The organism is Sedimenticola selenatireducens, assembly GCF_007625115.1.
GTDB lineage: Bacteria > Pseudomonadota > Gammaproteobacteria > Chromatiales > Chromatiaceae > Sedimenticola > Sedimenticola selenatireducens_A.
Map to the genome: position 1 here is coordinate 288,358 of NZ_VMNH01000004.1, position 57,671 is coordinate 346,028.

60 protein-coding genes (1 of these 60 running past the window's edge) are annotated in these 57,671 nt (G+C 49.6%); 34 read left to right on the plus strand and 26 right to left on the minus strand.

What is annotated here, in order from left to right; all coding sequences use genetic code 11:
• From recQ to FHP88_RS03470, 18 genes are all read left to right on the plus strand, one after another.
• On the plus strand, positions 1–466 hold the 3' end of the coding sequence (gene recQ / locus FHP88_RS03385; RefSeq protein WP_144357579.1) for a DNA helicase RecQ. The gene continues 1,373 nt to the left of window position 1, outside the view; 466 of the gene's 1,839 nt are visible here — the last part of the coding sequence; its start codon lies off the left edge, out of view; the stop codon is at positions 464–466.
• Positions 467–581: 115 nt separating this feature from the next.
• A complete protein-coding gene (locus tag FHP88_RS03390; RefSeq protein WP_144357580.1) occupies positions 582–1,163 on the plus strand; it encodes a translation initiation factor 2 in 582 nt (193 codons plus the stop codon).
• A gap of 15 nt (positions 1,164–1,178) precedes the next feature.
• The gene (locus tag FHP88_RS03395; protein ID WP_144357581.1) at positions 1,179–1,718 is read left to right on the plus strand and encodes a translation initiation factor 2; all 540 of its coding nucleotides are present in this window, start codon (positions 1,179–1,181) and stop codon (positions 1,716–1,718) included.
• Positions 1,719–1,966: 248 nt separating this feature from the next.
• The gene (phnC, locus tag FHP88_RS03400; protein ID WP_144357582.1) at positions 1,967–2,803 is read left to right on the plus strand and encodes a phosphonate ABC transporter ATP-binding protein; all 837 of its coding nucleotides are present in this window, start codon (positions 1,967–1,969) and stop codon (positions 2,801–2,803) included.
• 28 nt (positions 2,804–2,831) lie between these two features.
• A complete protein-coding gene (phnD, locus tag FHP88_RS03405; RefSeq protein ID WP_144357583.1) occupies positions 2,832–3,848 on the plus strand; it encodes a phosphonate ABC transporter substrate-binding protein in 1,017 nt (338 codons plus the stop codon).
• A gap of 57 nt (positions 3,849–3,905) precedes the next feature.
• Positions 3,906–4,694 (plus strand): phosphonate ABC transporter, permease protein PhnE, encoded by a 789-nt coding sequence (phnE, locus tag FHP88_RS03410; RefSeq protein ID WP_144357584.1) that lies wholly within the window; start codon positions 3,906–3,908, stop codon positions 4,692–4,694.
• Between the two features lie 34 nt (positions 4,695–4,728).
• The gene (locus FHP88_RS03415; RefSeq protein ID WP_144357585.1) at positions 4,729–5,421 is read left to right on the plus strand and encodes a GntR family transcriptional regulator; all 693 of its coding nucleotides are present in this window, start codon (positions 4,729–4,731) and stop codon (positions 5,419–5,421) included.
• Between the two features lie 2 nt (positions 5,422–5,423).
• Entirely contained in the window at positions 5,424–5,873 is a 450-nt protein-coding gene (gene phnG, locus FHP88_RS03420; protein ID WP_144357586.1) for a phosphonate C-P lyase system protein PhnG, read from the plus strand.
• Between the two features lie 2 nt (positions 5,874–5,875).
• Positions 5,876–6,487: a phosphonate C-P lyase system protein PhnH gene (gene phnH, locus FHP88_RS03425; RefSeq protein ID WP_144357587.1), complete on the plus strand. Its 612-nt coding sequence runs from the start codon at positions 5,876–5,878 to the stop codon at positions 6,485–6,487.
• Position 6,488: 1 nt separating this feature from the next.
• The gene (locus FHP88_RS03430; RefSeq protein ID WP_144357588.1) at positions 6,489–7,604 is read left to right on the plus strand and encodes a carbon-phosphorus lyase complex subunit PhnI; all 1,116 of its coding nucleotides are present in this window, start codon (positions 6,489–6,491) and stop codon (positions 7,602–7,604) included.
• Positions 7,601–8,458 (plus strand): alpha-D-ribose 1-methylphosphonate 5-phosphate C-P-lyase PhnJ, encoded by an 858-nt coding sequence (locus FHP88_RS03435; protein WP_144357589.1) that lies wholly within the window; start codon positions 7,601–7,603, stop codon positions 8,456–8,458. The genes FHP88_RS03430 and FHP88_RS03435 overlap by 4 nt, the downstream gene beginning before the upstream one ends.
• The gene (gene phnK / locus FHP88_RS03440; protein WP_144357590.1) at positions 8,455–9,234 is read left to right on the plus strand and encodes a phosphonate C-P lyase system protein PhnK; all 780 of its coding nucleotides are present in this window, start codon (positions 8,455–8,457) and stop codon (positions 9,232–9,234) included. The genes FHP88_RS03435 and phnK overlap by 4 nt, the downstream gene beginning before the upstream one ends.
• Before the next feature lie 18 nt (positions 9,235–9,252).
• On the plus strand, positions 9,253–9,963 hold the full coding sequence (phnL, locus tag FHP88_RS03445) for a phosphonate C-P lyase system protein PhnL (protein ID WP_144357591.1): 711 nt from the start codon (positions 9,253–9,255) through the stop codon (positions 9,961–9,963).
• Positions 9,941–11,116, plus strand: coding sequence for an alpha-D-ribose 1-methylphosphonate 5-triphosphate diphosphatase (phnM, locus tag FHP88_RS03450; protein ID WP_260843148.1), 1,176 nt, complete (start codon positions 9,941–9,943; stop codon positions 11,114–11,116). Before phnL ends, phnM begins: the two co-directional genes overlap by 23 nt.
• 4 nt (positions 11,117–11,120) lie before the next feature.
• The gene (gene phnN, locus FHP88_RS03455) at positions 11,121–11,690 is read left to right on the plus strand and encodes a ribose 1,5-bisphosphokinase (RefSeq protein WP_144357593.1); all 570 of its coding nucleotides are present in this window, start codon (positions 11,121–11,123) and stop codon (positions 11,688–11,690) included.
• Positions 11,683–12,471 carry a phosphonate metabolism protein PhnP gene (gene phnP, locus FHP88_RS03460; protein ID WP_144357594.1) on the plus strand — a complete coding sequence of 263 codons (789 nt, stop codon included), beginning with the start codon at positions 11,683–11,685 and terminating at the stop codon, positions 12,469–12,471. Before phnN ends, phnP begins: the two co-directional genes overlap by 8 nt.
• 283 nt (positions 12,472–12,754) lie before the next feature.
• Positions 12,755–15,139, plus strand: coding sequence for a Lon protease family protein (locus FHP88_RS03465; protein ID WP_144357595.1), 2,385 nt, complete (start codon positions 12,755–12,757; stop codon positions 15,137–15,139).
• A 42-nt stretch (positions 15,140–15,181) separates the two neighbouring features.
• Entirely contained in the window at positions 15,182–16,051 is an 870-nt protein-coding gene (locus FHP88_RS03470; RefSeq protein WP_144357596.1) for a helix-hairpin-helix domain-containing protein, read from the plus strand.
• A 69-nt stretch (positions 16,052–16,120) separates the two neighbouring features.
• Here FHP88_RS03470 and FHP88_RS03475 read toward each other — a convergent pair whose 3' ends face one another.
• Both FHP88_RS03475 and FHP88_RS19320 read right to left on the minus strand, forming a co-directional pair.
• Positions 16,121–16,420 (minus strand): DUF1488 family protein, encoded by a 300-nt coding sequence (locus FHP88_RS03475; protein ID WP_144357597.1) that lies wholly within the window; start codon positions 16,418–16,420, stop codon positions 16,121–16,123.
• A gap of 151 nt (positions 16,421–16,571) precedes the next feature.
• On the minus strand, positions 16,572–16,703 hold the full coding sequence (locus FHP88_RS19320) for a hypothetical protein (RefSeq protein ID WP_260843149.1): 132 nt from the start codon (positions 16,701–16,703) through the stop codon (positions 16,572–16,574).
• Positions 16,704–17,427: 724 nt separating this feature from the next.
• On the opposite strand from FHP88_RS19320, the gene FHP88_RS03480 reads away from it, so the two are divergent.
• Positions 17,428–18,408: a hypothetical protein gene (locus FHP88_RS03480; protein WP_144357598.1), complete on the plus strand. Its 981-nt coding sequence runs from the start codon at positions 17,428–17,430 to the stop codon at positions 18,406–18,408.
• Positions 18,409–18,773: 365 nt separating this feature from the next.
• Positions 18,774–19,148: a DUF4399 domain-containing protein gene (locus FHP88_RS03485; protein WP_420492989.1), complete on the plus strand. Its 375-nt coding sequence runs from the start codon at positions 18,774–18,776 to the stop codon at positions 19,146–19,148.
• Positions 19,149–19,236: 88 nt separating this feature from the next.
• Here FHP88_RS03485 and FHP88_RS03490 read toward each other — a convergent pair whose 3' ends face one another.
• Positions 19,237–19,587 carry a ribbon-helix-helix domain-containing protein gene (locus tag FHP88_RS03490; RefSeq protein ID WP_144357600.1) on the minus strand — a complete coding sequence of 117 codons (351 nt, stop codon included), beginning with the start codon at positions 19,585–19,587 and terminating at the stop codon, positions 19,237–19,239.
• 109 nt (positions 19,588–19,696) lie between these two features.
• The gene (locus FHP88_RS03495) at positions 19,697–20,269 is read right to left on the minus strand and encodes a DJ-1/PfpI family protein (RefSeq protein WP_144357601.1); all 573 of its coding nucleotides are present in this window, start codon (positions 20,267–20,269) and stop codon (positions 19,697–19,699) included.
• Positions 20,270–20,771: 502 nt separating this feature from the next.
• Between FHP88_RS03495 and FHP88_RS03500 the strand changes: the two genes are divergently transcribed.
• The 3 genes from FHP88_RS03500 to FHP88_RS03510 all read left to right on the plus strand — a co-directional run bounded on the left by FHP88_RS03500 (position 20,772) and on the right by FHP88_RS03510 (position 23,919).
• Positions 20,772–22,298: a winged helix-turn-helix domain-containing tetratricopeptide repeat protein gene (locus FHP88_RS03500; protein WP_144357602.1), complete on the plus strand. Its 1,527-nt coding sequence runs from the start codon at positions 20,772–20,774 to the stop codon at positions 22,296–22,298.
• 166 nt (positions 22,299–22,464) lie between these two features.
• A complete protein-coding gene (locus tag FHP88_RS03505; protein ID WP_144357603.1) occupies positions 22,465–23,298 on the plus strand; it encodes a class I SAM-dependent methyltransferase in 834 nt (277 codons plus the stop codon).
• Between the two features lie 60 nt (positions 23,299–23,358).
• Positions 23,359–23,919: an OsmC family protein gene (locus FHP88_RS03510; RefSeq protein ID WP_144357604.1), complete on the plus strand. Its 561-nt coding sequence runs from the start codon at positions 23,359–23,361 to the stop codon at positions 23,917–23,919.
• Between the two features lie 149 nt (positions 23,920–24,068).
• On the opposite strand, the gene FHP88_RS03515 is transcribed toward FHP88_RS03510, so the two are convergent.
• The 3 genes from FHP88_RS03515 to dctP all read right to left on the minus strand — a co-directional run bounded on the left by FHP88_RS03515 (position 24,069) and on the right by dctP (position 27,213).
• Positions 24,069–25,475 carry a TRAP transporter large permease gene (locus FHP88_RS03515; protein WP_335341549.1) on the minus strand — a complete coding sequence of 469 codons (1,407 nt, stop codon included), beginning with the start codon at positions 25,473–25,475 and terminating at the stop codon, positions 24,069–24,071.
• Positions 25,475–26,104, minus strand: a complete 630-nt coding sequence (locus FHP88_RS03520) for a TRAP transporter small permease subunit (protein WP_144357605.1) — start codon at positions 26,102–26,104, stop codon at positions 25,475–25,477. The genes FHP88_RS03515 and FHP88_RS03520 overlap by 1 nt, the downstream gene beginning before the upstream one ends.
• A 107-nt stretch (positions 26,105–26,211) precedes the next feature.
• The gene (dctP, locus tag FHP88_RS03525) at positions 26,212–27,213 is read right to left on the minus strand and encodes a TRAP transporter substrate-binding protein DctP (protein WP_313957278.1); all 1,002 of its coding nucleotides are present in this window, start codon (positions 27,211–27,213) and stop codon (positions 26,212–26,214) included.
• Between the two features lie 332 nt (positions 27,214–27,545).
• Here dctP and FHP88_RS03530 point away from each other — a divergent pair, with 332 nt between their 5' ends.
• From FHP88_RS03530 to FHP88_RS03550, 4 genes are all read left to right on the plus strand, one after another.
• Entirely contained in the window at positions 27,546–29,402 is a 1,857-nt protein-coding gene (locus tag FHP88_RS03530; protein ID WP_144357606.1) for an ATP-binding protein, read from the plus strand.
• Positions 29,395–30,792 carry a sigma-54-dependent transcriptional regulator gene (locus FHP88_RS03535; RefSeq protein ID WP_144357607.1) on the plus strand — a complete coding sequence of 466 codons (1,398 nt, stop codon included), beginning with the start codon at positions 29,395–29,397 and terminating at the stop codon, positions 30,790–30,792. Before FHP88_RS03530 ends, FHP88_RS03535 begins: the two co-directional genes overlap by 8 nt.
• A 331-nt stretch (positions 30,793–31,123) precedes the next feature.
• Positions 31,124–32,089: a DUF1566 domain-containing protein gene (locus tag FHP88_RS19080; RefSeq protein ID WP_186297581.1), complete on the plus strand. Its 966-nt coding sequence runs from the start codon at positions 31,124–31,126 to the stop codon at positions 32,087–32,089.
• A gap of 805 nt (positions 32,090–32,894) precedes the next feature.
• Entirely contained in the window at positions 32,895–34,376 is a 1,482-nt protein-coding gene (locus tag FHP88_RS03550; RefSeq protein WP_144357608.1) for a phospholipase D-like domain-containing protein, read from the plus strand.
• A 40-nt stretch (positions 34,377–34,416) separates the two neighbouring features.
• Here FHP88_RS03550 and FHP88_RS03555 read toward each other — a convergent pair whose 3' ends face one another.
• Genes FHP88_RS03555 through FHP88_RS03570 form a run of 4 tightly spaced genes read right to left on the minus strand, consistent with a single transcriptional unit; the run spans position 34,417 to position 38,141 of the window.
• Complete coding sequence (locus tag FHP88_RS03555) at positions 34,417–35,271, minus strand: NAD(P)-dependent oxidoreductase (RefSeq protein ID WP_144357609.1); 855 nt, start codon at positions 35,269–35,271, stop codon at positions 34,417–34,419.
• A gap of 36 nt (positions 35,272–35,307) precedes the next feature.
• Positions 35,308–36,000 carry a GntR family transcriptional regulator gene (locus FHP88_RS03560; protein ID WP_186297582.1) on the minus strand — a complete coding sequence of 231 codons (693 nt, stop codon included), beginning with the start codon at positions 35,998–36,000 and terminating at the stop codon, positions 35,308–35,310.
• Positions 36,001–36,038: 38 nt separating this feature from the next.
• Positions 36,039–37,094, minus strand: coding sequence for a Gfo/Idh/MocA family protein (locus tag FHP88_RS03565; RefSeq protein WP_144357611.1), 1,056 nt, complete (start codon positions 37,092–37,094; stop codon positions 36,039–36,041).
• Positions 37,095–37,139: 45 nt separating this feature from the next.
• The gene (locus tag FHP88_RS03570; RefSeq protein ID WP_144357612.1) at positions 37,140–38,141 is read right to left on the minus strand and encodes an SMP-30/gluconolactonase/LRE family protein; all 1,002 of its coding nucleotides are present in this window, start codon (positions 38,139–38,141) and stop codon (positions 37,140–37,142) included.
• A gap of 288 nt (positions 38,142–38,429) precedes the next feature.
• Between FHP88_RS03570 and FHP88_RS03575 the strand changes: the two genes are divergently transcribed.
• The 7 genes from FHP88_RS03575 to FHP88_RS03605 all read left to right on the plus strand — a co-directional run bounded on the left by FHP88_RS03575 (position 38,430) and on the right by FHP88_RS03605 (position 45,218).
• Positions 38,430–39,428 (plus strand): tripartite tricarboxylate transporter substrate binding protein, encoded by a 999-nt coding sequence (locus tag FHP88_RS03575; protein WP_144357613.1) that lies wholly within the window; start codon positions 38,430–38,432, stop codon positions 39,426–39,428.
• A 96-nt stretch (positions 39,429–39,524) separates the two neighbouring features.
• Positions 39,525–40,271: a tripartite tricarboxylate transporter TctB family protein gene (locus FHP88_RS03580; RefSeq protein ID WP_186297583.1), complete on the plus strand. Its 747-nt coding sequence runs from the start codon at positions 39,525–39,527 to the stop codon at positions 40,269–40,271.
• Between the two features lie 12 nt (positions 40,272–40,283).
• Positions 40,284–41,825, plus strand: a complete 1,542-nt coding sequence (locus FHP88_RS03585; protein ID WP_144357615.1) for a tripartite tricarboxylate transporter permease — start codon at positions 40,284–40,286, stop codon at positions 41,823–41,825.
• A 65-nt stretch (positions 41,826–41,890) separates the two neighbouring features.
• On the plus strand, positions 41,891–43,006 hold the full coding sequence (locus FHP88_RS03590) for an isocitrate/isopropylmalate dehydrogenase family protein (protein WP_144357616.1): 1,116 nt from the start codon (positions 41,891–41,893) through the stop codon (positions 43,004–43,006).
• Positions 43,003–44,268, plus strand: a complete 1,266-nt coding sequence (otnK, locus tag FHP88_RS03595; protein WP_144357617.1) for a 3-oxo-tetronate kinase — start codon at positions 43,003–43,005, stop codon at positions 44,266–44,268. The genes FHP88_RS03590 and otnK overlap by 4 nt, the downstream gene beginning before the upstream one ends.
• Positions 44,265–44,894 (plus strand): 3-oxo-tetronate 4-phosphate decarboxylase, encoded by a 630-nt coding sequence (otnC, locus tag FHP88_RS03600; RefSeq protein ID WP_144357618.1) that lies wholly within the window; start codon positions 44,265–44,267, stop codon positions 44,892–44,894. The genes otnK and otnC overlap by 4 nt, the downstream gene beginning before the upstream one ends.
• Before the next feature lie 39 nt (positions 44,895–44,933).
• Positions 44,934–45,218 carry a putative quinol monooxygenase gene (locus FHP88_RS03605; protein WP_144357619.1) on the plus strand — a complete coding sequence of 95 codons (285 nt, stop codon included), beginning with the start codon at positions 44,934–44,936 and terminating at the stop codon, positions 45,216–45,218.
• An 8-nt stretch (positions 45,219–45,226) separates the two neighbouring features.
• Here the strand turns inward: FHP88_RS03605 and FHP88_RS03610 are convergent, their stop codons facing one another.
• From FHP88_RS03610 to FHP88_RS03680, 15 genes are all read right to left on the minus strand, one after another.
• Positions 45,227–46,114 carry a MerR family transcriptional regulator gene (locus FHP88_RS03610; protein WP_144357620.1) on the minus strand — a complete coding sequence of 296 codons (888 nt, stop codon included), beginning with the start codon at positions 46,112–46,114 and terminating at the stop codon, positions 45,227–45,229.
• Positions 46,115–46,125: 11 nt separating this feature from the next.
• On the minus strand, positions 46,126–46,551 hold the full coding sequence (locus tag FHP88_RS03615; RefSeq protein ID WP_144357621.1) for a nuclear transport factor 2 family protein: 426 nt from the start codon (positions 46,549–46,551) through the stop codon (positions 46,126–46,128).
• A complete protein-coding gene (locus tag FHP88_RS03620; protein WP_144357622.1) occupies positions 46,548–47,318 on the minus strand; it encodes an SDR family NAD(P)-dependent oxidoreductase in 771 nt (256 codons plus the stop codon). The genes FHP88_RS03615 and FHP88_RS03620 overlap by 4 nt, the downstream gene beginning before the upstream one ends.
• Entirely contained in the window at positions 47,315–47,842 is a 528-nt protein-coding gene (locus tag FHP88_RS03625) for a DUF3833 domain-containing protein (RefSeq protein ID WP_144357623.1), read from the minus strand. Before FHP88_RS03625 ends, FHP88_RS03620 begins: the two co-directional genes overlap by 4 nt.
• A complete protein-coding gene (locus FHP88_RS03630) occupies positions 47,832–49,088 on the minus strand; it encodes an MFS transporter (protein WP_144357624.1) in 1,257 nt (418 codons plus the stop codon). Before FHP88_RS03630 ends, FHP88_RS03625 begins: the two co-directional genes overlap by 11 nt.
• Positions 49,085–49,606: a chalcone isomerase family protein gene (locus tag FHP88_RS03635; RefSeq protein WP_144357625.1), complete on the minus strand. Its 522-nt coding sequence runs from the start codon at positions 49,604–49,606 to the stop codon at positions 49,085–49,087. Before FHP88_RS03635 ends, FHP88_RS03630 begins: the two co-directional genes overlap by 4 nt.
• 2 nt (positions 49,607–49,608) lie before the next feature.
• Positions 49,609–50,811, minus strand: a complete 1,203-nt coding sequence (locus FHP88_RS03640; RefSeq protein ID WP_144357626.1) for an SAM-dependent methyltransferase — start codon at positions 50,809–50,811, stop codon at positions 49,609–49,611.
• Positions 50,808–51,566 (minus strand): DUF1365 domain-containing protein, encoded by a 759-nt coding sequence (locus tag FHP88_RS03645; protein ID WP_144357627.1) that lies wholly within the window; start codon positions 51,564–51,566, stop codon positions 50,808–50,810. Before FHP88_RS03645 ends, FHP88_RS03640 begins: the two co-directional genes overlap by 4 nt.
• Positions 51,548–52,804 (minus strand): NAD(P)/FAD-dependent oxidoreductase, encoded by a 1,257-nt coding sequence (locus FHP88_RS03650; protein WP_260843150.1) that lies wholly within the window; start codon positions 52,802–52,804, stop codon positions 51,548–51,550. The genes FHP88_RS03645 and FHP88_RS03650 overlap by 19 nt, the downstream gene beginning before the upstream one ends.
• A 696-nt stretch (positions 52,805–53,500) precedes the next feature.
• The gene (locus tag FHP88_RS03655) at positions 53,501–54,052 is read right to left on the minus strand and encodes a DUF3299 domain-containing protein (RefSeq protein ID WP_144357629.1); all 552 of its coding nucleotides are present in this window, start codon (positions 54,050–54,052) and stop codon (positions 53,501–53,503) included.
• A gap of 16 nt (positions 54,053–54,068) precedes the next feature.
• Positions 54,069–55,328: an ABC transporter permease gene (locus FHP88_RS03660; protein WP_144357630.1), complete on the minus strand. Its 1,260-nt coding sequence runs from the start codon at positions 55,326–55,328 to the stop codon at positions 54,069–54,071.
• Between the two features lie 11 nt (positions 55,329–55,339).
• Complete coding sequence (locus FHP88_RS03665; protein ID WP_144357631.1) at positions 55,340–56,044, minus strand: ABC transporter ATP-binding protein; 705 nt, start codon at positions 56,042–56,044, stop codon at positions 55,340–55,342.
• A 57-nt stretch (positions 56,045–56,101) separates the two neighbouring features.
• Complete coding sequence (locus FHP88_RS03670) at positions 56,102–56,641, minus strand: DUF2796 domain-containing protein (RefSeq protein WP_186297584.1); 540 nt, start codon at positions 56,639–56,641, stop codon at positions 56,102–56,104.
• Between the two features lie 87 nt (positions 56,642–56,728).
• On the minus strand, positions 56,729–57,043 hold the full coding sequence (locus FHP88_RS03675; protein WP_144357633.1) for a hypothetical protein: 315 nt from the start codon (positions 57,041–57,043) through the stop codon (positions 56,729–56,731).
• A gap of 150 nt (positions 57,044–57,193) precedes the next feature.
• On the minus strand, positions 57,194–57,556 hold the full coding sequence (locus FHP88_RS03680; RefSeq protein ID WP_144357634.1) for a sirohydrochlorin chelatase: 363 nt from the start codon (positions 57,554–57,556) through the stop codon (positions 57,194–57,196).
• Positions 57,557–57,671: the final 115 nt, after the last annotated feature.

The following is a 57,671-nucleotide window of genomic DNA, read 5'->3' on the forward strand; positions in this document are numbered from 1 at the left end:
TGGTGCAGATAAGACAGAGGTCGAATGGTCCAGCCTGATTCGCCAACTCATTCATCACGGCTACCTGTTACAGGATATCGAGCACTATTCAGTGCTGCGTTTGACTCCTGAATCCCGTCCCGTCTTACGCGGTGAAAAAACACTGCAACTGGCCCTGCCCCGCATTAAAGAGAAGGTACAACGTAAAGCTAAAGCACCGAAGGGGGCCGCCGAAATCGGCCCTTATGATGAGGAGCTATTCGAGCGCTTGCGTACCCTGCGCAAATCCCTGGCCGATGAGGCCAACGTCCCTCCTTATGTAGTATTTGGAGATAACTCACTCCTACTCATGGCACGGGATAAACCAACCGAGGTAGATGAGTTTCTTGCCATCAGTGGTGTCGGTCAGGCCAAGCTGGAACGCTACGGCGACGAGTTCATGAACGCCATCGCCTTGCATGAGGCAAAGACAGCTTCTCGTTCGTGATGCGCCGCACCATCTCACTTAACCGATATCAGCACCGCTATCTACATAAGGATTCTCTGGTAAACCCTCTGTGATTTGGGTATTCTCTGACCTATATCAGACGGACAAGAAGTATATGGCCGAAGAGAATAACACTACGCCTTCCAGCACTGACGATACCGTCCTGCAGCAACAGTTCATGCGGGCCGTCAGCTCCTTTGAAGGCATCATGCTCAGCCAGATCAATATCAAGAACAAGCTGGCGAACCGGCTGAACTACGGTATTGGCACCGGGCTGGTGATTCTTGGGCTGATCGCCGCTTCCATCCTGATCCTGCTGCTGACTCTCTCTTCCCAGATCAATCGTATCTCCGATGTCGTGACCGAGATGAACCGAGACTTTAGTGTCGTCTCCGCACGTATGGCTCATATCAATTCTGCTGTAGCCTCGATGGAACAGCGGGTCGCCCTTCTACAGGGAATGGATCAGCACACAGAAGTCATGAACCAGGAAATGACCGGCATCGCCACAGACCTGGAGACCATGCGCACTTCAGTTGAACAGATCAGCGGACATCTCAACACTGTTCGCGGCAATGTCGACAACATCTCCACTATCATGAACCACATGGATAATGAAGTCAGCGGCATGGGCCTTGAAATGCACCGTATGGGGCAACCTGCGCGCTCCTTTAATAAAATGATCCCCTTCCCCTGATGCTGGAGCGTAAACGTGGCTGACGATCCAAGACGCATATTGATAGAGACAGTTGCCCGAATAGGACGGGAGACCCAACTGCATCTTGATGAACGCGACCGTCACTTCTGGATTACGAATTTGGTGATCTTTGTTATCTCACTGCTACTCGTTATTCTTGCCATTTTTAACGTCTACTACGTCCGGGTACTTTATAAAGACCTGGATGGCATCGTGCATAACATGGACTCCATGCATAACAACCTGAGTCAAGTCACCAATAACATGTCCACTATTGCTGAGCATGTGCAATCCATTGATCAAAGTATCCAGTATATGGACAGAATCAGCATACATACGGCTGAGATGTCCCAGTCACTACCCCGTATTGGTAATGCGATGTCCGATATGGCGGTAAATGTCGATGCAATCGACAAAGACATGGGCTTAATGACCTACAGCATGTTCAACATCGAACAGCGATCCGGCCATATGACCAGCAATGTCTCACTGATTCGACAAAATGTACGGCAGATCGCCCGACCCATGGGGATGATGAATTCCTTTTTCCCATAGTCGTTAGGCAACAGCCCCATCACGCGATAGCTAAAGCTGTGCTAATAGGCCGGCACTCCAGATCACTTCCATACTATTTCCTCCTCATTGAGCAGACGTTTATACAAGCCTAATCAATTACTTTGATCAGATATGCAACAATTCCCGCAGCACCAATCACAATACTTTCACAGTTTCGACATGTATAGATAACCGCCCTGTCACAATTCACCATTAGCATGCCTCAGCATAAACATGAGGAGCACGCTATGTCAGCCATTGCTATTTCTGCATTAACCAAAACTTTTTCTAAAGACAAAAACAGTGAGTCCGCACTTAAAAATATCGACCTGCAAATAGTGCAAGGCGATATGGTGGCTTTGATTGGCCCTTCCGGATCGGGAAAATCAACCTTGATGCGTCATCTGTCAGGATTAACCCTGGCAGATAAACATACCCCTGGAATAGTAAAGGTGTTGGGCAAGCCGATACAGAAGCGAGGTCGGCTCGACAAAGATATACGCCAAACCCGTGCGCAAATCGGCCACATCTTTCAACAATTCAATCTGGTTAATCGTCTCTCAGTTTTGACCAATGTTCTGATTGGTGGCTTGAGCCGCACCCCTTCCTATCGTGGGTTGCTTGGCTGGTTTACCGAAGAGGAGAAACTGGCGGCACTTGACTCACTCGAACGTGTTGGGCTGCGGGAGTTCGCCCTTAAACGTGCATCCGATCTCTCGGGTGGACAACAGCAACGCGTCGCCATTGCACGGGCACTCATGCAAAAGGCGGAAGTGATTCTGGCCGATGAGCCGATTGCATCACTCGATCCTGAATCATCCCGTCAAGTCATGGAGACACTAAAACGCATCAACAAGAGCGATGGCATAACGGTCGTTGTGACACTGCATCAAGTAGATTACGCGCAGCAATATTGTCAGCGTGCTGTTGCACTTCGACAAGGTGAAATCTTTTTTGACCAACGGGTTGATGCCCTGAAAACTGAACAAATCAACCAACTCTATGGTACACGGCCACCCCAACAGAAACGAGATGACCTCTATATCGATGGACCGGTGACAAACCGACGATTTGCGGTCGCATAACTTTAACTAACCCTTTCGGAGTCAATCAATGAAACTAAAAACACTTTTCAGCAAAATCACAGCGGGACTGGTACTGGCCACATCCCTTTCTGGAATATCTATTGCCCAGGCCGATGAAACAAAAACAATTAACTTTGGCATTATATCGACCGAATCTTCGCAAAACCTGAAGACGATCTGGGTTCCATTCCTGAAAGACATGTCAGCAAAACTGGGAATGGAGGTGAAGCCATTCTTCGCCTCAGATTATGCCGGCATCATTCAAGGTATGCGTTTCGACAAAGTAGATGTCGCTTGGTACGGCAACAAGTCTGCGATGGAAGCCGTTGATCGTGCCGGCGGGGAGATTTTTGCGCAAACTGTTGATGTCAGCGGCAACCCAGGCTACTGGAGTCTGTTGCTGGCTAACAAAAGTAACGACCAGATCAACTCCGTCGAAGATATGCTTAAACAGAGTAGTAATCTCGCATTTGGCAATGGTGACCCTAACTCTACTTCTGGCTTCCTGGTCCCCAGCTACTATGTATTTGCCAAGAATGGCGTTGATCCTAAAAAAGCCTTCAAGCGCATGACCAACACCAGCCATGAGGCAAACTTCCTTGCAGTAGCCAATGGTCAGGTAGATGTAGCCACCAACAATACCGAAAACCTTGCTCGGGTAAAAGTGACCCACCCCGAAAAACTGGACAAGGTAAAAATCATCTGGAAATCACCGCTTATCCCCTCTGACCCAATTGTTTGGCGTAAAAACCTGCCCGAGCATACCAAAAGCAAAATCTATGATTTCCTAATGAGTTACGGCAAAAACGGCGACGCCAAAGAAAAGCAGATCCTTGCCGATCTGGGCTGGGCTCCCTTTAAGCCTTCCAACGATGATCAGTTGCTGCCCATTCGTCAACTGGTGCTCTACAAAAACCGCATCAAGCTGATGAACAACTCCAACCTGAGTGAAGCAGACAAGGCAAAACAGGTCAAAGCAATCGATGATCAGCTGTCCGAACTGAACCGTCGCATGGACTCGTTGTCCGTCGCATCCAACAACTAAGCTGAGTGATTCACAGGGCGGCAATCGTCGCCCTGTTTTTCAATGACGGACCCCTACATGACATCAACAGAAATCAACAAGATTCCCAGACAGCCTTTTAATTGGATCGGTGCCCTGAGCTGGGGTGTGCTATTCATGATGTTGGGCTGGGGTTGGCAAGCGGCGGAAATGAAACCCCTGGTTCTATTTACCGACGGCAGCAACATGCTGGAATTCGCCGGTGATTTTTTCCCTCCCGACTTTACTGACATACGCTATTACCTCGAAGAGATGATCATCACAATGCATATTGCCCTTTGGGGCACCATGTTGGCGATTGTCTGCTCTATTCCCTTGGGTCTGATGAGCTCTGAAAACCTGGCCCCTGCCTGGATCTATCAACCGACTCGACGCTTAATGGATGCCACCCGAGCAATCAATGAGATGGTCTTCGCGATGCTGTTTGTCGTGGCCGTTGGATTGGGTCCATTTGCTGGCGTTATGGCACTCTTTATCCATACGACGGGGGTGTTGGCCAAGTTATTCTCGGAAGCTGTTGAAGCCATTGATCCACTCCCTGTAGAGGGCGTAAGAGCAACGGGTGCCAGTTTATTTCAAGAAATACTTTACGGCGTCATTCCTCAAGTATTACCACTCTGGATCTCTTTTTCACTCTACCGCTTCGAATCAAATGTGCGATCAGCCACAGTAGTGGGGATGGTCGGCGCGGGCGGTATCGGTGTCATTCTTTGGGAGAGTGTACGTGGTTTTCAATTTCAGCAGACATGTGCCGTGATGATCGTAATCATCCTCAGCGTCACACTGATCGATCTGATTTCTCAACGTCTACGTAAGGCCTTCATCTGATTCTTTACTCGACAAATTTGTATAGACAACAACTATGGCTGTTTACCTGAATATCGCAACACAACTGCGGGATGAAATTCATACCCAGTATGCCGCGGGTGATCTTTTACCATCGGAACATCAGTTGGCGAAACGTTTTAATGTCAATCGACATACTGTCCGCCGCGCCGTTGATGAGTTGGTGCAAGATGGCCTGATCAGACGCTTCCAGGGCCTGGGTAATCAAGTCGTCAGTACACCTATCGATTACGCCTTGGACAACCCCTCATGCTTTACCTACAACCTATCCAAGAAAGGCTTGCCTTTAGATACGGTCGTACTTGGGTGTAAAGCAGAGACATTAAATCCACTCCTGGCAGAAAAACTTGATCTTGCCCTGGACACTCCAGTGGTAGTGATAAAGACCTGTCGCTGCATTGATAACAAACCCTCCACTTTAATCCGCCACCACCTGTTCAATGTCGATATTGAGCAGATGCAGCGGTTTGCAAGCGGATCATTGCATCAATTTCTGCATAAACATTACGGCTATGAGGCCACACGAGGAAACACCCGCTTGCGTGCACGTATGCCGACTTTCGATGAGTGTCGACAACTGGCCATGGGTCGTGGCATCCCGGTGATGGAGATACATAGCCGTTACTACCTTAAGCAGACCAGCCATCTGATGGAGTACGCCATCAGTATCAGTCGCAGTGACATTTTTGAATACAGCGTGGAACCCTGAATATGAACACAACACGATCACAACGCCAGCACTGGATGTCAGTGATGGCCAAAGCCCCAAGCGAGAAACTGATAGAACTTGCCTCTTCATTTATTAAGTCTGACGACTTTAAGACCATTCGCGCACCAGAGATCGGACTCGCGCAAATACGTGGGCGTATGGGTGGTACTGGCAACACATTCAATCTTGGTGATACGACCATTACACGCTGCGTAGTACAGTCGACGGCCGGCCACTACGGCTACGCCTTCATACGTGGGAGAGATAAAGCCCATGCACAATGCGCAGCCAAACTGGATGCATTGATGCAACAGAGTACATTAGCTAGTGCTATCGATGCACAGGTCATAGAACCATTACAGCAACAATGGAATGCACAACAGAAACACAAACGATCAGAGACTGACGCTACAAAAGTAAAATTCTTTACCCTGGTAAGAGGCGAAGACTGATTATGCAAAACACCGCTATTGTTGCTGGCTTTGCAGACCCTGTCAGCGACGCCCAGCAGACCTTCAGAAAAGTACTCAAGGCGATGAGTGAACCAGGTGTGATTGTTGAGGCAGCCTCACCAGAAGCATTGGAACACCTCTATCCCAGCACCTTTGCCGTCTGCCAGACTTTGCTTGATCAGCAAACGCCTCTCTGGTTATCAAAAGAGTTCAGTAACCCAAAGATTCAACACAACCTGCATTTTCATACCGGTATGCCGCTGGCCAGACAGCCGTTGGATGCGCAGTTTGCCCTCGCCTATGCCGGAGAGATTGCCACACTGGATGATTTTGCAAAGGGTACGGCGGAATATCCAGAACGTAACTGCACTATGATTTTGCAGGTTCAGGCGATTTCTGCATCTCCGTCAACTGACCAGAACAGTACAACACTGAAACTCTCCGGGCCCGGCATCAAAACAGAACGCCAAATTGCCATTGCCGGGCTCAGCCAAGCCGTTATTCGCTATCTGTCTGACCGTCCTGATACTTTCCCGTTAGGCATTGACTTTATTTTTACTGCAGCGCAGTCGCTGGTTGCGATTCCAAGGACCACGCAACTGGAGGTGTGTTGATATGTATGTTGCTGTAAAGGGTGGTGAACAGGCCATCAGCCAGGCACATAAACTACTGGCAAAACGTCGGCGGGGCGATACCGCTGTCACTGAACTGTCGGTAGAGCAGATCAACGAACAGTTACCCCTGGCCGTGGATCGGGTAATGACCGAAGGCTCAATCTATGATCGTGAACTTGCGGCACTGGCGATCAAGCAATCAGCCGGAGATCTGGTTGAAGCCATTTTCTTGCTCCGCGCCTATCGCACGACACTCAGTAGACTCTATACGACTGACCCCATTGACACAGGCAAGATGCAGGTAGAACGACGTATCTCGGCTACCTTCAAAGATCTGCCTGGCGGTCAAGTGCTGGGCGCGACCTTCGACTACACCCATCGCCTGCTTGATTTCAAACTGCTGGCCGAAGGCCCCATCGAAACCGGACAATCTGCATCCGAACAAACCTCAGATAACCCTGCAGATTCAGACCCGCTCCTGATGAGTCGGGTGCTGCCCATGCTGGAGCGTGAAGCACTGCTCGTTGAAGAGATCGATGATGGTGCACCGCCAGCAGATATCACCCAGGATGCACCCAGCTATCCCTGTGATCGCAGCGCACGACTCCAATCATTGGTACGGGGTGATGAAGGCTTTCTATTGGCTCTGGGCTATTCAACCCAGCGGGGTTATGGGCGCAATCACCCCTTTGCTGGTGAGATTCGTTTCGGTGATGTCGAACTCTGCCTCACCCCGGATGAGTTGGGATTCACCATTGAGATCGGCACCCTGCAGGTTACCGAGTGTGAAATGATCAACGGTTTTAGCCGACTTCCAGAGGGTGAAATCAAATTTACCCGGGGCTATGGTCTTGCCTTTGGACAAAGTGAGCGCAAATGCATGGCAATGGCGCTGGTTGATCGTGCACTACAGGCGGACAGCTATGATGAAGAGCGCACCTCGCCAGCACAGCAGGAAGAGTTTGTACTTTCCCACTGCGACAATGTCGAGGCGTCTGGTTTTGTTTCCCATCTCAAACTCCCCCACTACGTCGACTTTCAGGCCGAACTTGAACTGTTGAGGAGATTACAAAACAAGAAATCAGTGGTTTCAACGTCACAGGAGAAGCCAGCATGAATGCCGCAACTATTCGGGATGGCTACAACTTTGCTTATCTTGATGAACAGACCAAACGAATGATTCGCCGTGCACTGTTGAAAGCGATTGCCATACCCGGTTATCAGGTTCCATTTGGTGGAAGGGAGATGCCTATGCCTTACGGTTGGGGTACTGGCGGCATACAGCTAACGGCGGCAGTCATTGGACAAGACGATGTATTGAAGGTGATTGATCAAGGTGCCGATGATACGACCAACGCTGTCAGTATCCGCACCTTCTTCAAAGATCTAACCGGTGTAAAAACCACAGAGAAGACCCGTGAGGCAACCCTGATCCAGACACGTCATCGGATTCCCGAAGTACCGCTGCAAGCCGATCAGATACTGATCTATCAGGTTCCCATTCCTGAACCCCTGCGATTTATTGAACCGAGTGAAGTGGAGACGCGCAAAATGCACGCCTTGGAAGATTACGGCGTAATGCACGTCAAGCTCTACGAAGACATTGCCCGTTATGGTTCAATCGCCACGACCTATGCTTATCCGGTACGGGTTAATGGTCGCTATATCATGGATCCATCACCTATTCCAAAATTTGATAATCCGAAGATGGATCGCATACCTGCACTGCAACTGTTTGGAGCCGGGCGGGAGAAGCGCATCTACGCCGTCCCCCCCTATACCGAAGTCCTCAGCCTCGACTTTCTCGATCACCCCTTCGAGATACAACGTTGGGACGAGACCTGTGCTATCTGCGGATCCGATCATAGCTTCCTCGATGAAGTAATCATGGATGACCAGGGCACCCGGAGTTATATCTGTTCCGATACCGATTACTGCAGTCAACGTGTTCAACAGGAGGCCGTGGCATGATATCTCAGGAACCACTGTTACAGGTCAAAAACCTCACCAAGCTTTACGCACCCGAAAAGGGTTGTGAGGCCATTGACTTTGAGCTCTATCCTGGAGAAGTACTGGGAATCGTGGGTGAGTCGGGCTCGGGGAAATCGACACTGCTTAATTGTCTTTCTGGCCGACTGATACCTACTGCAGGCGAGATATGCTACCGCAACAGGGATAACCAGTGGTTGAACCTCTATGCGCTTTCTGAATTCGAGCGTCGCCGATTATTGCGCACTGAGTGGGGCATGGTCCATCAGCATGCCAGAGACGGCCTGCGCATGGGTGTTTCCGCCGGGGCTAATATAGGCGAACGCCTGATGGCCGTAGGCGAACGACACTATGGAGATATCAGGGCACGCGGTTTGCAGTGGATGCAGGATGTGGAACTGGATATCCATCGCATCGATGACAAACCCACCACCTACTCTGGCGGCATGCAACAAAGACTACAGATTGCGCGCAATCTAGTCACTCATCCACGACTGGTATTTATGGATGAACCAACGGGCGGACTAGATGTTTCGGTTCAGGCCCGTCTGCTGGATCTGCTACGGAACCTGGTCACCCATCTTGATCTGGCGGTAGTGATTGTCACCCATGATCTGGCCGTTGCCCGTCTGTTGGCAGAGCGCCTCGTCGTGATGCGGCACGGACATATTGTAGAGAGTGGTCTTACTGATCAGGTGTTAGACGACCCACAACAACCCTACACACAGCTACTGGTCTCTTCAGTACTGACTCCATGATGCAACAGGAGTGATGAAATGAATACGGTTATCGATGTTAAAGCCTTATCAAAAAGCTTCACCCTGCACAATCAAGGTGGCGCAGAGCTGCAAGTGCTTAACAATATCAATCTGCGAGTAAAAGCCGGCGAATGCATGGTACTGCATGGTGAAAGCGGCACAGGTAAAAGTACCCTGCTACGTACGCTGTATGCCAACTATTTACCCAGCAGCGGAAGCATCCATGTTTTGCATCGCAGGCAAATGGTTGACCTTGCAACGGCTGGCAGTCGCCAGCAACTGGAGATACGTAAGGAGACGCTGGGATACGTCAGTCAGTTTCTCCGCGTGATTCCACGGGTATCGGCCCTTGACGTAGTAAAGCAGCCACTGCGTGAGCGTGGCATTGCCGATGACGAAGCGGAAACACGGGCCTGTACACTGTTGCGCCAATTGCATATTCCAGAACGGCTCTGGCCGCTGGCTCCAAACACATTCTCCGGTGGCGAACAACAAAGGATAAATATTGCGCGGGGGTTTATTGCCCAATATCCAATCTTGTTACTGGACGAACCAACCGCCTCATTGGATCGACGCAACGCGCATGTAGTCGTGGAACTGATCCAGTCAACCCTGGCACAGGGAACGGCAGTGGTCGGTATCTTTCACGATATCGAGGTGCGTGAAACAGTCGCCAGCCAGCTATTTGATCTAGACCAGACGACCTATGCCGCAGCCGCGAATTATTAACGCAAGGGAAAATATTGTGATTTTAACCAATGCACAAATTGTACTGCCGGACGAGGTCATCAATGGGACATTAACCATTGACCAAGGCGTTATTCAATCCATTGATCAAGGCGGGGTAAACCTACCCGGCGTGATTGACTGTCAGGGTGGCTATGTCACACCGGGTATGATCGAACTGCATACAGACAATATGGAGAAACATTTCACGCCCCGCCCCGGTGTTGCCTGGCCGGGCATACAGGCATTCAAGGTTCATGATGCCCAGATGATCAGTGCCGGAATTACGACCGTGTTTGACGCCGTCTCCATCGGCGATGTCATAGAAGGCAGTGAACGACTCAACAACCTGACACGCATGGTAGCCGCACTGACTGAATCCAAGGCACGCAGTTTAAGTCGCGCGGAACACTTGCTGCATCTACGCTGTGAAGTGAGCCATGCCGACACACTGGAGATGTTCCTCTCCCTGATGGAAGGTAATACCGCCCAGCTGGTCTCGGTCATGGATCATTCGCCAGGACAGCGACAGTTTGCCAGCCTGGAAAAATATCGGCAGTACTATCAAGGGAAGTACAAGCTATCGGACAGCGAACTAGCCTCCTTTATCGAACGCCAGACTGAAGCCAGTCGTCAATACAGCGACCCTTATCGCAAGGCGATATGCGCACTCTGTAATCAACGCAGTATCCCCCTGGCCAGCCATGATGATGCTACCCAGGCACACGTGGATGAATCACATGATCTCAACATGGTGGTAGCAGAATTTCCGACCACCGCCGAAGCCGCCATTGCGGCACATAAAAAAGGCATGTTTGTCATGATGGGGGCACCTAATGTCGTGCGGGGTGGTTCACACTCAGGCAATATTGCGGCCTATGAGTTAGCCTCAGAGGGTGTTCTGGATATCCTGTCGAGTGACTATTATCCAGCCAGTCTGCTTGATGCCGCTTTTAAAATTGCAGAACTGGATTCAAACGATTATGACCTGTCAGCGGCCGTCTCTCTGGTGACCCGCAATCCAGCCGATGCGGTTAAATTAAAAGACCGGGGACGGATTGAATCCGGGGCACAGGCGGATCTGATCTGGAGCAATCGCACCAATGATCACATCCATATTGAGCATGTGTGGAAAGCCGGAAAACGGGTGTACTAGACGCATGGGAAAACTGATCTATCTCATGGGTCCATCCGGCAGTGGAAAGGACTCCATACTCTCCCGATTAAGGAAGCAACTGCATTCTCAGTCTCGCCTGATCATCGCTCATCGATATATTACCCGTCACTGGCAGTCGGGGGGAGAAAACCATATTGAATTATCGGATGCTGAATATGAACTCCGTAAGTCCCTAAACCTGTTTTCCATGCATTGGAAAGCCAATCAGAATAAGTATGCTATCGGCTGTGAAGTGGATGCCTGGTTAGAGGCCAATCATTCAGTGATAGTCAATGGCTCCAGGTCCTATCTCGATAAGGCAAGATCACGCTATCAAGACAAGTTGGTTCCTATATTGGTAATGACCCATGAATCGACACTCAGATCCCGCCTTATTGCGCGTGGCCGGGAAGATGAAGCAACAATAGCATTGCGAATACAACGCGCGCGCGACTATCAGACACAAATCAGTGAACCGCTACATATTCTCGACAACAATGGAACCCTGGTTGAAGCAGTACAGCAATTTGAAAAGCTGATAAAGCAACTTGCAAAGGAAACATCAGATGCTTGAGATCGGATTTACCGGCACGGGTGATGCCGCACAGATACCGGTATGGGGTTGTCGCTGTACCGTCTGTGTCCGGGCAAAAAACATCACCACTTTCAAGCGTAAGCCAGCGGGCCTGTCGATTACTTCCCCTAATGGTATAACACTGATTGATGCTGGAAGAACAGACCTGGCGGATTGCTATAGTGTAGAGAAAATCGCGCGCATTATTTTGACCCACTTTCACATGGATCATGTGCAGGGATTATTTAATCTACGCTGGTCTGAATATGATCGAAAAATCCCCGTCTATCGTCCAGACGACCCCATCGGTTGTGATGACTTGTACAAACACCCGGGTATTTTTGAATTTCAAAAACCCTTTCGCGAACTGGATACCATTGATTGGGATGATTTCACACTGACCGCACTCCCACTGAATCACTCAAAACCCACGTTAGGCTATGTACTGGAATATGGGGGCAACCGGCTCGCCTATATCTGCGACACCTCAGGTCTACCGGTAGTTACTAAAGATTTCCTCAAAAACAAGCACCCGGATTATCTGATACTTGACTGTGCTGAACCACCCTCCAGCAACATCATTTATAATCACAATGATCTAAACAGCGCCCTAGAAATCGTTCAACAACTGACACCCACCAAGACATGGCTGACACATATCAGTCACCGCTTTGAACATTGGCTCTTACACAATCCAAATACGCTACCTGACAATATCCAAATAGCGCAGGATGGCATGCGATTTCACCTCCTTGCCAATAAGACCTATGAACAGCTTTAAGCCATACCCTGCAGTCCGCCTATAGCGCAACAAATGAATCTCCAACATCATATCGACCTGGCCTGTTGTACTTAGGTATAAACAGCGTACTGCCGCGTAGGTTAATTGTGCTAGCGCATGGCACGGGACAGCAGGCGTGGTTATGCTTAACCTAGGATAGAGAGACTTCGATGTTTGAGTCTATAATGCTAGAGGCATCTTTACCCAAGACCATGAACTGTAACTGATTGTTTCTATAATAAATCAGATTTCACAGTTCCGCTCATGACGAGGAGAACAGTAGATGTTGTTAAAACCCCATCAACTCTATCACGCGTGCAACGCGAAACTCCTTACCTTTGAGACTACCGCGGAACTGGAGCATTTATCCGAAACAATCGGTCAGGAGCGGGCGCTGGAGGCGATAAAATTTGGCGTTGGCATGCCCCATGCTGGATTTAACCTTTATGTCATGGGCTCCCATGGACTCGGACGTCACACCCTGGTGCATGAAGCCCTTATCAAACAATCGATGGATGCACCCTGCCCGCTCGACTGGTGTTATGTCGCGAACTTCCAACACCCAAACAACCCCACAGCGCTTGGTATTCTGGCGGGTACCGGACGTAAATTGCAACGTGATATGGCTCAGCTGATTGATAACCTGATCCAGGCCATACCAGCAGCCTTTCGTGGCGATGAGTACCAACGACGCGCCAAAGAGATCCAGGAAGATCTCAGCCAACGCGAACGAGAAATGGTGAAACGCCTTGGAGAAAAGGCGGAAGGACTGGGCATCACCCTGATGCAAGGCCCTACAGGTTTTACCCTAGCCCCTTTTAAAGAAGGAAAGATGCTCTCAACGGAGCAATTTGACGAATTACCGGAAGAAGAGCAGAAGAAGCTGAATGAAGGTCTTGAAACGATAAAAAAACAGCTCAAAGAGACGATGAGCCACATACCGGAATGGCAGCGCGAGATGCAACAGCGGTTCAGTAAACTCAATCGAGAGACGATGGAGTTGACCGTCACAGAATTCATGGCGGAGCTGGAAAAGGAGTATCAGCAGGATGAAAAAATCAGTGCCTATCTGACTCATATAAAACAAGACATTATTGAAAATGTTGATCAATTCCGGCTGGCAGGCGAGTCTGAAGAACACAATGTCACGGCACTTGATCCGGGGTTCACCCGCTATCGCGTCAACGTCCTGGTAGACAATGCAGATACCTTGGGGGCCCCCGTCATCTTTGAAGACAATCCGACCTACCAGAATCTCTTGGGACGTATTGAACACCTTGCACGCATGGGCACCTTGCAGACAGATTTCACCCTGATCAAGTTGGGTGCCCTGCACCGAGCCAATGGTGGCTATCTTATTCTGGATGTGGAAAAAGTGCTGACCAACCCATTTGCCTGGGATGGCTTGAAACGCGCTATCAAGTCGCGCGAAATACGTATCGAGTCCCTTGAACGGCAACTCAGCCTGATCAGCACCATCTCGTTAGAACCTGAACCGATTCCAATGAATCTGAAAGTTGTCCTGGTAGGCAGCCGGGAACTGTTCTATCTACTGAAAGAGTATGATCCAGAATTTGGATTACTGTTCAAGGTTGCCGCAGATTTCTCAGAACGATTCCCGCGGGACGACAATAATGAACTGCTGTACGCACGGCTGATTGCCACGTTGCAGAAACGCGAAGGGATTCGTGACATCACGCGCGATGGTGTTGCCCGGATCATCGAGCACAACAGTCGCCTTGCCCAGGACGGGGACAAAATATCGCTGCATATGAGCACCCTGCTGGATCTTTTACAGGAGGCCAATTACCACGCCGAGCAACAAAAAGAAAACAGGATCAGACAGAAAGATGTTGATGCGGCTATCGAGGCTCAGACATTCCGCGGCAACCAATATCAGCAACAACTCCAAGAGGCCATTCAAAAAGACATCATCAAGATTGAAACCAAAGGCGTGCAACTTGCTCAAGTGAACGGACTCTCATACTTGCAACTGGGCGATCATACTTTTGGGGCACCCACCTGTATCAGTGCAACAGCCCGTATCGGGGGCGGTGAGTTTATCGACATTGAGCGGGAAACCAAACAAGGCGGCCCAATTCACTCAAAAGGTGTATTGATCCTCACTTCTTACCTGGGGCAACGCTATGCAAAAAATCAACCACTTTCAATGACTGCCAGCCTGGTATTTGAACAAACTTACGGCCAAATTGAAGGGGACAGTGCCTCAGCTGCCGAACTTTGCGCGATACTCTCTGCTATTGGCGATATACCAATCAAACAGTCATTAGCCATAACCGGCTCAATCAATCAACACGGCGAGATGCAGGCCATTGGCGGAGTCTGCCAGAAGATTGAGGGATTTTTCGACATCTGCAAAGCCAGGGGTCTCAGCGGTGAACAAGGGGTCATCATCCCCCTTTCCAACGCAAAAGATCTCATGTTGAAACAGGAGATTATTGAGGCGAGTGCCGCAGGGCTGTTCCATATCTTTGCAATAAAGCACGCAGAAGAAGCGATGGCGTTACTCTCTGGCCTGCCCGCAGGCATACCTGATGAAGAGGGCATCTATCCAGAAGGGACATTCAACTTTCTTATTCAGGTCAAGTTGGCAGAGTGGATTGCACTTCGCCTACACTATGCGGGGGCCAGCATGAAAGAGGAATAAGGCCACTCATAACCTGTATCAAGTGATGATTAGGAGGCAACCATGAGCAGTGAACTCAACAAAAGGATTGCCCAGAAACTGGATGAGATGGCTGAAATACTGGAGCAACAATCAGCCAATCCATTTCGTATCCGCGCGTATAGAAGAGCAGCAGAGACGCTGAATCAGCTGGAAAAAGATGTCGGGGAGATTTTCAAGCAATCGGGTAGCAAGGGACTCATTGCTTTACCAAACATTGGTCAGGGTATCGCAACCACCATTGCCGAAATCATTCACACGGGCCACTGGTCTCAACTGGAACGCCTGCGTGGAAACCTGGATCCCATTCATCTTTTACAGACAGTTCCCGGCATTGGTGAAGAGCTTGCAAAGAATATCTATCAGCAGTTGCATATTGACTCCCTGGAAGCCCTTGAAGTGGCTGCCTATAACAGCACACTTGACAGCACGAAAGGCATTGGTAAACGCAGACTGGCCGCAATACGCGCTTCACTTACTGCCATACTTGGCCGCGCAAAAAGAACACATCAAGTCACCACCAGCACAGCGCCAAGCATTGCTCTTCTACTGGATATAGATCGCCTCTACCTGGAAAGCACGATAGCTGGAGCCTTGCCGCTGATTGCACCCAAGCGGTTTAATCCAACACATGAAGCGTGGCTACCGATCCTGCATACTGACCAAGACGGCTGGCACTTCACAGCACTCTACTCCAATTCAGCGCTTGCTCATCAATTGAACAAACAGCGGGATTGGGTGGTCATTTACTTTTACGATGACCACCATCAGGAAGGCCAGCATACGGTGGTCACAGAAACCCATGGCGACTTAAAGGGAAGACGGGTAGTGCGCGGCCGGGAAAGTGAGTGCAGTAATTTTTACATTGAGCCATCAACAACATGTAAACAGTAGTGAGTGGACTCATACTGCCCAGGTAAAAATCATAATTGTTTTACGTCAGTAGCCGATATAGATAGTTAGCTAGAGGTCAGTTGAGCGGATCAGAACCGATCCATCCTCTTCATAGGTATTACTTTCAATAAGCCTGCTTGCGGCCTCTTGTATAGCCATTCGATGTTGGGCTACGGATTGCATGGGGTCTTCGCGCGTGGCACCAAACTTATCAATCAAAATATCTAACGAAATTCGGCACAAAATGCGCTTTTTATCCACTTCAGCTGCAACAGTTGCCACTTTAGCAGTGGCATTCCAGCACTCTAATCGAGGGAACGAAACCTTTGTGCTTCCTGAAGCGGCTGATCCATGTCGGGTTAACTGCATATTAACTCCTGTGTATTTTGATAAAATTGCGTTGTGATTTTAGGATTCGTCTACACACTCCTCCTCATTTGAGGAGGATAAAAAGGCGACATCAGCCCTCCCTGGAAGAGAGGGTTATCCCTTATCCCATACTGCCCCCAACCCCAAAAACTCACCGTGTCCGATCATTACCAAGAAAAGGTGAAGAGGTCTCCTTCTTCGACTTTTTCGCGGCTCTTTTCTCCTGCAGTGTCATAGCTGGCTTTTTCTTCGCTTCTTTATTGCTCTGTTGTCCTTTACTCATGGTGCATACCTCTTACGGATTGTCTTGTTTCAGTCGGCCAATCTAGGCCAATACTCACTCCGAGGACGGTAATAGTGCATCCCGTGAAAATTGTTGGCATTCGGTCACAATACCGCCGCACGCAGTTCTCTTTGTAACATTATCGAGAAAAAAGTGACGGTTTTCGGCTCTATCACTGGTGATTTCATAACCGCTCAAGGCAGTTCGCGACTGCCGATTGATGGCGTAATCTCGAATACAGCGCGGTTAAGAGTAATCATTTCAGGCTTTATCTGCCGGATTATCTGTGTCACCTGTCCTTCGGAGGTAACAGCATGTTTTGCCATCAGAGAGGGGGGATATAGGTCCAATATAGCTTAATGAGCCTATAATAGCTGCTTTATTTTCTCACCATAAGGCAAGTGAACGGATTAGCAGAATAGTCTTACCATTCTTGACAGCCCCCTATAGAAGCGTTTCTGCCATCTTGTTTATTGCATCAAGAAGCTTACATTCATGGCAGCTTTATGAATCGCTAGGACTTACCAAGATTGTTGATATAATCGCCGTTGGTAATGAGGTTGTGGGATGATTTGCTGAGCCGATAATCAATATTGGACTTTCATTTAGGCTGCAGTGCCTTGTTAACCGTGCATCAGTCTAGCCAATGATTACACCCATAAAAGCCAGCCGTTTTGTAATGAACAAACAAAAAAATAACTGACCAAGTATTTTATAGTTAAACATGAACCCAGCAAATAATAGCCCAGATTTGCCATCCGTCGAAAAAGGCGCAAAAAGCTCGCTCATCTATGACACTCGATTTAAGTCACACTATTTATTGCCTAAATACTGGTCTACCTGGATCTTAGTATTGCTTTTATTTGTTGTCTCACGCCTCCCCGCCTCTGTTCAGGATACACTCTCGAATAAGCTGGGGGACCTGATGAGAAATTCAAATAAAAAGCGTCAACATATCGCACGCACAAATATTGAATTATGCTTCCCAGAGCTTGAGGCGGCAAAAAAAGAGGCCATTCTAAAGAACTGCTTTCAACATTACGTCAGAAGCATGCTGCATTATGGCCTTATATGGTGGGGCTCAAAGACACAACTTAAAAAGCGTATCTTGATTGTAGGCGAAGAGAATATCGAACGTTCACTGGCCAATAATCGTGCCATTATTTTCATGACGGCCCATAGCATGGGGCTTGAGGCCGCAGTATCTGCAATAACAATGAGACTCCCCATAACGGGTCCATTTAATCCCATGAAAAACAAACTGATAGACTGGTTTGTCGCCAAAGGTCGTGCGCGCCATGGCACGTTGATTTACACCCGAGACTCTGGCTTACGACCAATAATAAAAGATGTGCGTGCTGGTTGCGCCATGTTTTACTTGCCGGATGAAGACCTGGGTAAAGAGCGCTGCATTTTCGCCCCATTTTTTGGCCAGCAAAAAGCCAGTGTTCCTGTGTTAGGCCGGTTATCAAAAACATGCAAAGCGGATATTTTGCCCTGTATCTCCTGTTACGATGAGGAAACTCGACAATATCAGGTACATGTTTTACCGGCGATTAAGGATTTCCCCCAGGGGGATGATTTTGAAGATACGGTATTAATGAACCAATCACTTGAATCGATTATCCGGATATGCCCATCTCAATATTTATGGATAATGAAAATGTTTAAAACCCGGCCTGATGGCGCTGCCAATTTGTATTAGTCAGTGTCTTATCAAAATTTGGACCTCACCGCCAGATTGCGCACAACCCTCTCATTTTAATTTAACTACACTCTATTCCATCACTGTAAGGTGACTCTTTGTGAACTGAAACGCCCCGCTTGGCTTTAAAACAGTTAAGCTTAACGGGCAAAGAAAAGTAATTTTGTTCTTATTCGTCAGCATATAGATAAGCATACATTCTCTGTGTTTTCACGCTACCTAATACTGGCTACTATCACATCTCCTATAAAATGGTGTACCCATCATCTGATACGGTAGATCACTAGATATCAGTGATACAACAAGGAGGATGTATGCATTTGATTAAGCAAACTTTACTTTTCATAGCCGTTATATACTCCAGCATGGCTATCGCCAACGAGATGCCCAGATCGAAATCGCCTACAGGCGCATCTGTGTATATCGTGTCACCAACGAATGGCTCCACAGTATCCTCGACCTTCACCGTAATCTTTGGGCTTAAAGGCATGGGCGTGGCGCCAGCAGGTACTGAAAAAGAGGCTACCGGACATCATCATCTGTTAGTCGACGGCAAGATGATGCCACCTCTTGATCAACCACTCGGAAAGGAGATCAAGCATTTTGGTGCCGGACAGACAGAAACGGAACTCACACTGAGCCCAGGACCGCATACCTTGCAGCTGATACTGGGAGACAAAGGCCATATCCCTCATGATCCGCCAGTGGTTTCGCAGATAGTAACTATTAATGTGCAGTAGATAAGTTAAAGATACGTCCACTGCCTGAACATTAAGCAGTGGACGTAAGCGACAAGCTCTATTGAATTACCAAAGACAGTACTCTGGTCTAGTGAAGTTCTTTTGCCTCTCTCAACAGGATTTGATCGGCATCCAGCGAGGCTATAGTCACATCCGGTTGATCCGGAATTTCACCACTTAATTGCAATGCGAGATAACGCATACAACAGACACGAAGGAACGAGGTAAAATTCCCCAAGTCATGGCCGGCGTCTATAGACTCGTGATAAAGCCGGGTGATCATTTGCGGGACATTCATCCCATCTCGCTGAGCAATCTCTTCCAGCGTGCTCCAAAAATAGTTCTCCAAACGCACACTGGTCACCATGCCATCAATCCTTAATGACTTGGTACTACTGACCCAGTTATTCGCATTTGCATTGATGAAAAGTTTGCACATAGTTATCTCTGCAGGAAGTAGGATTTTGGTTTGATAGGCCTACACGCCCACCAAACCATCAATGATCTACCCTAGTTATAGTAGTCAGTCTGGAAATATTGCAAGCTGACTATCGCTTATCAAGCAAATCCATAAATTGTGCAAGCCAGGCGGGATGCGCAGGCCAGGCAGGTGCAGTGACCAGATTACCATCCGTTACTGCCGCATCAATAGCAATTTCAGCGTATTCACCACCTGCCATTTTCACCTCTGGCATACAGGCTGGATAGGCCGAACAACGCTTACCTTCCAAGACACCGGCAGTCGCTAATAGTTGCGCCCCATGACAAATTGCGGCGACTGGCTTATTCTCAACAAAAAAGTGTCGCACCATGGCATTCACTTTCTCATTCAGACGTAAGTACTCGGGCGCACGCCCACCTGGTATTACCAGCGCATCATAGTCCGCAGGATTAATCTCATCAAAACTGGCGTTGAGCGTAAAGTTGTGGCCTCGCTTCTCGGTATAGGTCTGATCACCCTCAAAGTCATGTATTGAAGTCGCGACAGTATCACCGCTTTTTTTGTCAGGGCATACCGCATGTACTGTATGACCCACGGCCTGAAGTGCCTGGAATGGCACCATCGTTTCGTAATCTTCCGTAAAATCACCCGTGATCATCAGAATTTTTTTATTTTGCATATCACTGCCTCCTATTGGTAATCGAGCCTGCAGACTAGCAGTTCGCTGCACCCAGGAGGTATTAAGCGACTACTACATAAAACCTTACTCTTAGGAGAGTGGCACTTACTTAAGCTCAAATGTAGGGTGGGTTAGCGTTTTTTGCGTAACCCACCAAGCGTTGCGTAGCAACACAAGTCGTTTGTTTAAGGTGTGCCTGACGGCACGGTTGGTGGGTTACCGCGCAAACAACGCGCCTAACCCATCCTACATTGGATACGAATCTGCTTAAGTAAGTGCCATTCGACTCTTAGAGTTATTTTACTCCACTGGCATTTTCAATCTACACCATCATAAAGATCCGTCATAAAGCAGAATTTCACTAAACCCTCACCCTTGAGTCATGCTTCCAAGCCTAAGAATAACCCTATATGCTTAGTGCGAAGCCGATCTGTTGACAAAGTATCACTCTGCATAATCAACGTTTGGCCTATCTGGAAAGATACCTGCAAGGATATTCAGCATGATAATTCGTTTTGCCGACATGGAGATCGACACCGAGCGCTATGAATTGCGCAGGAAAGGCGAGCGAATCGCGATTGAACCATTGGTGTTTGACCTACTGGTCCATTTTGTAACACACCCAAATACTGTTTTCAGTCGTGACGATCTTATTGAAGTCGTATGGAGCGGGAGAATCGTATCCGACTCAACGGTGGCAAGTTGTATTAAGTCCGCTCGAAAGGCATTAGGCGATAGTGGTAAACGGCAGATATATATCAAGACGTTACAACGACGTGGCTTTCAGTTTATTGGCATAATCGATAAAGACCAAGAGCCGTTTGCAGCACAAACCCGTAAATCGACAGCGCTTCGAGCAAAATATATCGAACCTTCGTTAATTGTTCTGCCCTTCAAAGCTATAACTGACCATCCTGCCATACATGTCTTCGCTGAAGGGCTGGTAGCCAACCTGGACGCGATACTGAATCGTATCCCCCTTTTACGTATCAGCTCACCAGCCTCCAGCTACGCTGATCGTGATGTTGCGCCGACCGCTCGAATAATCCATGAAGAAACGGGTGTTGATTATGTGCTTGAAGGTAATGTGCAAACACTTGATAATCAAATCAGAACAAACATCCAATTGGTAGACGCCAAATCTGGGTTTCGATTGTGGGCGGGACAATTTGAACAGCCACAGAATGATAATAAAGGCAATATGGACAGTGCCGTTATAGCTATCATTGCTAAACTGGAACCACAATTAAATCGCGCCATTTATAACAGCGTTAGAACCAACGAAGATGAGCCAAGCGCGCAAGCGTTATATCTCGAAGCCAGCGGTATTCTGGCACTGAAGGGTTGGCACATAGACACGTTCTCAGAAGCGGCCGACTTGCTACGTAGAAGCGCAGCACTCGACATGGATTTCGCCTTGGCGCCCGCTTATTTATCCTTGATTTTGGCATTAGGTCATCGCGTTGGACTGCTGGGTGAACGGGAGCAGACAAGGGAGGAAGCCATTCAAGCGGCCGAGCTTGCACTGCAACTGGATAATATGGATTCGACCGTATTGGGCTTTGCCGGCTGCGCGATGGCCGATCTTGGCCTGGTTAGCCGCGCCCTACCTATACTCAAGAATGCCGTTGAACTCAATCCAAACAACGCCCAAGCCTGGGCCGCACTCGGCTCCGCTTGCCTGATCGATAACAACCCGGAACTCGCCGTTACTTACCTGACTCGTGGGATTGACATGAGCCCACTGGATAATCGTCTAGCCGTATGGGAAGCGCTTCTGGCGTTGGCGTTGATGCTCACTCATGAGCTGGAGGCTGCTCAGGCTCGGGCGGAGCTTGCCTGTCAACGGGATGATCGAACCTACTTATCACGTGTAGTACTCGCTGCTGTATTGCTGTGCCGCAGAATGCCCGAAGCCGCACAACAGGCGCTGGCTGAAGCTTACAGGATCAAGCCCGACCTTTCAGACACAGAGATAGATGCGCTGATTACCGCCAAATTGGGAAAACAGTTACGGGCACTATGCTAAATATTTGGCATGACACTGCCCTTTTAGCTCGTCTACACAAGATCCCCATAAAACCTCCACATTAGCCACAAGCACGCCCCGCTTACCCTCACTAGTATTTCACTCAGTTGGTTCACAGCAGAACAATTCGACACCAACACACAAGTAAAATACCGAGGAGAACGTCATGACTAACACCGCTCACAATATCCAGCCACAAACACCAAATTACGATGTGATCAAGACCAAACAACAAATCGCCTGGGGTTCCGGTGATTATTCCCGGGTGGGTGTGACCCTGCAGATTTCAGGGGAACAGCTGTGTGAGGCCATGGATCTCCATGCGGGACAGAGTGTCCTGGATGTTGCCGGTGGTAATGGGAATGCGAGCCTGGCTGCCGCACGACGTTTTTGTAAAGTAATTTCCACCGATTATGTTCCAACACTTCTTGCTCACTCCCAACGGCGAGCTGAAGCAGATGGCCTGGCGATCGAATATCAGCAAGCCGATGCAGAAGCACTGCCCTTCTCGGACAATAGTTTTGACAATGTCATTTCAACCTTTGGCGTGATGTTTACACCCAATCAATCACAAGCGGCGTCTGAGTTGATTCGTGTTTGTAAACCTGGTGGAAAGATTGGCATGGCGAATTGGACACCTGGGGGGTTTATCGGCGAATTGTTTAAGATCATCGGTCAGTACATCTCACCACCCTCCGGTGTAAATTCACCCTCCACATGGGGAACGACAACATTTCTGGAAAACAACTTCGGTCCACATACGGCGCAGATAAAGAGTGAATCGCGCCATTTTACCTTTCGATATCAATCACCCCAACATTGGCTCGACTTGTTCGCCACCTATTACGGGCCCCTGTTGAAGACCTTTGAATCGCTTGATGAATCCACGGGTGCAAAGTTAAGCACCGATGTTTTGAACTTGATTCAGCGGTTCAACAAGGCTGATGACGGGACAATGGTGGTCCCATCAGAGTATCTGGAGATCGTAGCCGTTAAGTAAGCCTATGTGGCTGAAATCTATCGAGCACACCCTTATCAAATTACTGTGAGGCGTAAAACAATGACCCATCAAGACAACATGACCGTCCGTGATCGGCAGGACCCATTACGTGAACGTTATAATGATAACCCCCAGGAAGCCGCTATCACCGACCGGGCTAAAACATCAGGAGGTAGCACAAGCGACCCCTTTCATGGAATGGTCCAGCCCGGCAAACCAGACTATGGTGTGTCGTGGCCATTTGGTATTCACTATGCTGTAGGCGGTTACCACGACGCACCCAATCCGGGTGATCTGCTTTCCGCGGCCCTGGCGGCTTGCCTGGATTCGACGCTGCGTATTATTGCCAATCGAATGGGGGTATCGCTGACATCGCTAGAAGTAGAGGTCATAGCCGACATAGATGTGCGCGGCACACTTCTTGTTGACCGAAGCGTTCCCGTCGGTTTCCAGAAGATGCAATGCCGTGTTAATTTCCAGGCGGCAGAAGGTACTGATGCCAGGCTTATTGAAAAACTCGCAGCCGCTTCAGAGCACAGTTGTATTGTCCTGCAGACATTACGTACCGGAATTTCTGTTGAGACGAGCTTTAACGCAGCGTCACGGACAGACAGCTCGTAAAAGTTTTTGTAGCGGCATAATAGATTAATATCCTGCCATAGATAGCCGCCTTTATAGCATTGGCGGCTATCTGCAGGCCTATAGATCTATATATGATTACTCATGCGATAGCAACACTACTACCTGATATTGCGCATCACTCAGTTCGCTCAGGTAAACCCCATCAGCCCCGGCAACCACAAAACAATACCCGGCAACATGATGAGTACGGCAATCGTGATGACATCCGCCACGAAAAACGGCGTGCAGCCACGAAATACATCCTGCACAGAACATTCTGGCCGGACTCCGGCAACCACAAAACAGTTAAGACCGATGGGCGGTGTTATCAGGCAGAGCTCGGCCATCTTCACGACAATAATGCCAAACCAGATGGAGCAACCAACAGCTGACACCCCAAAGGCAGAATCGGCAGCTGTTACCGCATCACCCCCATTGAGTGCCATCACCGCCGGATAGACTACAGGCAGGGTAAGTAGCAGCATACCAATGGCATCCATAAACATGCCCAGTACGGCATAGGCGCAAAGGATCATCAGAAAGGTGATCATAGGACTCTGATCCAGGCCAGTGATCCAATCTGAAAAGGCACTCGGTAGATCTGCAAAGCCCAGGAAGCGGACATACAGGAGCACACCCCAGATAATGGTAAAGATCATCACCGTTAGCTTAGCCGTTTCCAATAGCGACTCTTTCAGGGCGTGCATGCGCATCCCTTTGTAGAGTGCGATAATCAAAATCATCAGGGCACCCAAAGAGCCGGCCTCAGTCGGTGTCCCTACACCGCCATAGATGCAGATCACGATAATGGCCACAACAAAAAAGATGGGAAAGGAACCGGGAAGGGATTCAAAACGCTCCTTCCAGCTAAAACCGGTGACAGGTGGACCAAAGTCTTTTCGCGTCACTGCCAATAACACGACCAACCCACCATAAATCAAAGCCGATACCGCACCCGGGAGAAACCCTGCCATCAGCAGCGCACCTACATCCTGCTCAACGATAATGGCGTAGATAACAAGAATGGCAGAAGGTGGAATCAAAGAGGCCAACGTACCACCTGCGGCAACCACCCCCGCAGCGAAACGTTTGTCGTAACCCAACTTCAGCATTTCGGGAATAGCAATACGGGCAAACACCGCTGAGGTCGCGACAGAGGCACCGGATACCGCTGCAAATCCGGCTGTTGAGAAAACCGTCGCCACACCCATTCCTCCGGGCAACCAACCAACCCAGCGTTTGGCCGCCTCAAACAGTGCACGAGTCAAGCCAGCGTGATAGGCGAGAAAACCAATCAGTATAAAAGTTGGAATCAGTGACAACGCCAAGGTAGAGACCTTGGAATGAGGAATCGTTCCCGCCATTTTAACGGCAACCAGAAAGCCTTTTTCAAAACCCATCTTGGCAGAAAAGATCCATACCAACCCGATAAAACCGGCAATAGCCGCGGCGAAGGCCACTCGCACACCGATCACAACCAATAAAAGCATCACACCAGTGACCCAGATACCGATACTGATGTTGTCCATTGCACCCATCGTTTCAAAGAGACCCATTACTTAGCCTCCTCTTCCGTCAATGAGCCCATGACAGCTTCGGCCTCTTTGGCAGCAACTGTGGCCGCATCTTCAATCAGTGGAACGGCAATCGGCTCATCGTCACCCTGTTTCACCGCCCTGAGATATCCCCAGATTTGTAGCATCAGTCTTAATGCAAGAATACTCAACGCCACAGGCACAACAAGCTTTGCAGGCCAGGTGGGAAGATCAATATCTAATGAAGAGTCACCAATCTGAAAGGCACGATAAAAATGCAGATACGATCCATAGATTAATACCAGCGTTACTCCCAACATAAGCAGAACCGAGATGAACTCACTGAGCCAGAGTAGCCTACCCTTAAGATGACCCACTAACATATCCATGCGTATGTGCCCACCCATTCGCTGGGTATAGGCAATACCGAGAAAGGCAAAAAAGGCCATCGCTTGTTCTACCCAATCGACATAACCATTAATCGGCAGATCAAACAGCCAGCGCCCCAACACATTGACTGAGGCAAGGAATACCAACAGTAGAATGACAATGCCCCCGAGCAGGGTCAGCACAGTCTCAAAACGAAACAAGGTACGATCGGCCCAACTCAGTCTGGAACCATCTTCCAGCACGGTAGAGGATGAAGACATGGCTTACTCACAGCATTCAGTTAAAACAAATCTGCAACACGGCATTACCGCGATGATGAAGCATCCGTGTCGAATGATGCGACACGGACGCCCATTACTTACAAACGCTATTTGGCAAACTGAGCCTTGGTAAAATCAAGCACGGCTTGTGCATCAAAATCACCACTATTTTCTTTCACCCACTCTGCTCTTACTGACTCAGCCAAGGTATTCAGTTCAGCGGTCTGTTCAGCTGTAAAAGTCACCTGGGTCAAGCCCGACTCCTTGATCGCCGCTTCATATTTCCCCGTCGTATTGTTGTCATAATTGTTCACATAATAGGCCAACGCTTCATCCACCGAACCAAGCAAGGCCGCTTTATGTTCAGGACTCAGAGCATTCAGTGCATCGGTGTTAACAATGACAGGGCAATTGGCCGTACCCAGATTGAGATTGGTCGTTGCCCACTTGCCCACCTTGTAAGAGTTGGTTGCGAGATGAGCGTGTGGTGCAAAGGATGCTGCATCGATTACACCGGAGTCCATCGATTGGCGTACTTCGGTAAAGGGGACTCCTGTACTGACTGCACCCAGTTTTGAGAGTACCCCCATAATGCCACCCGGTCCCCTGACACGCAGACCTGAAAAATCAGCGAGTTGATTCAATGCATCACTCTTACTGACAATATTGTACTGAGGCATGGGAGTTGGCATCAGCAAGGTGGCATTCCATCTTGCCAGGTCTTTGACAACCAGCGGGTGTTTGAACAATTCCATGTAGATCTCGGTCATTCGAGTGAGCGTTACGTCACGAGAAAAAGGCAGTTCTGCAACAGTGATGGTTGGATTCTTTTTGCTGTGATAGAACGCGCAGGTCTGCGCCATTTCAAAAGCGCCAATAGAGATACCATCAAGATTCTCTTTAGCCTTTGATAACCCTCCATAAGAGATATTCAGTTTAAAATCACCGTTGGTTTTCTGAGCAACCAGCTCTGCCAGCTTCTCCAGATTTTCGGTAAAGGCCCGGCGCTTACCCCAGGTTGATACATTCCATTCTGTCGCTGCTGCAACCTCACCCGCTACAAAACTTGCCGCCAGCGCACTGATCAGTGCCAGTTTCTTCATCTGCATCTCAAATCTCCTCCGATCTATTTATGGATAGCCAGCGTGATACCAGCCAAACTCCCGGAGGTTAGTTCAAGATTCAGGCCAGGAGTACCATAACTAGATTATCTTATTGTTTTTACTGGTTTTTATATATCCGTCTCTCACAGGCATAGTGGGCAGCCCGGCGCTTCACATGGGATACAGGCCAAATTTGGCCTATCATATTTGACGCTATGAGCCTAATCTTGCCGATGACGTCGTAATTACTCGGTCTAGAGGGTGGTTCAATTTGTGCATTCTTTTCTGCTGTTCGGAATTCTTACTAACACGCCAAAACAGCCACCGGGATCGTTTGGATGAATCATTCAACAGCTGCAGTTGTGACTACTGAGGGTCACAAATCACCGCTGGGCAAGTATCTGCTGATACTGGTTACGACCTTGATATTGGGTTCACTTCTTTCAATTGGACTTACGCAATGGACTGAACAGCAACACTTCGAATCCCTTGACCAGCAAGGCAATGCACGACTAGAGCTTTATGCTTCGACAGTGCAAGCGGCAAAACAACGTTTTGACTACCTGCCCTATATTGTCTCCCGCGATCAGCAGGTAGGCTTGCTGTTATCGGAAAGAAGAGATCAACTGGCGGTTAATAAAAAACTGAAATCCTGGCAGATCGAGTCAGGAGCTGCAGTGCTCTATCTCATGGATCAAACAGGTGAGGTAGTTGCATCGAGCAACTGGCAAGAGCAAAAAAGCTTTGTCGGTAACAATTATCACTTTCGCCCCTACTTTCAAGATGCGATTGCAGGTAACACAGGGCAGTTTTTTGCGGTAGGCGCCAGCACAGGTGAGCCAGGCCTCTTTCTCTCAAGACCCGTCTTTCAGGGCAAGCAGATCATTGGCGTCGCTGTCGTCAAAATCGACATGACGCAATTAGAGCATGACTGGACGCGAGGAGGCGAACGGGTGCTGGTCGCTGATAATGACGGCATTATCTTTCTCTCCAGCAATCCACAGTGGAAGTACAACAGTCTGAGCATGATTGATGCATCCACACTTGACCGACTGACCGCAGAAAAAAAATACGGCAGCAGTCTCATTACACCGCTGAATATTCTGGAGCAGAAAGTTTCACCACTAGGTCATCGCATCATAAAACTGGCTAGAGATAACCAATCTACCAGCGAAGACAAAAACTTCCTGCTACATCAGCGCCCAATCAGTGATCTGAACTGGACCCTGTATTACCTCTCTGACCTGACTGACTTGGCTAGCAGAAAACGCTCTGCCCTCCTCATTGGCATGCTCTTCACCATCCTGCTCATTCTACTGACTGTAATTATAGTTAATCGCTCACAGAGTAGACGCTTACTCGAAGTACGCGTTGCCAAACGTACTCAGGCGTTAAACGAAACCAATAGCCAACTGATTAAAGAGATCAACAGTCGCATTCAAACTGAGGAGCAGTTAAGGCAGACGCATGAAGAGTTGATACAGGCTGAAAAACTGGCCGCTCTGGGTCAAATGTCTGCGGGAATTGTACATGAAATCAGTCAACCGCTTTCGGCCATGCAGACCTTTGCGGCGAGCGCACGCCTGTTGCTACAGCGGGAAGATAAACAGAGTGCACTTGAGAATCTCGATGATATCAGCAACATGATTCGCCGAGTCTCTAGCATCGTGTCACATCTGAAAAACTTCGCCAGTAAATCACGTGACATTACGACATCGATAGAAATCAACAACGTCATCAATAATGCCCTGCTGATACTGCGCCCCCGTCTTGATAAGGCCACACTTGTGCTCGACATCCAGCCGACAAAGTCTCCTTGTTTTGTAGTCGCAGATGAGATCAAGCTTGAACAGATACTGATTAATTTGATCCGCAATGCACTGGATGCCATGGAGCAATCTGGCCAAGAACCACCACATCAACTGCGCATCTGGATAGAATCGAATGATGAAAAGACCGATCTGCTGATTGCGGATAACGGTCCCGGAATCGATCCCGATGATCTACCTCGTGTGTTTGATCCTTTCTTCACCACCAAGCCACCCGGAGAAGGATTGGGGCTCGGCCTCTCAGTATCTTATGGCATTGCCAAGGCCTTTGGTGGCGACCTCACTGTGGTCGAGCACACAGCAGAAGGCACCTTATTTAAATTATCTCTGGACACTGCACCCGCACCGGAAAGCCTCCATGATTAATCATAACGATCATTCTCAAACAGAATACAGTGACCAACCGCAGATCATACTGGTGGATGATGATGCAGCCGTACTCAAAGCGACCAGCCAGTGGCTGCGTCTGGCCGGCATGTCGGTAGAAACCTTTGCTCGTGCAGAAACGGCCCTGGAGCAAATTGCCACTAAATCACCGGATGTTATTGTCTCTGATATAAAAATGCCCGGCATGGATGGATTGACGCTAGCCAGAAGATGCGCCGATATCGATCCAGACTTGCCTGTAATACTCATTACGGCTCATGGCGACATAAAGATGGCTGTTAAAGCGATACGCGATGGAGCCTATGATTTTATGGAAAAACCGGTTGAACCGGAACTGCTGACTGACCGCATTCAAAGAGCCTGGGAAAAACGTCAGCTGATCTTAGAGAACCAAAAACTAAAGCGGATTGTTGATCGAGGGGCCAGCCTGGAACACCGACTACTTGGACGCTCTCCCGTTATTCGACAATTACGTCAGCAGATTGTGCAACTCGCCGCCACGCCTGTAGACACAGTCATCAACGGAGCTACCGGAACGGGCAAAGAGCTCGTCGCCCAGTGCCTGCACGAATGGAGTCCTCGCTCTGAAGGTCCCTTTGTTGCAGTTAACTGCGGTGCTATTCCAGACACCTTGTTCGAGAGCGAACTGTTCGGCCATGAAAAAGGAGCCTTTACCGGCGCCTCAGAAAAACGTATTGGAAAAATAGAATACGCCATGGGCGGCACCCTGTTTCTGGATGAGATCGAGAGCATGCCACTCAACTTTCAGATCAAGTTATTGAGGGTTCTACAAGAGCGGAAACTGGAACGGCTCGGCTCCAACAAAACAATCGATCTCGACATCTGGATTATTGCTGCGACCAAGGTAAACCTGGAAAGCGCTTCAGCCGAGGGAGATTTCAGGGAAGATCTCTACTACCGATTCAATGTCGCAGAACTGTTTATACCCAGGCTGAGCGAACGACAGCAGGACATACCCCTGCTCTTTAGTCACTTCGCCCAGAAGGCCGCCTATCAATTTGAACGACCCTATATGCCACCTACAGATGATGACCTGACCAGCCTGATCGAATACCCCTGGCAAGGCAATGTGCGCCAATTAAAAAACATCGCAGAGCGTTACGTTCTGGGTGTTGGCGCCACCCGCAGTATCCGTTCGTTGTTAGGAGGAAATGATGCGACGATCAATACGCCCTCAAGTAACGGACTCAATGAGCGGGTACAACAATTCGAAGCGCAACTCATCATCCAGTCCCTGCAAAAACACAAAGGCAACATCAGTGAAGTGATGGAGGATCTCACCCTTCCCCGCCGAACCTTAAATAACAAAATGATCCAGTATGAGATCAAGCGAAAGGATTATCTCTAGTTGATGAGTCACACAGGGCACATACATTAAAGAAAGGGGTTCTTATAACTCCTTTTCTTTGATAATCTATAAACACTTTAAGGACTATTCAATTGAGGCAGGATGCTATTCACCCACACCCCTATTCATAACCGTGGAAAGTGGGCACATTATCTCTGTCCACGCGGGGTTAGTGGCAACGTGGGCACGGAAACGCGCCCACCTATCGGATACGTAAACCTCTTTATGCCAGCCTTGCTATATCAAATATGCATCAAATCATTAACCACTAGAGCTTGATCTAAAATTGTAAACCTTATATTTACTAGAATTTAATTCATGAGGATGATCTATGTTAGTTTTTCGATTAATTGGCTTGATACTTATTTCCACCATATTGGCAGGATGCGCAAGTATCACCTCATCTGAAATGCAGTCAATTTCTCTCTCCACTACCAATAAGGATGGCAGCAAGGTAGTAGCTGCTCAATGCGCACTACGAAATGACAAAGGAGATTGGAGTACTGAAACACCTTCAGTGGTTTCAATTCATAAATCGTCAAACGACTTACTGATCGAGTGCAAAAAAGAGGGTATTGATAATGGTGATGTTAGAGCAATCTCACGTGCTGCTGCAGGACTGTACGGCAATATTATCTTTGGCGGAGTAATTGGTGCCGTTATCGACCACTCTAAAGGCACTGGATATAATTACCCAGAAAACTTATCTGTGATCATGGGGGAAAGCATAGTTGTAGATGCATCAACTGGGCAGGTTATCCAACCGGTAGCATCAGCAGCACCTAAGTACTCAACACATATAACAGCGAACAACACTGATAGCTCTCCTGATTCAACGAAGGTACAAATATTAAATAGCTGTTCATCCTGTGCCGGAAACCCTAGTTGCCCTTATAGTGATAATGGCGATGGCACCATCACGGACAGAAGAAATAATAAAACTTGGATGCGCTGCAGTTATGGTCAACAGTGGGATGGCCAAACATGTGTAGGAAACCCGCGTGAAATTACAGCCCCAGATGCAATAGTTATAGGCAGAAAAACATACCTAGCCAATAAAACAAAATGGCGGTTACCTTATAAAAGCGAATTTAGTATATTGCTGTCAAAAGACTGCATGCCGATGATTAATGCTGAGGTATTTCCCAATACGCCGTTGGGGGAATATGCCGCCTTTGATTTTTCCCAAACTGATAGAGCACCGCGTTACTTCAATCTCAGAACGGGTGATTCTTACATGCCAATTCAATTGAATCCTGGAATTAATAAATCATACGTTAGATTTATTCATGACTAGTACCATAATGGCTTGGCGAAGTTTGCCAAGTAGGGCAGGAACGATATCCATGTCCACGCGAAATCAACAGCCATAAACAAAGGTGGACAAGGATGTCCAACTACCGACACCCCAACACAATCGGTACAACCGATTTTATGTGATTAGAAGATTCGCCATGCATTGTGACAGGCCATCCATCCTGTTCGCACAAAACTCCCCTTCAAAATAGATGCCTGGGCTTTACCGCCCGGTCATCTGCATTGTATCTGGACACTGCCACAGGACGATGAAAACTATTCTACGCTATGGAGTATGTGATTAAACGATCCGTTAACTTGGCCTGCGGGACGGATTATAAACGGCCTAAATAGATCACTGTGTCAAAGTACAAACATCGGGAATCAACAATCTGGCAACGCCGTTACTGGGAACACCAGATACGAGATGAACAGGATTTTCAACGGCATATGGATTGCATTCACTACGACCCCGTCTGACATAGATTGTGCGAGCAGGTAATTGCTTGACCCTACTCAACTTTTCATAAGCCGATGTCGCTTGGTAGTTATGATGAGGACTGGGGTGCAAATGATAGCCAAGTGGTAGCACGTGATTTTGGTGAGGGAGTGATATTTAAACAGGAAATGATGAATTTACTGAGCATGTATCTACTCACCTTTATACCTCTGATATACATCTGTAGGGTGGGCACGCCTTTGTGCCCACGCGGATCTCGTAAAGGCGTGGGTACTCAAATCGTGACACCCAACTCAGTTAGCATATAAAAGTGTTGCACCCTATAAATTCACTATAAAATGGCACCATGAATCGCCTAGCCAAACAGCACGTCTCGCTCATAGCTTTGCTATGTCTTTTTGTCCCTCTACTCAACCAGGCATCAACTCTTGAGTATCTGGCACTGCAGGGTCAGGCACATCCCGGAAAAAGTGGCATTATTGTTCTTGAACAGGGCGAGCAGGCCCTGCTGAACCGGGCGCTGCTTACCGATCAGGCCCAGTCTAGTATTGAGGTGCAGTACTTCATCTGGAGCAGTGACAATGTTGGCACACTTGCGTCGGAAGCATTACTACGGGCGGCGGAGCGCGGCGTTACCGTACGCATTATTGTGGATGATTTTCTGATAGACGCTGAACCAGAGACGCTGTTATCCCTTGCAGCCCATCCGAACATTCATATCCGGATCTATAACCCGCGCCATTCGGTCGGTGTTTCTTTGTGGGAACGCCTGTGGGGATTTGTCACAGATTTCCGCGCGTCTAATCAACGCATGCATGACAAGAGCGTTATCTTTGATGGTACAGCAGCTATTACCGGCGGACGTAATATGGCTGATGAGTATTACGACTACGACCATGCCTATAACTTCAGAGATCGTGATGTGCTCCTGACTGGATCCGTTGTCAAGGCGATGAGCAAGAGCTTTCAACGCTTCTGGAATGATCCACTGACCGTTCCTGTCGAGCAATTACTGATCGATGAGTTTAAGACACTGAAAGAGAGTCAAGTCAGTGACTATCAATCCTGGCTACACGCCTATGCAGAAGATCAAGAAAACTTTGCACCGGAAGTCAGACTCGCACTGCAGACTATGCAGCAACAGTTTGATGACTCGATGACTCTTCTACGGTGGGGAGATATCCAGTTCATTAGTGATCTGCCCGGCAAGAATGCAGGCACTGATGGATTGGGAGGTGGAGGTGCCACTACTTCAGCGTTGATAGATCTGCTAAGCCGTGCCCAAAAGAGTATCACCCTACAAAGTCCTTATTTGGTAATACCGGAGGGTGGACTGACACTGTTCACCGATCTGATCGATCGCGGCGTGAAGATTCGAATCGTGACCAACTCATTGTCCTCCACCGATAACTTGCAAGCTTTCTCGGGTTATCACAAACAGCGCAAACAGTTATTAGCCAGCGGAATCGAGATTTATGAGTTCAGGCCCGATGCCACCGTTGCCAGGAAACTCATGCAACGCTCCGTAGCCCTACCCAACAAGATGCCGGTCTTTGCCATACATGCCAAGAGCCTGGTCATTGATAATCAAACGGCCTATGTCGGGACGTTCAATCTTGATCCACGTTCAACTCATCTCAATACGGAGGTAGGTGTGGTGATCCGGGATGCAGATATTGTGCAGCAGATAAGCGAATCCATTACGCAGGATATGGCGCCAGAAAACAGTTGGCTGGCCGGTAGAGATGATGCGGATATCGAGGCTAACCTGCTAAAGCGGATCAAGCTCTGGTTCTGGAAGCTATTTCCATTGGATCCGATTCTTTAGTGACGGCGTGGGCACGTAAATCGTGCCCACCCTACAGTGTTTATTTATTCTTCAGCAGGCCACTCAGAAAGGTATCTTTTGGGTAGTGTTCAAGTTCTTGATGATAGAATTGTTGAAGCCCTTCTATCATTCGGCTCTGTTCTTTGAGTTGCGCCAGCATGTATGCCATGTAATCGACATCTTTACTGGCATTTTCAAGTGTAAAGCGATGACCATCATAGCTTCCTGCCAGCGCACTGGGCATCAACTTGGACAGTGTTTTTGAACTGGCGCCGCCTTGACTCAGCACTTCATAGAGTTGGGCACGATCAAGTCCCGCTTTATCACAACAACGCATCGCTTCTACAATCAAAGCCACCTGACCGGTAGTGATAAAATTATGAATCAGTTTAGCCTTGTTACCTGAACCGGATGTACCAAAATAGACTACGCTCTCCGAATAGCAGTTAATCAATGAAAGGGCTCGTTGGTAGTCGGGCTCATAGCCACCAACCATTGAAGTCAAGGTCCCCGCTGCAGCGCCTTCTGGGCCACCCGTTACTGGCGCATCAACAAAACCCACACCACGATCACGCAAGCGCGCAGCCAATTCAGAAGAGCGCTCGGGGAGTGATGTTGAGGTATCGATCACCAGTGCTCCAATGCGTAAGGCAGGCATTATCTGATTCATAACCGATAACACAGTATCCGCATTTGGCAGACAGAGAAACAGGACATCGACCGATTCCGCCACAGCAGTAGCATCAGCAACTTCTTCAGCACCTAGCAAGATCAATTGTTCTATCGGCTTGTGATTTGAATGCGCGGATACAACCAGTGCATGGCCAGCTTTTAGTAGACATTCAGCCATGCCCTGCCCCATAAGGCCCACACCTATAAAACCCATACGCATCATTTCACCCTGCCCTGTATAGCGTTGACAAACAGTAAACTAGAGTTGATTCAGGCCGTGCCCCTTCAACAGCTCAACCATCATTTTTCCACTCTGTTCCCGATGTTTTCTATGCGTTTGTCGTGCAGCATCGGCATCACCCCGGATAATCGCCTCTAGGGTCTCGCGATGATCTTTATTGGAGTTAACCGGTTTGGGTCGTAGGCGCAGTGTCAACATGCGGAAACGATGGGACTGATCATAGTAGGTATCTACCAGTGCAGCCAGACGCTCATTACCACTCAGACTCACCAGCAATTTGTGAAACCGCTCATCGGCTTTGGCCCAGGCATCAAGGTCATCCTTATCCAGTGCCTTGTCCATATCAACAACGGCCTGTTTCATTCTTTCAATATCGGTTTCACTCAGGTTACGCTTTGCTGTAAGTGCAGCCGCCGTGGACTCAAGCGAGGTCAACACCTCACAAATCTCTGCCATATCTTTGAGTGAAACCGGTTTAATGCGCATACCATGACGTGGCCGGATCTCGACCAGCCCTTCATTGGCCAGTTTGATCAAGGCTTCACGTACAGGTGTACGACTCATGTTCAGCAGTTCAGCGACTTCCTGCTCCATGTACTGATTGCCCATACTGATCTCATTTTCCAGAATACGGCGTTTCAGTTCCGAATAGGCATGATCGGAAAATGACTGTTTACTGCTCTTTTTTTGTTGTTCCACTTTTTTTGTCATACCTTTTTCCATAAATACGGCCGACAGATCAGCACGACTTACGACTCAACTGTTATTGGCAAGGCTACCTTCATACCAGTTGCCGCAGATTTATAGATCGCCTCTTCTATATAAAGATTTCGCAGATAAGCCTGGGCACTGTTTGTAATTGCTGAACCGTGCTGGAGATGATCAACCACGTGTTTCTGCAATCGATAGACACAATCTCCGCCAAAATCTCTATTCTCCCAATGATACTCGATCTGTATCCACTCGTTCGACGAATGTTTTCGAAGATGTATTGCGCCATCGCCATCCAGCATCAATGTTCCTTCAGCGCCTTCGATACACATCTCCCCCATGGTCAGACGCCGATTCTCTGCCTTGTGATCGACCAGACGGTTGCCATCGAATAGCCCTCGGGTGCCACCTTCAAAATCAAAGATAATCAGCCCGGCATCCTCGCCTGCAATCACCGGGTTCAGTTTCGAGAGTGATGCATAGACCGCACTTACCTCACCAAACAGATAGCGGAAGGTGTCAATCAGATGAATGGCTGTTTCATGTACCAGGAACCGCTCCATCTGTTGGAAATAGGGTTGCCTATCCAGATAGGCCTCTGCTCCTTGACCATCTCCCGGCCGCAATCGAAAGGCAACTTGGTAGGGCTCGCCAATCGCCCCGGCTGATAGCTGTCGGTGCAATTCAGCATACCAGGGTTGAAAGCGGAAATTTTCATGAATAACTACCTGAGCATTCTGCTGATCAATGTAGTTCACCAAATCAGTGGCTTCAGCAAGGGATGGGGTGAAGGGTTTCTGACAGATTGCCGGGATTCCGTGGTCAACGGCCAAACGCACATAATCAGGATGTGTAACAGGCGGTGTGATGATATCCACCAGATCAGGTTGCGTACGATTCAACATGGTTTCAAAATCGTTGAAGGCCTCTTTAGCGCCATAGCGTTGAATAAACTGCTCGGCCTCCGTCACGGTGCGATTGCAGATGGCAACCAGCTCAACTCTGCCCTGCTCAGCAAGACGCTGCCAAGCCGCATATTGAAACTGACTGAAATAACCTGTGCCAACGGTGGCGATGCGTAACTTTCGATCCATTTATATCTTCCCGTCCTCTCTGTGCAATACGTCAAGTACCAAGTACTAAAGCTGATCGGGCCGTTTCGGGCCACTGAAGTGCCAATGGGCAGGCGGATGCCCAGCAATCGGACTTTTAAAACTCGCCAGGCTCTCACCTAACAGACAGCCCAAATAAGCCGTTCTAAGATCCGGACCACCAAAGGCGAGGCTGGAGATATTCTGCAGCCGCTGACTCTTAACATTATCCAGATGAGGACGGTTCATCTCCCCTGCTTGGAAAGCCGTTTCAACCCAGGCCACATGCGCTGGGTCATTATCTTCTAACACCAGATGCTGCTGTCCTTCTGGATCTACCCGTATCACCCGATTGCTGACAATACTGGTTATCCAGACGCCGCCTTCGGCATCAAACGTCAGACCATCGGGATAGGTTCCTGCACCAAACTCCGCAATGGTTTGTTTGTTAATCAACTCACCCTGTTCGGTGATATCAAACGCGGTGAGTTTTCGTGTGAAGGTCTCATTAACATACAACCGCTTTCCATCCGGATGCACCACACACTCATTGGTATAACCCAAATTATCCGAAACGATCCTTGCACCTTGGTTATCCAGCAAGATGACATAACCATCGGCATTATCCGGGCGATATCCTTTTGCTCTTGGCATGAGACGCGTGCTAACTGTGATCCAATAACGACCTTGCCGGTCCAGATGAATATAGTTGGTGGGCGGCAGTGGTTCGCCATTGATCTCTATCAGGAAAGGGGTCAGCTCACCCGATTCACTCAGATGGTAGACACCGCCCTCCTCAGCACCGAGGTGTGTCAGCAGAAAACTGCCATCTTCCAACAGGCAAATTCCGTTCGGTTTTATTTCAAAATCAGCATCCCTTGCTAACAGCAGCCACTCATTTCCATCGGGTTCGAGCACGGCCACGCCACCGCGCCAGTCCGCCATGAAAAGCCGTCCTGAGGCGTTAGCCAAGACACATTCTGGCCGATTCAAATTCGATCCAACAAGAGTTATCTCATTGATATCTATATTTATTTTATTTTCACTCATGCTACCAGATCACCCCTCTAGCCTATTTATTAATCAGCGCTCGAGCACCCTTATTAACGCTTAAGATAGCCCGTTCTGATACGTATTGTAAAACATATTATTTTCCGTATTGATTTATCAATGCATTAATGTATACACTATTTCCGTCGCTCATTTGGCATTTTTCTCCCGACCGGAACCAGAAGAATTGCACTGCTGGATGCCAACAAGTGAACCCAAGCCCCTTGATTACCCCATTGAACGGTGCTTTCGAGGGGCTGCTCTTAAACTAAGATCTGGAGGATTTCGATGAAAAAGGTTTTCACTGCACTCTCAGCACTGCTGATTGCAAGTACAACGGCCTTTGCAGGCTCTTTTCCTGAACGCGATATTACCAATGTGGTGGTTTGGTCTGCGGGTGGTGGCACCGATGTCAGTAATCGTGTGGTCTCTGCTGAACTGGCAAAAGCCCTGGGCGTCAACGTCAACGTTATCAACAAACCCGGCGGTGTTGCCGGTTCAATCGGAATGAGCCATGTCGCTCAGAAACCAGCTGATGGCTATACCATTGTCGGCCTCTCAGAATCCTGTGTTACTGCAGGCGTCCAAGGCGGCTGGGACAAGAAGATGGATATCTGGTATCCCTTCATCATCGGCGGCTCACCCGATTTGATCTCTGTATCCGCTAACTCACCCTACAATACACTCACCGAACTGGTTGAGGCTGCAAAAAAGAATCCACGCGCTATCAAGGCTTCTGCTGGTGGGGCCGGATCCATTCATCACCTGAACCTTTTAGCGGTGATGAAAGGTACGGGTGCTGAATTTAACTTCATTCCTTATGCAGGTTCTGCACCTGCACAGACGGCAGCGATGACGGGTGAAGTGACCGTCGTTGTTACTTCTCTGGCGGAACAGCAACAGTTGCTCAAGGGTGGCAAACTACGTGCCCTGGCAACCCTGACTAATTCAGGACAAAACCTTGAAGGCGTCGGTGATATTCCCTCTGCATTTTCAGCCTACAGTTCACTGTCCGAGCATCTGCCAATCTCGCAAGCCATCGGCATGGCCGTACGCAATGACGCACCTGACGCGGTAAAAGAGAAACTCTCCATGGCATTCAAGACCGCTTTAGACAGCGCAGCGGTTAAAGAGTGGGCGGCTAAAAACTACTACGTACTCTCCGGCAAGACGGGTGCAGAGGCGCGTAAAGAGTTTGCCAATCTGGAGTCTCTGTTTGGCTGGACCCTGCATGACCTGGGCGCAGCCAAGATCAGCCCAGAAAAGCTGGCTATCGCAAAACCCTGATAACGCGTTAGCAATTGGGCAAGGGGTGGCCAATAAAACATGATTGGTCACTCCAGCCCCATCATTTTCGGTATTCGACACAGAGGTGCATGTGCCATGGAAAATGACAAAGGCAAACTCAGAAGAGACGATTTCAAGACAGGCATACTACTCATACTGCTGTCACTGGGCGTTTTGTGGGAGGCGTCCACCTACCCTATGACAGACTCCTACGGTGGTGTGCAGAATGTCTGGTATGTATCACCCGCGCTGTTTCCACTCATCATTGGACTGCTGCTCTTTATCCTGGCACTGGTGCTCGTGGGTAATGCCTTAGTATTTCATGGTTGGTCTGCCGTATGGCGTGACAAAAATGTTATTCAGACCAGACAAGGTCGTGGAGATCTTCGCTTTATTGGCGTTGTCGTCTTTTTCAGTGCCTTTGTTTACGCCTACATTCCCAACGTCGACTTCTTTATTGCCAGCGTACTCTTTTTGTTTACCTTTATCAGTGGCTATTACCTTGAACGAAAAGATGTACTCATCATCAACATTATTTTTTACACACTCATTGCCGGTGCACTTTTACTTATCACCAAGATTACAGGTGAACCGACCAATCACTGGCTAACAGATGGTCTCACTACCTTTGGATTATTCAGTCTCTTTCTGATCTCCCAGAATGCCCGTAATGAGGATGAGACGTACGTAAAAAAACTAAGAGTGGCGCTTTTAGTATCGATCTTGGTACCAGCCATTCTCTGTCCCATTTTCAAGTTTGGTCTTTTAGTGCCACTCCCCTCTGAAGGGATCTACATCGAACTGATGGAACAGATCAAGTATCTCTTCCGTACCCATAGCTAACAGGTCAACCGCATGGATCTCTTTAACGATTTCGGTATTTTTTTTAGCACCCTCTTCAGCTTGATGTCGTCACCTTCGAATATCCTGCTGCTATTTGGCTGTAGTTTTTTAGGTATCATCTTTGGCGCACTCCCCGGTCTGACAGCAACCTTAGGCGTCGCTCTGCTGACAACATTGACCTATGGCATGGGCGTTAATACAGCATTGATTGCTCTGCTGGGTATGTATGTGGGTGCAATCTATGGCGGCTCTTATCCAGCGATTCTGATCAACATACCAGGTACTGCTGCCGCCGCGGCCACGGCCATGGATGGTTACCCACTGGCTTTGAAAGGAGAAGGTGGTCGCGCACTGGGCCTGACAACTACCGCGTCATTTATCGGTACGGTTATCGGTATGATTGCGCTGGTCATGGCAGCGCCATTGATTACCGGAATCGCCCTGCAATTCACCTCTTACGAATTTTTCCTGCTGGCCATATTTGGCATTGTCATCAGTGGCACACTGACCAGCAAAGACCTTGTCTATAAAGGGTGGATAGCCGGACTATTAGGATTACTTCTGGCTTGCATAGGGCGTGACCGGCTGCAATTTTTTCCTCGCTTTACTTTTGATATGCCTGAACTGGATGGTGGGATTGAAGTAGTGCCGGTGCTGATTGGTGCATTTGGCATTCCCCAGATTATCAAAGTGCTTCGTGATCGAATCAAGTTATCCCAGCCGAAAGACTTTGGGCGCATTCTGCCAGAGTTCAGTACAGTGCTTCATAATATGAAACATATCTTCCGCTCTGCCATGATCGGTATCGGCATTGGCACAGTGCCGGGTGTAGGTGAAGATATCGCGGGCTGGGTCTCCTATGGCACAGCGAAGAACACATCGAAGAATCCTGAAAATTTTGGCAAAGGCGAACCAGCCGGGATAGTTTCATCTGAAACGGCAAACAACGCTTGCATTGGCGGTGCGCTCATCCCCTTACTCACACTGGGCATTCCTGGTAGCCCACCAGCGGCGATGTTGTTGGGGGCCTTGATGTTACATGGCGTGACACCTGGCCCCATGATTGGCCTGGAGAATCCCTCTTTCTTTATTGAGATCTGTGCAATTCTGCTGCTTGCTTCACTGGCGATGTGGATCAACGGTATTTTTCTCGCCCGCCAAGTCGTTAAATTGTTACAAATACCGACGGCCGTATTCCTACCCATTGTTGGTGTCCTCTGCGTGATTGGCTCTTATGCCCTGGGACTCAATATCTTCAATCTCTATCTGATGGTACCCATAGGTATTGTTGCCTACTTCTTGACTGAGATGAAATATCCGATTGCCCCGCTGGTGATCGGCGTCATCCTGGGTCCGATGGCCGATGAGAATCTTCGTCGCGCACTGATGGTATCCGACGGCAGCTTCATGCCCTTTTTTGAGCGCCCTGTTGCCATTTTACTCATTCTTGTAATCGTACTCACGGTGCTGACACGCCTGCCCATATACCAGCGTCTGAAATCCAGCATTTGGACTCGCATCAGCTCAAAGCAAGGACAACAGAGTGAAAAATAATTACGGATGCCATGCATCACATCATCGATTAATAAAAACCTTCTTACCCCTCTCGGGAGTTTTCTATGTCGTTAACATCTGAACTGCGTATTGCCGTCATCCCGGGTGATGGCATAGGCCAGGAGATTATGGCTGCCTGCCTGACTATTCTGGAGACCATTCAAAATCGTACCCAAGGTTTTAAACTGGTGTTTGACCACTATGAAATTGGTGCGGGACTCTATCAGCGTACCGGCGTTGATATGCGCGATGAGGATTTCAAAGCGATTGGCAAGGCCGATGCGATCCTGCTTGGCTCCATCGGACTGCCAGGCATTCGTTACGAAGATGGTACCGAGATATCACCGCATCTGCGCATCCGCGATGAATTTGGTCTCTATGCCGGTATTCGCCCGGTCAAATACTATCCGAATGTTCCCCGTCGATTACTGGATGATCGTTCAGCACTCATCGATTTTGTAGTGATACGCGAATCCACAGAGGGACTCTTCTACACCCATGGCCGCGGTGAAATCATTGATGACCTGGAAGCCAGAGAAACCCTGCGTATTACCCGCCCGGTTTCTGAAAAGCTGTTCGATACGGCGTTTAAAGTTGCACGGCAACGAAAAACACGTGGCGGCAAAGGCACGGTGACCTGTGTTGACAAGGCCAACGTCTTTCGCGCCTTTGCATTCTTCCGCAAGATTTTTAATGAACGGGCTGCACTGAATCCTGACATCCAGGTGAACTACAACTATGTCGACGCGCAAGCGTTAGACCTGATTCGTCGACCCTGGGACTTCGATGTACTGGTCATGGAGAATATGTTCGGTGACATCATCTCTGACCTGGGCGGCGGACTAGTGGGTGGCATGGGTATGGCCCCCTGTGCTGAGTTGGGCGATCACCACGGGCTTTTCCAACCAGCGCACGGCAGTGCCCCCGATATCATGGGACAAGACAAGGCCAATCCGTTGGCCATGTTTCTCTCTGCCGCCATGATGCTCGACTGGCTGGCAGAACGGCATGGCATTCCGCAGTTAGCAGAAGCTGCAAGCCTATTACATGATGCGGTCTATGAAGGCTTTGAATCCGGCCGGCTCAGCCCAATGGAGTTTGGCGGTCATCAGGGAATGACTGACTGCACCCGCACACTCCTGGATATTCTCCAGACACCGCTTGTGGAGAAGGTATCGTGACGATCGCGCTAGGCTGTATTGCTGATGACTTTACCGGCGCTACCGACCTTGCCAGCACCCTGGTAAAACAGGGAATGTCGGTGATCCAGATCAACGGCATTCCCAAACAGCCCATTGCACTGAACGAAGCCGAAGCGGTGGTCATTGCTTTAAAGTCGCGCACTACACCCGTTGAGCAGGCCATTACTGAATCATTGGAAGCCTTGCAGTGGTTACTAAATCAGGGTGCCATGCAGATATTCTTCAAGTACTGCTCAACCTTTGACTCTACTGATCAGGGGAATATCGGGCCCGTCACCGAGGCCTTAATGTATGCCTTGGAAGAGACCTTTACCATCGCCTGTCCGGCCTTCCCGACGAATGGGCGTACCCTCTATCAAGGTCACCTCTTTGTTGGCAACTGTCTGCTTTCAGAATCAGGTATGCGTGATCACCCACTGACGCCGATGCGGGATGCCAATCTTGTATCCGTCCTTGATCGTCAGACGAAAGGTAATGTAGGTCTAATCCCCTGGACAACCGTCAATCAAGGGGTGACTGCGATACAAGATGCAATTAAAAAGTTAAAGCAGGATAACATTCAGCATGCCATCGTAGATGCCATAACAGATCAGGACCTGATAAATATTGGTCACGCCTGTGCAGACTTAAAACTGATCACCGGAGGTTCAGGTATCGCCATGGGCTTACCTGACAACTTTCGAAGAAAAAAATCTGTCGGCAATAGTGAAGCACACTTCCCACTCAACCTACCCGGCAATACCGCTGTTCTGGCCGGCAGTTGTTCACTGGCGACTATTGAACAAGTAGCGACCGCACGGAAACAGTGGCCGGCCTTTCCAATTGATGCGATTTCGTTGGCGGATAACGATCGACTGGTTGATGAGATACTTCAGTGGTCGGAACAGCACGTGGAGAATAGTCCCATCCTAATCTACTCCACCGCCTCTGCGACTGAAGTCACCCATATTCAATCCGTCCTGGGCAGAGCGGAAGCCGGCGAGATGGTTGAAGTCGCTATGGGAAAAATAGCACAGGGATTGCTGGAACGGGGTGTGCGAAAACTGGTTGTCGCGGGCGGAGAAACCTCTGGTGCCGTGGTACAGGCGCTGGGGGTAAATGCCATGGAAATCGGGCCCGAGATTGCACCCGGTGTTCCCTGGTGCCGTACATTGGGGGATCCCAATATTCTGTTGGCACTCAAATCCGGTAATTTTGGTGACAAGCACTTTTTTCTAAAAGCCGTGGAGCAGTTGAAATGAGCGAAACCAAACTGCGGGATCAAATCACCGCTATCGCACGCTCCCTGTTTGAACGCGGACTCACCTTTGGGTCATCCGGCAACATCAGCGTTCGGCACGAAGATGGCTGGCTAATGACACCTACCGGATCATCCATGGGTGATCTCGATCCTGCAGCTATTTCGTTATTAGATGACAAGGGCCACTGGGTCTCGGGTGACAAACCGACCAAAGAGAGCCTGTTACACCTAGCCATGTACGAAGAGCGGCCGCAAACGGGGGCCGTTGTACATCTCCATTCAACCCACTCTGTTGCGGTAAGTTGTCTAGACGGCATTGACCACAACAACGTCCTGCCACCAATCACCGCTTATTACGTGATGAAAATCGGCAAGCTACCTTTGATCCCCTATCATCCTCCAGGCGACATCAATCTCGCCAAGGCGGTGAAAGAGATGGCGTCTAAACACCATGCGGTGCTATTGGCCAATCACGGGCCCGTGGTTGCAGGAAAATCGTTGTTGGATGCAGTGTATGCCACTGAAGAACTGGAAGAGACCGCCCGGCTTTTCCTGATGTTGCGCCAGGAAAGGTGTCGCTTTCTATCAGACAATGAAGCCGATCACCTGATAAATAAATCACATTGAACAGATGACAAAACAACACTTTTACTCAGAAGGTAAGCCATGTTTATTGTTACTGTGGTTTTTGAAATAAAGCCGGAAAAGTTGCAAAATTTTATGACTGAAATGCTATTGCAGGCGGACAATTCACTGCTGCTCGAACCTGACTGTCATCAGTTTGATGTCTGCCAGGAGACGGATGAACCTAACCGGGTCTTTCTCTACGAGGTCTACAGCAATGAACCGGCCTTTCAGGTGCACCTGGCGAGTGAGCACTTTGCTACATTCTCCGCTCATACCCATGAGTGGATTAATGAAAAGACCGTCAATACCTGGTTACGATCATAATGACTCGGTTAAACCGAAACCGGATGAGTCTGGCGCCATTCAAGTAACGCCTGCTCCACACTGTGCAGGCCCTGTAACCGTTCAATCCCCTCTGGGATCGACGCCACATCCTGCAAGGCCGCGCCACCGGCCCAGATGCCAATGGAGGGTTCAATCATCTGCCGTAAACCACTGAGCATGACAACCGCATCATCCCCTTTGAAACTGCCGCTGAATGAAAGCCCGATAATATCAACCGTGTGACTGATAGCCGCCTGTTGAATATCCTTGAACGGCATTTCTGGACCAAACGGAATCACCTCGGCACCCCCCATGCGCAATAACGCCTCGACCATCAGCAAGCCCATGCTGTGCTTTTCGCCGGGAACCGTGGTCAACATGATCCGGGGCTGTCCACCCACCTGGTAGTGTTCAGAGAGCGACTGACGTACCAGCGTCTTCATCAGTTCGGTAAAGAGGTGTTCTTCATAAGTCGCCAGCTCACCCCGTGACCAGGCATCCCCAACCGCATAGGTTGCCGGTACCATGACACGATGGATGAAGCTGCGAAGACCATTACTGATGAGTTGGCCGTGCAACCAATTGCGTAAGGCTGAGATATCGCCCGATTTGAGATAACCAATGAGCTCAGAAGGATCAAATTCCGGTGCGGGAGCCTGTAGCAATGATTTGAGCTCCGTGACTTCCAGCTCAATCAGTTTTCCAGGTCGCTTACCCTGATCCTGTAGCTGCCTGATGAGTACCAGTTTATCCAGCTGGTCATCACTGTACACCCGGTCACCGTTATCATCGCGTATCGGGTCGGGATAACCGTAACGACGCTCCCACATGCGTAGCAGATCTTTCGGTATACCCGAAATTCGCGAAACATCACTGATATTGTATTGCTCACTCATAACTCATCATCTTATACAGTATGGCTTTGCGGTAGACGCATTTTTTTCTTCAACTGTCTTAATATTGTACCCACCAGCGGAAACTCAAGAAACAGATCGGCACTGTCCCAGTAGTCACGATGCAGAGACACTCGCCCATCCCTACCGAATTCAAGCCGTGTTACGCCCTCAATAGTGATCTTTTTTCCTCGGATGCCGCAGTTGAACACCCAGGTAACCCATGCAACACTGCCTGTCGACTGACTCTCAATAACATGAAAAACCGGGGCATCCGTGGTCTCAAACATATGCCTGAATAATGCAACAATCTCATCCTGTCCCTGCAGTTGATTAAACGGGTCACGAAATACGGCCTGCTCATGGTAGATCTCTGAGAGCGCCCCGACAGTTTGAGGCGTTAGGGTACTATACCAGTTAACCAGCGCCTTGAGTTTCATGAGCTCACCGCCTTGTTGACCAGGTAAAATCGTAGCCGGTCAGGAAGCCGGGCCAACCAGCGCATCGGCAAGGTGAATCGCTTTGGAAAGTGTATCTCAAACCGCCCCTTCGACATCCCGGTGATTATGGACTGGGCGGCCTGATCTGGTGAGATCAGGGCAGGCATGCTGAAGTCATTCTGCTGGGTCAGACGTGTCTCGACAAAGCCCGGATTGACCAGATAGACCCCGACCCCCCGACTGGAAAGGTCGCTATAAAGTATCTGGGCCAGATTGATAATGGCCGCCTTGGTCGGGCCATAGGCCAGCGCTTTGGGCAAGCCACTGAAGCCGGCCACACTGGCGAGCAGGCAGAGACCACCGGATCCCGTCCGAAGGTAGTGCGGTACAATCGTCGCCAACAGGTGATAAACCCCCTGCAGATTGGTCATGAGCGTGTCATCGACACACTCCAGGTCAATCTCCCAGGCTCGCATGGGTGAATAAACCCCTGCGCAATAGATCACCATATCAATCGCGCCCCAGGTCTCAATCAACTCATCGCAGGCACGGGCTACCGCTTCTGCATCCGTGACCGTCAGGGACAACAAAAGGTCCTGCTGATGGGCAATCGCCTGCAATCCCCCCTCACTGCGGGCGCTCAGAGCAAGGTGGGCACCCGCCTCCCTGAGTTGTCCTGTCAGGGCCGCACCAATACCACTGCTTGCACCAATCACCCAGACCCGTCGTCCCTGCCAGTCCGTAATGGGGGGATTAAGGGGTTTCATGACCGTTTCCTGAAAAACAGCGTGACTTCACCCAACCGGAAACCGAACTTTTTCATCACGGAACGATTGAACATGACACCGTCCTCCTGCAGATACATCCAGTCATCAAAGGCGACCTCATACTCCTTGCCATCCACCGGCAGTTTCAGGGTATAAACCCAGTGCAGCGCGTTACCCGAGACACGCCCCTCGGCCACACCCACCACATCATCAGCTTCACCCTGATACAGGCCGTCACCGATTCGGGTTAGCCGCCAGACACGCCGTTGCGTGGTGCCATCACTGTAGGTAAAACGTTCATCCAGCACCCCTTTGTCGCCATTCCATTCAGCATCAATCACCACTTTGAAGCGCTTGACCACTTCGCCATTGCGTTTCTGGAACATGCCCCAGGCATCCAGCTGACCATTGAAATATGCTTCCATTTTCAATTCAGGTTGCTCGGCCTGATAGTTGTTCACATCAATCCCGGCGCAGCCCGTCAAGCTCACGGCAGAGAGAAACAGTAAGGGTTTAATTAGCATTTTGAACCTCCAGGCTGGGACGCCAACGCAACAACAACCCAGCAGAAAAGAGTTTGATCACACAGGGCACTCCGGCATAGAAAATGGCCAGCGCACCCAATCCGGCGGTATCCCCCGGTTGATAGCCAAAGCCGGACAACAACGGCAGTGACAGGCCTGCTGCCAGGGCCAGAACCAGTTTGTTAATCAGGCTCCAGATACCAAAATAGCTGGCCGTACGATCTCGCTCCGATTCGGGTATCAGGTCAGTGGCAATCGCTGCCGGCATGGCCAGGTCAGCCCCCAGTGCCGCACCTGACATCAGACAGATCATGGCGAACGGAACCAAATCCCCTGCACCCAGTTGAATAGCCCAGACAAAACCGCCTATCGCAACCAGGCTACCCACAAGCCAGGTCATGGGACGACCCACCCGTTTGGACAACGAGAGCCAAAGCGGCAACGAGCAGGCACCACTGACAAAGTAAATGGCAAGCAGATAACCGCTGGCCGCCTCCAGCTTGAGGACATCAGCGATATAAAACAGTGACAGGGTAGCGGCAATCGCCACCGCCAGACCATTTAGCAGGAACAGCGTGGCAAGGCGACGAAACGGCCTGTAGCGAAGTGGCTGCAGCATGTCTGATTCTGTCGCATTGGAAACTAACTGAGTCAATGGCGCCTTGGACATCAGCAACCAGACCGCCGGTATCAGCACACAGCAGAACAGCACGCTGAACCACCACCAGCCTTGAGCCAGACCAAACCACTCAACAAATAGCATGGGCAGCAGGCTGGCAAGAATTACACCCAACAAGGCAAAGCCTTCACGATACGCAACCAGACGGGTACGCTCATGGGAGTGTTCACTGGCCCGGGCACCCCAGGCAAGATAGGTGATATTCAGCGCACTGTGCGCGGTGTAAACCAGTATCAGGGATATCGCCAACCAGATACCCAACCAGCCACCCGCTGCAACCGGCGGATTAAACAAGGCCACATAGGCGATCAGCAATAACCCTGTTGCCAAGGCAACCAATACACCCCAACCACCCCGTCGGTGCTGTGCCAGATCAGCCAGTCGTCCCAGCCAGGGATCTTGCAGTGTGTCCACTGCGCGGGAGAGCAGCAGGATCAGACCAGTCAGGGTGAGTCCCAGCCCCAGCTCATCACCGTAGAGTTTTGGTGCATGGATATAGACCGGCAGTGCGGCCATCGCCAGTGGCGCACCTAACAGGCCATAAGAGAGACGCTGGGCGATCCTCATCTCACCTGACCCAGCAAGCGTGCGCGCAAGTCCGGTTCCCGGGTTCGGGGATCTAACCAGATAGAAAAGAAGGCCGCCGCAACAGCCGGATCATGCAACCGACCGATTAGCTGGCCGTTACTGTAGAACACGGCACCCTCATCCGGATGGTGAACACCCGTGATCTGGTCACCGGCCTCAACATCCCGCAGTACGGCACTGAGCTGCTGGTACAATGACTGGCGGTCCACGTAACTTTCCAACAGGGGTTCCATGTGATTGACTGAGGCCCAGGTCAACTGGTTACGGGAAAAGCTTGACTGATAGTCAATCTGTAGCGCGTGAAGCTGATCAGCCTGGTATCGACCCTCCGGGGCCAGCAGGGTCGCACGGTAGATCGTCATACCCCAGAACGAAAGCTCCCCGGAACCAACAGGCTTAACTTGGCCCAACAGATTCTCAAACTTTGTAGCTGACGCTGAACCCGTCAAAACCAGCAACAAAATCCCGAACAAACATTCTCTCGCGAACCGGCTCATGATCAGCCCTCCCGCTCGAGTTGCAGCTGTACCACATCAATCCGGCCTTCATCGAAACCGGCCTCACAGTACGCCAGGTAGAAGCGCCAGAGACGAATAAACGCTTCATCAAAGCCCAATGCCTGAACCGCCGGTAACTGCTGTTCAAAACGATGGGCCCAGCGTCTCAGTGTCTCTGCATAATCGGCGCCAAAATCCTCTCTTACACCAACCTGAAACCCCGCCTCTGAAGCAATCTGCTGCATCCGTTCCGTTGAAGGCAACATGCCACCCGGGAAGATATATTGCTGGATAAAGTCAGTTCCCTGGCTATAGCGTTCAAAATGTTCTTCGTCGATAACTATGGATTGAATCGCCACACGCCCGCCCGGCTTAAGCAGACGGTGAAGCTGATCAAAATAGGTCTGCCAGTAATCCTGACCCACGGCCTCCAGCATTTCGATGGAGACCACATGATCATAGCGACCTTTAGCCGCCCGATAGTCACGCAACTCAAATGTGGCCCACGCTTCCAGACCCGCTTCCTGAATGCGTTTGCGCGCAAACGCCAGTTGCTCATGAGAGAGCGTTAAACCATGCACTCGGATACCCTGGCTTGCGGCGAATTCCGCAAAGCCACCCCAGCCACAGCCCACTTCCAGGATCTGCTCACCCGGCTTGGCACCGACCAGATCCAGCATGCGTTGATACTTCGTCTCCTGTGCCTGCAACAGGCCACCCTGTCGACCACACTCAAATCTTGCACTGGAATAGGTCATGCTGCTGTCCAGCCAGAGTGAGTAGAAGTCATTGCCAAGGTCGTAGTGTGCCTGGATGTTTCTGGCGCTCCCTTTCGGTGTATTTCTGCGTAACAGATGGCGTAATCGATAACCCAGATTAAGCAGTGGATTGCCGTGTATGGCACGCTCCAGTACCGCCTGGTTACGAATACCCAGCCGTATCAGTGCGGTGAGATCATTGGTTTTTATCAAACCGTCCCGATAGCATTCCGCCAAGCCGATATCACCATTTCTAAATACACGACGCAGCGCACGCCAATCCAGAATCTCCAGTTGGACACGGGGACCGGACTCGCTGCCCAGATTAAGTCGATAACCTTCTGGGGTTATGAGTCGTAGTTTTCCCTCCCTGATCCGTCCGATTCGATTGATAATCGGGCGAATACGCAGAGGCAGAGTTTGTGCCTCAAGTGTCATGCTGTTCATCTCGAGATCTCCTCGCTGGATGGTGTCGGACGTTGATGAAAGGTGGCCCCCTTGAGCCAAAGCCGCAGTGCCTGCCAATGGATACGCACCATTACACCGACCGTCAGCAAGGGCTGTTTCAACAAGGCGGTGAATAAGGCCGAAACGGTTAAGGGTTTGGATTTACCCCAGATGGCGGTATTGAGTTGCAGCTCACCTGACTGTAAGTAGTCAATCCACACATGCGGCGCATCAAAATCCATCTTGAATTTAAACTGGTACTCACCCTCAACGGGATAGAAGGGTGAGACATGCATCTGTTTGATCGCCTGCAGCGTCTGATCTTCGGCACGCTCAGCATCCAGGCGCAGCAGGTAACAGTGTCTGTCACCGAAGGTGTTGTTTACCTCGGCCACCACCGCCCCAATCGAACCATCGGCACGCTCGCAGTACCAGAAATTGACCGGATTAAACGCATATCCAAACACCCTCGGAAAGCTGTGAAGCCAGATCGTCCCAGGACAATCCGTCACGCCCTGCTGCTTAAGCAACGCCCTCAGCCACAGCCTGGGATCACCACCGTCACCATAATCCTCGAAATGGAGGGAGAGCGGCCGGCGTCGGTTCACACCAAACAGCCAGCTGTTGTGTTTATCGAACTCATCACAGTTGAACAGCAAGTAAAACACTGGATAGACAAAACGGTTTTCAAACGGACGCCGCCTGAAATGCATCACCTTGCCCTGTACGATTCGACTCAGAGCACGACAGGCCATGGGGCCTCCACATCAAAATCAGCAGTCACACGCAGGGCTGACTTCAAACCGTCTTCATGAAAACCATAACCACACCAGGCACCGCAGAACCAGGCCCGATTTCGTCCCTGTATCTGTGGCAAGGCAGATTGCGCCGCGATTGCTACCTGATCAAAAACGGGATGATCGTAGTGATAGCGCGCAATCTCATGTTCTGGCTGCATCGTTTCCGGCGGATTGAGCGTCACCATCACTGGCGAGTTGAACGGCAGCCGCTGCAACTTGTTCAACAGGTAAGTGACGCAAACCGTCTGATCGCTCTCACCCGTCGATAGATAATTCCAGGCCGACCAGAGTGATTCACGTTCCGGTAGGAAGCGTGCATCGGTGTGAAGCACAGCGGTATTCGCCTGATATCCCACCGCACCCAGTACCTGTTTCTCCTGCTCATCCGCATCGGCCAGCATGCGCAAGGTGTCTGGAGCATGGGTCGCAAAGATCACTGCATCGAATTGATGCGCCACACCACCACTGGTAAGCTCCACGCCCTTCTCTGATCGTGTCACGCGTTCGATGACATGATTGAGTCTGGTGTCGATGGACGCCGCCATGCGTTTGACATAGGCACGCCCTCCTCCTGCTATTGTCCGCCACTGAGGCCTTCCCTCCACCTGCAGCAGGCGATGGTTGATACAGAAGTTGAGGAAGGTTTCGGCAGGAAAACGCAGGATCTCTTCCGGCGAGCAGGACCAGATCGCCGCCGCCATCGGCAGCAGATACCAGTCACGCAGTACGCTTGAGTAGCCCTCCTGGTCCAGTAGCTCACCCAAGGCAAGCCCTTTCTGTCGGGAAACCAACAGATGCTGCTGCGCTCGACTATTGAATCGCAGCAAATCTATCAGCATGCGCAGGAATGCAAGCCTTATAAGGTTTCGCTTCTGTCCGAATACCGTGGAGAGCGAGCTGCCTGCCCACTCCACATTGTGATCAGGCAGTTTGACGCTAAAGGACATCTCGGTGTCATAGGTTTCCACATCCAGATGCTTGAACAGCTGTATCAGGTTGGGATAGGTAAGATCGTTATGCACCAGAAAGCCGGTATCAACCGGATGGGTGACCCCTTCGAGAGTGACATCGACCGTGTTGGTATGGCCACCCAGATAGTTGGCTGCTTCAAACAGCGTCACCTCATGCTTCTGGTTAAGCAACCAGGCCGAAGCCAGACCACTGATACCACTCCCCACGACTGCTATTTTCATATCCATTGGCCTATTTGTACTATACATATCTACGATAATAGCGAATGTCAGCGGTAATGCAAGCTATTTGTACAGCACAATATGGGGATGCAGGCCAAAAAAACACTGAAAGGCGGTTTTATCCTGTTTTCGTACAGGACAAAAACCGTCACTCTGGCGTGCCAAATCAAAAACGAACGCACACTGAACGCATCACGCACTAAGCGGCGGTACCTGATGGATCAGCCAGCGGGAGGGCTGAAGAACGGCATAGAGGGAAGGGAATTAAAGACAATAAGCCTTTCTTGAGTGGCCAGGTCTATTACGACCGACTGTCTCGGAAATAGGCTGCTGAGATGTATAGAGGTGTAACGGGTATTGTTAGGCGAACCCTGCTGATGGCTGCTTGTATTCAGGGTAACTGTCTGTTTAAACCCTTGCCAGGCGATATCAGATAATCCCTATCCGGAAAAACGGGTCGGCCCACATCCGGGAAAGAGCCAAACCCACAATGACACCTGCCCAGGCCTGAAAATCGTTGTTCATTATCCTGAGCACACGCGGTGTTACTCTCGTAAGACCTCATCGGCTGTGATGGGATTTTTTGATTCCCTGAGACCGGCGAGTGAAGATGACAGCTCAGCACAGATGCGGTTGACCCCCACAGAGGCCATAAAAGCAGGCCCGTCATCAGGTAGCAAACAGACCGCATGGGGTTTATTCGTAAGGTTCTACTTTTGTTGCATCAATGGTGTAACCGGCATCGGCAAGATCTGAGCTGAATTGCTCAACGTCTATTACACCGGTCACCCACACCACATCAAAGAGTTGACGGATGGCTGCCCCCTTCTTGTCACGTGTGGTGACATGGATGGTCTGGTTAGCAGGTGGTGGTGGCACATGGATACAGGCACCATAGTAAGGAACCAGCAAAAATTCAGAGGATTTCTCCCCGTCAGTTTCAAGCGGCACAACAAAGCCAGGGAGTCTAACGGTCTTGCCCGCCAGACTGTCATTAACAGGCGCGTCCTTCATGAGCGCTTCCAGTTTTTTTGTAAGTTCTGCGATACGTGGGTCATCGTCGGACAAATTGTCAATATCGTACTCTTTCTGATACTGCGCCAACACTTCATCAGGATTGAAGCCCTGTGGGATAAGGTCCGTCCACTCCAGCTCTTGAGGGCTCTCTGCCGCATGAACATGACTGATAAAGAGACCAGACAGGACAGCAAGCGTGATGATTAAGACAAATATTCTCTTTATAAACATTTCAGTGTTTCCTGCGTTAAAGTCGGATGGTCATGCCATCGGCCAGAGAGTAGCGATACGCGCGATAGGCAGGTATTAATCCAACCAACAGTCCCGTTCCAATAGCCGCCGCCAACAAAAACAGTTCGTGTGACGAAGGGGGGTGTATAGGGAGAAAGAGTCCAAGCTGCGTTTGAATGATAGGCCGGGCGATCAGCTGTGCTAAATAGAGCGCAGCAACGCCTGTAACTGATGCAATAGTCATAACGGCACCCGCCTCCCCCATAAACAAGACAAAAATGTGCCAGGGTCGAGCCCCCACAGAACGTAAGACCGCCATCTCGCGCCGCCGTTCATTGAGGCTGGTAAGAATCGCGGTCGCCATACCACTTATACCTACCAGCACAACCAATATCGAAATCGCCAGCAACGCCTGCTGGGCAATGGCCATGGTATCCCATAGCTCCTGCAAGGCCACACCGGGGAGTGCAGCTAATAGCGGTTCTTTCGGATATTCATTGATGTAACGTTGAACACGAAAGACGGCCAGGCGCGACTTCAAACCCACAAGGACGGCGGTAATGGTCTTCGGCTGCAGATCCAGGAGCGACGTCTTGTCCACGGTTTTAGGTTGTTTTAGATCCAGTGCGCCATCTTTCCAGCCTACATGAATCGCTTCAATGCCTTCCAGACTGACATGCACGGTTCGATCAACAGGGGTACCGGTTTTACGCAGGATACCCACAATACGGAAGGGCTTGTCGGCGTGCTGAACAAAGCTCACCTTACCCGTTCCATGGGCGAGTACAATCTCCTGCTCCAGCGAATAGCCGAGCTCTTTGGCGACATCGGCACCTACTACGGCATGGTAAACAGTGGAAAAGGGTTTGCCCTGAGAAAACTCAAGCGGCTGCTGATCGCCATATTGATAGTGGTTGAAATAATCGAGATTGGTGCCCAGCACCCGAAAGCCCTGATGGGAATCACCCAACGAGAACGGAATGGTCCATGCAACGAGTCGGTGATCTTTGATCTCCTCATAACTCTTCCATGACACATTGTTGGTCGGATTGCCGATTCGAAAAACCGAGTAAAGCAAAAGTTGAACGGGACCGCTTCGTGCGCCAATAATCAGATCCGTACCTGAGATCGTACTGGCAAAGCTTTCACGCGCATCATTGCGTATACGCTCCACACCGAGTAACAGCATGATACTCAGTGCAATCGAAAAGACCGTAAGGGCAATGGTAAATTTTCGGTTTACTATACTTTTAAAGGCCAGCATAAGGATGTGCATAGTAATTCTCGCTAATTCACGCTGTTGTTAATGTCGGCAAGCTGGACACTGCGATCAAACTGGGGCTCCAGCGCTGAGTCGTGACTAACAAAGACAAGGGTCGTGTTTTGCTCAGCACACTCGTTCAGCAACAACTTGAGAAAACTGGCACGGCGATCTGCATCCAGGGCCGAGGTCGGTTCATCGGCAATCACCAGTTCCGGGCTGCCAATCAGCGCCCGGGCGGCCGCCACACGCTGCTGTTGACCGACACTCAACTCGGTAACAGACCGATGCAACAGTTCCCTTGGGAGATCGAGATGATTCAGCAGACGCTCTGCTTCGTCTTGAAGCGAGTGGCCACGGTTTTCGATATTCTGTTTGCGTCGCCTTGAAAATCGACAGGGTAACAGCACATTTTCAACAACAGAGAGATAGGGAATCAGATTGAACATCTGAAAGATAAAACCAATATGCTCCGCACGAAATGAATCACGTTGGGCATTACTCAAGCCATTCAGCTGCTGACCCAACACCGTAACCGTCCCTTTCTGTGGTAGCAAGACACCACCAATCAAACTAAGCAATGTACTTTTACCACTACCGCTGGATCCCATTATAAAGACCCGCTCACCACGCTTGATCTGCAGCACTGGCAAGTTGAGTACAGGTGCCGCGTCCTTGCGCCATTGGAACGCAAGATTTTGAATAGTGATGGCATCAGTTTCCATCATCATTTTGAATACTCCCTGTAGGCAGGAGGCTGAAAAACAGCCTCCCCGCTACTGCCGGGCCTACTGAAGATTAAGAATAGGGTTATCGCTTTCCAGCTCCGTTCCGGTCTGACCGGCTGGGGTAATCATCTGGACCTGCAGATGCTCCGTTAACGGGAACATCTTAAATAGCGTTAGCGTCAAGGACTTTAGCTGCATCGGTTCAGCACAGGCAAAGAGATATGAAACATCAAAGTCCGCATGACCTTCTTCAGCATCATGATTGGCGTGTGTTTCCAGCAGCGCTGATTCAATCTTTACCTGTTCCAAAACACATTTTGCTGACGGACTGGGCATAAAAATTCGACTGCCGTCACGCAGCAAGTCGCTACTGTGTTCCAGCTGTTTCTGTTCGTCATCATTTCTGGCGGGATGTTCAAAACCCACAACATTCATAGCCGGAATCGACAGGTCCATCATCAAGGTGTTTTTTTCGACGACCACGTTGAGTTGGCCGCCACCGTGTTCATGTACACCATGCTGACGGTTTTCTTCTGAATGTACAGACAACACCATGCCAAAGGTCAGCAACAGTAGCAGGGTAATTTTGGAATAACGCATTTTGTATCTCCGATTCAAACAACATCTTAACTCTTTCATTTAAGGCTAAGAATGTGTCTAGGAACTAATAATTTCAAATGTTGACGATCAGGAGATAAACGGCGGGGCACGTGCATCAAGCAAACGAACATGGGGAAGAATAAGAATAAGGTCATGACCTACCAGAGAAAACGCGCTCGACAGGATTGGAATGGCCGGGAACCCAACAGGGATGATACTTGTACTGTTCAGTGCGCCAAATTCGCATATCTGACACGCCACATCATCGCCCAATCCCTCATCATGATGGGGGGCATGTAACGCGAAGGCCGCCATGCCCCATAGCAGCAGAAAGATTAGCACAGGAATAACCGTGCGACGGCGCGCGACTATAGCGCTCTGACCAAACCGGTGTATCTGCATATAGAGGGTAATCTCGTATACCGAATAACAGCCATCAGTAGGAATCGGTTAATGTTATAATATAACACATACTATCAGATAAATATGCGCAATTATTTTGTCTCTGTATTGCGGCACGCTCCAAACTACCCTCAGAACTTGCAAGCGCCTTTATCCCGACACACCGCTGATTAAAAAATCAGGCATGGATGGATTAGCCCCGATGTGGGGCAGGCAGTTGATCTTCACGTCGGCGTGTTCAGAGACTGCTTTGTTGATCTCCCTGGGTATATCCTCAGCCACATGCCGGCCCGCTGAGAGAAAATAGGGCACGATGGTGATCGCTGTAGCACCCGCCTCAATACAGCGGCGAATTCCTGTTGGTATATCCGGCTCGGCGATCTCCAGAAAGGCACTGGAAACAGAGTCAAATTGACTACCCGCAATGGCCTCAATCTTCCTGGCCAAATCCTGAACTTCCTGATTAGAGGCTGTCCTTCGACTTCCGTGCGCAATGAGCAAGAGTGCATGCATTTAATAATCTCCTGAATTCACGATGAGATGTAATCCAGGTCATTTATTGTACTGTACAAAATGACCTGGATTAGGCTAATCGTGACATAAATATTATATTTGTACTAGACATTTA

Bases quoted from the DNA above. Each gene is read 5' to 3' on its own strand.
- FHP88_RS03390 (WP_144357580.1), top strand. From the start codon at position 582: ATGGCCGAAGAGAATAACACTACGCCTTCCAGCACTGACGATACCGTC.
- phnC (WP_144357582.1), top strand. From the start codon at position 1,967: ATGTCAGCCATTGCTATTTCTGCATTAACCAAAACTTTTTCTAAAGAC.
- phnD (WP_144357583.1), top strand. From the start codon at position 2,832: ATGAAACTAAAAACACTTTTCAGCAAAATCACAGCGGGACTGGTACTG.
- phnE (WP_144357584.1), top strand. From the start codon at position 3,906: ATGACATCAACAGAAATCAACAAGATTCCCAGACAGCCTTTTAATTGG.
- FHP88_RS03415 (WP_144357585.1), top strand. From the start codon at position 4,729: ATGGCTGTTTACCTGAATATCGCAACACAACTGCGGGATGAAATTCAT.
- phnG (WP_144357586.1), top strand. From the start codon at position 5,424: ATGAACACAACACGATCACAACGCCAGCACTGGATGTCAGTGATGGCC.
- phnH (WP_144357587.1), top strand. From the start codon at position 5,876: ATGCAAAACACCGCTATTGTTGCTGGCTTTGCAGACCCTGTCAGCGAC.
- FHP88_RS03430 (WP_144357588.1), top strand. From the start codon at position 6,489: ATGTATGTTGCTGTAAAGGGTGGTGAACAGGCCATCAGCCAGGCACAT.
- FHP88_RS03435 (WP_144357589.1), top strand. From the start codon at position 7,601: ATGAATGCCGCAACTATTCGGGATGGCTACAACTTTGCTTATCTTGAT.
- phnK (WP_144357590.1), top strand. From the start codon at position 8,455: ATGATATCTCAGGAACCACTGTTACAGGTCAAAAACCTCACCAAGCTT.
- phnL (WP_144357591.1), top strand. From the start codon at position 9,253: ATGAATACGGTTATCGATGTTAAAGCCTTATCAAAAAGCTTCACCCTG.
- phnM (WP_260843148.1), top strand. From the start codon at position 9,941: ATGCCGCAGCCGCGAATTATTAACGCAAGGGAAAATATTGTGATTTTA.
- phnN (WP_144357593.1), top strand. From the start codon at position 11,121: ATGGGAAAACTGATCTATCTCATGGGTCCATCCGGCAGTGGAAAGGAC.
- phnP (WP_144357594.1), top strand. From the start codon at position 11,683: ATGCTTGAGATCGGATTTACCGGCACGGGTGATGCCGCACAGATACCG.
- FHP88_RS03465 (WP_144357595.1), top strand. From the start codon at position 12,755: ATGTTGTTAAAACCCCATCAACTCTATCACGCGTGCAACGCGAAACTC.
- FHP88_RS03470 (WP_144357596.1), top strand. From the start codon at position 15,182: ATGAGCAGTGAACTCAACAAAAGGATTGCCCAGAAACTGGATGAGATG.
- FHP88_RS03475 (WP_144357597.1), bottom strand. From the start codon at position 16,420: ATGCAGTTAACCCGACATGGATCAGCCGCTTCAGGAAGCACAAAGGTT.
- FHP88_RS19320 (WP_260843149.1), bottom strand. From the start codon at position 16,703: ATGAGTAAAGGACAACAGAGCAATAAAGAAGCGAAGAAAAAGCCAGCT.
- FHP88_RS03480 (WP_144357598.1), top strand. From the start codon at position 17,428: ATGAACCCAGCAAATAATAGCCCAGATTTGCCATCCGTCGAAAAAGGC.
- FHP88_RS03485 (WP_420492989.1), top strand. From the start codon at position 18,774: ATGGCTATCGCCAACGAGATGCCCAGATCGAAATCGCCTACAGGCGCA.
- FHP88_RS03490 (WP_144357600.1), bottom strand. From the start codon at position 19,587: ATGTGCAAACTTTTCATCAATGCAAATGCGAATAACTGGGTCAGTAGT.
- FHP88_RS03495 (WP_144357601.1), bottom strand. From the start codon at position 20,269: ATGCAAAATAAAAAAATTCTGATGATCACGGGTGATTTTACGGAAGAT.
- FHP88_RS03500 (WP_144357602.1), top strand. From the start codon at position 20,772: ATGATAATTCGTTTTGCCGACATGGAGATCGACACCGAGCGCTATGAA.
- FHP88_RS03505 (WP_144357603.1), top strand. From the start codon at position 22,465: ATGACTAACACCGCTCACAATATCCAGCCACAAACACCAAATTACGAT.
- FHP88_RS03510 (WP_144357604.1), top strand. From the start codon at position 23,359: ATGACCCATCAAGACAACATGACCGTCCGTGATCGGCAGGACCCATTA.
- FHP88_RS03515 (WP_335341549.1), bottom strand. From the start codon at position 25,475: ATGGGTCTCTTTGAAACGATGGGTGCAATGGACAACATCAGTATCGGT.
- FHP88_RS03520 (WP_144357605.1), bottom strand. From the start codon at position 26,104: ATGTCTTCATCCTCTACCGTGCTGGAAGATGGTTCCAGACTGAGTTGG.
- dctP (WP_313957278.1), bottom strand. From the start codon at position 27,213: ATGCAGATGAAGAAACTGGCACTGATCAGTGCGCTGGCGGCAAGTTTT.
- FHP88_RS03530 (WP_144357606.1), top strand. From the start codon at position 27,546: ATGAATCATTCAACAGCTGCAGTTGTGACTACTGAGGGTCACAAATCA.
- FHP88_RS03535 (WP_144357607.1), top strand. From the start codon at position 29,395: ATGATTAATCATAACGATCATTCTCAAACAGAATACAGTGACCAACCG.
- FHP88_RS19080 (WP_186297581.1), top strand. From the start codon at position 31,124: ATGTTAGTTTTTCGATTAATTGGCTTGATACTTATTTCCACCATATTG.
- FHP88_RS03550 (WP_144357608.1), top strand. From the start codon at position 32,895: ATGAATCGCCTAGCCAAACAGCACGTCTCGCTCATAGCTTTGCTATGT.
- FHP88_RS03555 (WP_144357609.1), bottom strand. From the start codon at position 35,271: ATGATGCGTATGGGTTTTATAGGTGTGGGCCTTATGGGGCAGGGCATG.
- FHP88_RS03560 (WP_186297582.1), bottom strand. From the start codon at position 36,000: ATGACAAAAAAAGTGGAACAACAAAAAAAGAGCAGTAAACAGTCATTT.
- FHP88_RS03565 (WP_144357611.1), bottom strand. From the start codon at position 37,094: ATGGATCGAAAGTTACGCATCGCCACCGTTGGCACAGGTTATTTCAGT.
- FHP88_RS03570 (WP_144357612.1), bottom strand. From the start codon at position 38,141: ATGAGTGAAAATAAAATAAATATAGATATCAATGAGATAACTCTTGTT.
- FHP88_RS03575 (WP_144357613.1), top strand. From the start codon at position 38,430: ATGAAAAAGGTTTTCACTGCACTCTCAGCACTGCTGATTGCAAGTACA.
- FHP88_RS03580 (WP_186297583.1), top strand. From the start codon at position 39,525: ATGGAAAATGACAAAGGCAAACTCAGAAGAGACGATTTCAAGACAGGC.
- FHP88_RS03585 (WP_144357615.1), top strand. From the start codon at position 40,284: ATGGATCTCTTTAACGATTTCGGTATTTTTTTTAGCACCCTCTTCAGC.
- FHP88_RS03590 (WP_144357616.1), top strand. From the start codon at position 41,891: ATGTCGTTAACATCTGAACTGCGTATTGCCGTCATCCCGGGTGATGGC.
- otnC (WP_144357618.1), top strand. From the start codon at position 44,265: ATGAGCGAAACCAAACTGCGGGATCAAATCACCGCTATCGCACGCTCC.
- FHP88_RS03605 (WP_144357619.1), top strand. From the start codon at position 44,934: ATGTTTATTGTTACTGTGGTTTTTGAAATAAAGCCGGAAAAGTTGCAA.
- FHP88_RS03610 (WP_144357620.1), bottom strand. From the start codon at position 46,114: ATGAGTGAGCAATACAATATCAGTGATGTTTCGCGAATTTCGGGTATA.
- FHP88_RS03615 (WP_144357621.1), bottom strand. From the start codon at position 46,551: ATGAAACTCAAGGCGCTGGTTAACTGGTATAGTACCCTAACGCCTCAA.
- FHP88_RS03620 (WP_144357622.1), bottom strand. From the start codon at position 47,318: ATGAAACCCCTTAATCCCCCCATTACGGACTGGCAGGGACGACGGGTC.
- FHP88_RS03625 (WP_144357623.1), bottom strand. From the start codon at position 47,842: ATGCTAATTAAACCCTTACTGTTTCTCTCTGCCGTGAGCTTGACGGGC.
- FHP88_RS03630 (WP_144357624.1), bottom strand. From the start codon at position 49,088: ATGAGGATCGCCCAGCGTCTCTCTTATGGCCTGTTAGGTGCGCCACTG.
- FHP88_RS03635 (WP_144357625.1), bottom strand. From the start codon at position 49,606: ATGAGCCGGTTCGCGAGAGAATGTTTGTTCGGGATTTTGTTGCTGGTT.
- FHP88_RS03640 (WP_144357626.1), bottom strand. From the start codon at position 50,811: ATGAACAGCATGACACTTGAGGCACAAACTCTGCCTCTGCGTATTCGC.
- FHP88_RS03645 (WP_144357627.1), bottom strand. From the start codon at position 51,566: ATGGCCTGTCGTGCTCTGAGTCGAATCGTACAGGGCAAGGTGATGCAT.
- FHP88_RS03650 (WP_260843150.1), bottom strand. From the start codon at position 52,804: ATGAAAATAGCAGTCGTGGGGAGTGGTATCAGTGGTCTGGCTTCGGCC.
- FHP88_RS03655 (WP_144357629.1), bottom strand. From the start codon at position 54,052: ATGTTTATAAAGAGAATATTTGTCTTAATCATCACGCTTGCTGTCCTG.
- FHP88_RS03660 (WP_144357630.1), bottom strand. From the start codon at position 55,328: ATGCACATCCTTATGCTGGCCTTTAAAAGTATAGTAAACCGAAAATTT.
- FHP88_RS03665 (WP_144357631.1), bottom strand. From the start codon at position 56,044: ATGATGATGGAAACTGATGCCATCACTATTCAAAATCTTGCGTTCCAA.
- FHP88_RS03670 (WP_186297584.1), bottom strand. From the start codon at position 56,641: ATGCGTTATTCCAAAATTACCCTGCTACTGTTGCTGACCTTTGGCATG.
- FHP88_RS03675 (WP_144357633.1), bottom strand. From the start codon at position 57,043: ATGCAGATACACCGGTTTGGTCAGAGCGCTATAGTCGCGCGCCGTCGC.
- FHP88_RS03680 (WP_144357634.1), bottom strand. From the start codon at position 57,556: ATGCATGCACTCTTGCTCATTGCGCACGGAAGTCGAAGGACAGCCTCT.